The 57,164-nt window shown below is 64.9% G+C and carries 51 protein-coding genes and 1 riboswitch (1 of these 52 running past the window's edge); of the genes, 17 read left to right on the top strand and 34 right to left on the bottom strand.

The annotated features are described in order from the left end of the window. Positions 1 to 231, bottom strand: the 5' portion of a protein-coding gene (locus GGR00_RS22885; RefSeq protein ID WP_055980024.1) for a type II toxin-antitoxin system Phd/YefM family antitoxin. 18 nt of this gene lie to the left of the window's left edge; 231 of the gene's 249 nt are visible here — the first part of the coding sequence; its start codon is at positions 229 to 231; its stop codon lies off the left edge, out of view. Between the two features lie 148 nt (positions 232 to 379). On the opposite strand from GGR00_RS22885, the gene GGR00_RS22880 reads away from it, so the two are divergent. From GGR00_RS22880 to GGR00_RS22860, 5 genes are all read left to right on the top strand, one after another. Next, positions 380 to 2,380, top strand: coding sequence for a CocE/NonD family hydrolase (locus tag GGR00_RS22880; RefSeq protein WP_184701345.1), 2,001 nt, complete (start codon positions 380 to 382; stop codon positions 2,378 to 2,380). A 142-nt stretch (positions 2,381 to 2,522) separates the two neighbouring features. Then, complete coding sequence (locus GGR00_RS22875; RefSeq protein ID WP_055980030.1) at positions 2,523 to 4,106, top strand: ABC transporter substrate-binding protein; 1,584 nt, start codon at positions 2,523 to 2,525, stop codon at positions 4,104 to 4,106. Positions 4,107 to 4,122: 16 nt separating this feature from the next. Continuing rightward, a complete protein-coding gene (locus tag GGR00_RS22870; RefSeq protein WP_184701343.1) occupies positions 4,123 to 5,082 on the top strand; it encodes an ABC transporter permease in 960 nt (319 codons plus the stop codon). Between the two features lie 10 nt (positions 5,083 to 5,092). Further along, on the top strand, positions 5,093 to 5,923 hold the full coding sequence (locus GGR00_RS22865; RefSeq protein ID WP_055980037.1) for an ABC transporter permease: 831 nt from the start codon (positions 5,093 to 5,095) through the stop codon (positions 5,921 to 5,923). After that, on the top strand, positions 5,916 to 7,574 hold the full coding sequence (locus GGR00_RS22860) for an ABC transporter ATP-binding protein (protein ID WP_184701341.1): 1,659 nt from the start codon (positions 5,916 to 5,918) through the stop codon (positions 7,572 to 7,574). Before GGR00_RS22865 ends, GGR00_RS22860 begins: the two co-directional genes overlap by 8 nt. Positions 7,575 to 7,842: 268 nt before the next feature. Here the strand turns inward: GGR00_RS22860 and GGR00_RS22855 are convergent, their stop codons facing one another. From GGR00_RS22855 to bcoG, 6 genes are all read right to left on the bottom strand, one after another. Beyond that, positions 7,843 to 8,784 carry an alpha/beta hydrolase gene (locus GGR00_RS22855; RefSeq protein ID WP_184701339.1) on the bottom strand — a complete coding sequence of 314 codons (942 nt, stop codon included), beginning with the start codon at positions 8,782 to 8,784 and terminating at the stop codon, positions 7,843 to 7,845. A 162-nt stretch (positions 8,785 to 8,946) separates the two neighbouring features. Then, positions 8,947 to 9,729: a carnitinyl-CoA dehydratase gene (locus GGR00_RS22850; protein WP_184701337.1), complete on the bottom strand. Its 783-nt coding sequence runs from the start codon at positions 9,727 to 9,729 to the stop codon at positions 8,947 to 8,949. Between the two features lie 114 nt (positions 9,730 to 9,843). After that, on the bottom strand, positions 9,844 to 12,102 hold the full coding sequence (locus GGR00_RS22845) for an acetate--CoA ligase family protein (RefSeq protein ID WP_184701335.1): 2,259 nt from the start codon (positions 12,100 to 12,102) through the stop codon (positions 9,844 to 9,846). 72 nt (positions 12,103 to 12,174) lie between these two features. Beyond that, positions 12,175 to 13,338, bottom strand: coding sequence for an acyl-CoA dehydrogenase family protein (locus GGR00_RS22840; protein WP_184701333.1), 1,164 nt, complete (start codon positions 13,336 to 13,338; stop codon positions 12,175 to 12,177). A gap of 4 nt (positions 13,339 to 13,342) precedes the next feature. Beyond that, on the bottom strand, positions 13,343 to 14,428 hold the full coding sequence (locus GGR00_RS22835) for a carnitine 3-dehydrogenase (protein WP_184701331.1): 1,086 nt from the start codon (positions 14,426 to 14,428) through the stop codon (positions 13,343 to 13,345). A 36-nt stretch (positions 14,429 to 14,464) separates the two neighbouring features. Further along, positions 14,465 to 15,382 (bottom strand): 3-dehydrocarnitine:acetyl-CoA trimethylamine transferase BcoG, encoded by a 918-nt coding sequence (gene bcoG, locus GGR00_RS22830; RefSeq protein WP_184701328.1) that lies wholly within the window; start codon positions 15,380 to 15,382, stop codon positions 14,465 to 14,467. A gap of 80 nt (positions 15,383 to 15,462) precedes the next feature. Here bcoG and GGR00_RS22825 point away from each other — a divergent pair, with 80 nt between their 5' ends. Further along, complete coding sequence (locus GGR00_RS22825) at positions 15,463 to 16,443, top strand: GlxA family transcriptional regulator (protein ID WP_184701326.1); 981 nt, start codon at positions 15,463 to 15,465, stop codon at positions 16,441 to 16,443. A 199-nt stretch (positions 16,444 to 16,642) separates the two neighbouring features. Here the strand turns inward: GGR00_RS22825 and GGR00_RS22820 are convergent, their stop codons facing one another. From GGR00_RS22820 to xylA, 3 genes are all read right to left on the bottom strand, one after another. Continuing rightward, entirely contained in the window at positions 16,643 to 17,401 is a 759-nt protein-coding gene (locus GGR00_RS22820) for a TIGR01458 family HAD-type hydrolase (protein ID WP_377865421.1), read from the bottom strand. Between the two features lie 58 nt (positions 17,402 to 17,459). Beyond that, positions 17,460 to 17,684, bottom strand: coding sequence for a hypothetical protein (locus tag GGR00_RS22815; protein ID WP_055980324.1), 225 nt, complete (start codon positions 17,682 to 17,684; stop codon positions 17,460 to 17,462). A gap of 102 nt (positions 17,685 to 17,786) precedes the next feature. After that, a complete protein-coding gene (xylA, locus tag GGR00_RS22810; protein WP_055980063.1) occupies positions 17,787 to 19,097 on the bottom strand; it encodes a xylose isomerase in 1,311 nt (436 codons plus the stop codon). A 151-nt stretch (positions 19,098 to 19,248) separates the two neighbouring features. On the opposite strand from xylA, the gene GGR00_RS22805 reads away from it, so the two are divergent. Next, positions 19,249 to 19,608 carry a nuclear transport factor 2 family protein gene (locus tag GGR00_RS22805; RefSeq protein WP_055980065.1) on the top strand — a complete coding sequence of 120 codons (360 nt, stop codon included), beginning with the start codon at positions 19,249 to 19,251 and terminating at the stop codon, positions 19,606 to 19,608. Positions 19,609 to 19,625: 17 nt separating this feature from the next. Here GGR00_RS22805 and xylB read toward each other — a convergent pair whose 3' ends face one another. From xylB to GGR00_RS22790, 3 genes are all read right to left on the bottom strand, one after another. After that, on the bottom strand, positions 19,626 to 21,077 hold the full coding sequence (xylB, locus tag GGR00_RS22800) for a xylulokinase (protein WP_184701322.1): 1,452 nt from the start codon (positions 21,075 to 21,077) through the stop codon (positions 19,626 to 19,628). Between the two features lie 215 nt (positions 21,078 to 21,292). Then, positions 21,293 to 22,612: a tetratricopeptide repeat protein gene (locus tag GGR00_RS22795; protein ID WP_184701404.1), complete on the bottom strand. Its 1,320-nt coding sequence runs from the start codon at positions 22,610 to 22,612 to the stop codon at positions 21,293 to 21,295. Positions 22,613 to 22,627: 15 nt separating this feature from the next. Continuing rightward, positions 22,628 to 23,251, bottom strand: coding sequence for a LysE family translocator (locus GGR00_RS22790; RefSeq protein WP_055980070.1), 624 nt, complete (start codon positions 23,249 to 23,251; stop codon positions 22,628 to 22,630). 172 nt (positions 23,252 to 23,423) lie between these two features. Here GGR00_RS22790 and GGR00_RS22785 point away from each other — a divergent pair, with 172 nt between their 5' ends. From GGR00_RS22785 to GGR00_RS22775, 3 genes are all read left to right on the top strand, one after another. Continuing rightward, complete coding sequence (locus tag GGR00_RS22785; protein WP_055980073.1) at positions 23,424 to 24,173, top strand: L,D-transpeptidase; 750 nt, start codon at positions 23,424 to 23,426, stop codon at positions 24,171 to 24,173. A 96-nt stretch (positions 24,174 to 24,269) separates the two neighbouring features. Then, positions 24,270 to 25,436, top strand: a complete 1,167-nt coding sequence (locus tag GGR00_RS22780; RefSeq protein ID WP_184701320.1) for a diphosphate--fructose-6-phosphate 1-phosphotransferase — start codon at positions 24,270 to 24,272, stop codon at positions 25,434 to 25,436. 50 nt (positions 25,437 to 25,486) lie between these two features. Next, entirely contained in the window at positions 25,487 to 26,158 is a 672-nt protein-coding gene (locus GGR00_RS22775; RefSeq protein ID WP_184701318.1) for an MBL fold metallo-hydrolase, read from the top strand. Between the two features lie 225 nt (positions 26,159 to 26,383). Here the strand turns inward: GGR00_RS22775 and GGR00_RS22770 are convergent, their stop codons facing one another. Beyond that, complete coding sequence (locus GGR00_RS22770; RefSeq protein ID WP_184701315.1) at positions 26,384 to 27,832, bottom strand: aldehyde dehydrogenase family protein; 1,449 nt, start codon at positions 27,830 to 27,832, stop codon at positions 26,384 to 26,386. Positions 27,833 to 28,050: 218 nt separating this feature from the next. Between GGR00_RS22770 and GGR00_RS22765 the strand changes: the two genes are divergently transcribed. After that, positions 28,051 to 29,295 carry a TCR/Tet family MFS transporter gene (locus GGR00_RS22765; RefSeq protein ID WP_184701313.1) on the top strand — a complete coding sequence of 415 codons (1,245 nt, stop codon included), beginning with the start codon at positions 28,051 to 28,053 and terminating at the stop codon, positions 29,293 to 29,295. A gap of 17 nt (positions 29,296 to 29,312) precedes the next feature. Here GGR00_RS22765 and GGR00_RS22760 read toward each other — a convergent pair whose 3' ends face one another. The 10 genes from GGR00_RS22760 to GGR00_RS22715 all read right to left on the bottom strand — a co-directional run bounded on the left by GGR00_RS22760 (position 29,313) and on the right by GGR00_RS22715 (position 40,346). After that, a complete protein-coding gene (locus GGR00_RS22760; protein WP_184701311.1) occupies positions 29,313 to 30,305 on the bottom strand; it encodes an LLM class flavin-dependent oxidoreductase in 993 nt (330 codons plus the stop codon). Beyond that, entirely contained in the window at positions 30,305 to 31,078 is a 774-nt protein-coding gene (locus tag GGR00_RS22755) for an ABC transporter ATP-binding protein (RefSeq protein WP_184701309.1), read from the bottom strand. Before GGR00_RS22755 ends, GGR00_RS22760 begins: the two co-directional genes overlap by 1 nt. After that, a complete protein-coding gene (locus tag GGR00_RS22750) occupies positions 31,075 to 32,178 on the bottom strand; it encodes a FecCD family ABC transporter permease (protein ID WP_184701307.1) in 1,104 nt (367 codons plus the stop codon). The genes GGR00_RS22755 and GGR00_RS22750 overlap by 4 nt, the downstream gene beginning before the upstream one ends. A 62-nt stretch (positions 32,179 to 32,240) precedes the next feature. Beyond that, positions 32,241 to 33,290 (bottom strand): ABC transporter substrate-binding protein, encoded by a 1,050-nt coding sequence (locus tag GGR00_RS22745; RefSeq protein WP_055980100.1) that lies wholly within the window; start codon positions 33,288 to 33,290, stop codon positions 32,241 to 32,243. Between the two features lie 273 nt (positions 33,291 to 33,563). Beyond that, positions 33,564 to 33,756: riboswitch (cobalamin riboswitch) on the bottom strand. 175 nt (positions 33,757 to 33,931) lie between these two features. After that, complete coding sequence (locus GGR00_RS22740) at positions 33,932 to 34,963, bottom strand: hydroxyacid dehydrogenase (protein WP_184701305.1); 1,032 nt, start codon at positions 34,961 to 34,963, stop codon at positions 33,932 to 33,934. Between the two features lie 30 nt (positions 34,964 to 34,993). Further along, the gene (locus GGR00_RS22735; protein WP_184701303.1) at positions 34,994 to 35,767 is read right to left on the bottom strand and encodes an ATP-binding cassette domain-containing protein; all 774 of its coding nucleotides are present in this window, start codon (positions 35,765 to 35,767) and stop codon (positions 34,994 to 34,996) included. Positions 35,768 to 35,770: 3 nt separating this feature from the next. Then, positions 35,771 to 36,757: an ABC transporter permease gene (locus GGR00_RS22730; RefSeq protein WP_184701301.1), complete on the bottom strand. Its 987-nt coding sequence runs from the start codon at positions 36,755 to 36,757 to the stop codon at positions 35,771 to 35,773. 175 nt (positions 36,758 to 36,932) lie between these two features. Beyond that, entirely contained in the window at positions 36,933 to 37,880 is a 948-nt protein-coding gene (locus tag GGR00_RS22725; protein ID WP_184701299.1) for a substrate-binding domain-containing protein, read from the bottom strand. Positions 37,881 to 38,233: 353 nt separating this feature from the next. Further along, entirely contained in the window at positions 38,234 to 39,301 is a 1,068-nt protein-coding gene (locus tag GGR00_RS22720) for a hypothetical protein (RefSeq protein ID WP_184701297.1), read from the bottom strand. A 49-nt stretch (positions 39,302 to 39,350) separates the two neighbouring features. Continuing rightward, on the bottom strand, positions 39,351 to 40,346 hold the full coding sequence (locus GGR00_RS22715) for a LacI family DNA-binding transcriptional regulator (RefSeq protein WP_055980114.1): 996 nt from the start codon (positions 40,344 to 40,346) through the stop codon (positions 39,351 to 39,353). Between the two features lie 263 nt (positions 40,347 to 40,609). Here GGR00_RS22715 and GGR00_RS22710 point away from each other — a divergent pair, with 263 nt between their 5' ends. From GGR00_RS22710 to GGR00_RS22690, 5 genes are read left to right on the top strand one after another with little or no spacing between them, the layout of a single operon-like run. Then, entirely contained in the window at positions 40,610 to 41,689 is a 1,080-nt protein-coding gene (locus tag GGR00_RS22710; protein ID WP_156381343.1) for a fatty acid desaturase family protein, read from the top strand. A 16-nt stretch (positions 41,690 to 41,705) separates the two neighbouring features. Then, the gene (locus tag GGR00_RS22705; protein WP_055980120.1) at positions 41,706 to 42,023 is read left to right on the top strand and encodes a MocE family 2Fe-2S type ferredoxin; all 318 of its coding nucleotides are present in this window, start codon (positions 41,706 to 41,708) and stop codon (positions 42,021 to 42,023) included. A 53-nt stretch (positions 42,024 to 42,076) separates the two neighbouring features. Beyond that, complete coding sequence (locus tag GGR00_RS22700; RefSeq protein ID WP_055980332.1) at positions 42,077 to 42,886, top strand: 3-methyl-2-oxobutanoate hydroxymethyltransferase; 810 nt, start codon at positions 42,077 to 42,079, stop codon at positions 42,884 to 42,886. A gap of 41 nt (positions 42,887 to 42,927) precedes the next feature. After that, positions 42,928 to 44,004, top strand: coding sequence for a Gfo/Idh/MocA family protein (locus tag GGR00_RS22695; protein WP_184701295.1), 1,077 nt, complete (start codon positions 42,928 to 42,930; stop codon positions 44,002 to 44,004). Beyond that, positions 44,001 to 45,131 (top strand): Gfo/Idh/MocA family protein, encoded by a 1,131-nt coding sequence (locus GGR00_RS22690; RefSeq protein ID WP_184701293.1) that lies wholly within the window; start codon positions 44,001 to 44,003, stop codon positions 45,129 to 45,131. The genes GGR00_RS22695 and GGR00_RS22690 overlap by 4 nt, the downstream gene beginning before the upstream one ends. Positions 45,132 to 45,196: 65 nt before the next feature. On the opposite strand, the gene GGR00_RS22685 is transcribed toward GGR00_RS22690, so the two are convergent. The 9 genes from GGR00_RS22685 to GGR00_RS22645 all read right to left on the bottom strand — a co-directional run bounded on the left by GGR00_RS22685 (position 45,197) and on the right by GGR00_RS22645 (position 54,193). Next, positions 45,197 to 46,129: a LysR family transcriptional regulator gene (locus GGR00_RS22685; RefSeq protein WP_082496691.1), complete on the bottom strand. Its 933-nt coding sequence runs from the start codon at positions 46,127 to 46,129 to the stop codon at positions 45,197 to 45,199. A 220-nt stretch (positions 46,130 to 46,349) separates the two neighbouring features. Next, on the bottom strand, positions 46,350 to 47,018 hold the full coding sequence (locus GGR00_RS22680) for an RraA family protein (RefSeq protein WP_184701292.1): 669 nt from the start codon (positions 47,016 to 47,018) through the stop codon (positions 46,350 to 46,352). 14 nt (positions 47,019 to 47,032) lie between these two features. Beyond that, positions 47,033 to 47,857 carry a carbon-nitrogen hydrolase family protein gene (locus GGR00_RS22675; protein ID WP_184701290.1) on the bottom strand — a complete coding sequence of 275 codons (825 nt, stop codon included), beginning with the start codon at positions 47,855 to 47,857 and terminating at the stop codon, positions 47,033 to 47,035. A gap of 31 nt (positions 47,858 to 47,888) precedes the next feature. After that, complete coding sequence (locus GGR00_RS22670) at positions 47,889 to 48,623, bottom strand: HpcH/HpaI aldolase family protein (protein WP_184701288.1); 735 nt, start codon at positions 48,621 to 48,623, stop codon at positions 47,889 to 47,891. A 60-nt stretch (positions 48,624 to 48,683) separates the two neighbouring features. After that, complete coding sequence (locus GGR00_RS22665; protein ID WP_184701286.1) at positions 48,684 to 49,475, bottom strand: ABC transporter permease; 792 nt, start codon at positions 49,473 to 49,475, stop codon at positions 48,684 to 48,686. A 12-nt stretch (positions 49,476 to 49,487) separates the two neighbouring features. Next, positions 49,488 to 50,384, bottom strand: coding sequence for an ABC transporter permease (locus GGR00_RS22660; RefSeq protein WP_055980137.1), 897 nt, complete (start codon positions 50,382 to 50,384; stop codon positions 49,488 to 49,490). A gap of 6 nt (positions 50,385 to 50,390) precedes the next feature. After that, positions 50,391 to 51,527, bottom strand: a complete 1,137-nt coding sequence (locus GGR00_RS22655; protein ID WP_184701284.1) for an ABC transporter ATP-binding protein — start codon at positions 51,525 to 51,527, stop codon at positions 50,391 to 50,393. A 93-nt stretch (positions 51,528 to 51,620) separates the two neighbouring features. Further along, on the bottom strand, positions 51,621 to 52,691 hold the full coding sequence (locus GGR00_RS22650; RefSeq protein ID WP_184701283.1) for an extracellular solute-binding protein: 1,071 nt from the start codon (positions 52,689 to 52,691) through the stop codon (positions 51,621 to 51,623). A 338-nt stretch (positions 52,692 to 53,029) separates the two neighbouring features. Then, positions 53,030 to 54,193 carry a DUF930 domain-containing protein gene (locus tag GGR00_RS22645; protein WP_246441568.1) on the bottom strand — a complete coding sequence of 388 codons (1,164 nt, stop codon included), beginning with the start codon at positions 54,191 to 54,193 and terminating at the stop codon, positions 53,030 to 53,032. Between the two features lie 501 nt (positions 54,194 to 54,694). Here GGR00_RS22645 and GGR00_RS22640 point away from each other — a divergent pair. Beyond that, the gene (locus GGR00_RS22640; RefSeq protein WP_246441566.1) at positions 54,695 to 55,705 is read left to right on the top strand and encodes an ankyrin repeat domain-containing protein; all 1,011 of its coding nucleotides are present in this window, start codon (positions 54,695 to 54,697) and stop codon (positions 55,703 to 55,705) included. A gap of 75 nt (positions 55,706 to 55,780) precedes the next feature. On the opposite strand, the gene GGR00_RS22635 is transcribed toward GGR00_RS22640, so the two are convergent. Beyond that, positions 55,781 to 56,824, bottom strand: coding sequence for an acetylserotonin O-methyltransferase (locus tag GGR00_RS22635; RefSeq protein WP_246441564.1), 1,044 nt, complete (start codon positions 56,822 to 56,824; stop codon positions 55,781 to 55,783). Between the last annotated feature and the right edge of the window lie 340 nt (positions 56,825 to 57,164).

Here is a 57,164-nt window from a genome sequence, read left to right as displayed (position 1 = left end):
GACCCGAATGCGCTTTTCGCCCTTGCGGGCGTCGGCAAGCGCATTGAGTTCGATATCCTCCAGCCGTTCCATCATCGCCTCGAAAGCCTTGGCCGGCACGCAATAGAAGGCCGGTTCGTTGCGGTTGAGGATAGCGACGGGGAAGCCTTCGCCTGCGGCCACGGTGCCCATCGGATTCTTCTTCAGCTCCGAGACGCTGGCTGTCACTTCGGCAAGGACGGTGTTCGGCATTTTTCATGGCCTCGATTATGGATCTATAAATAGTACCTTTAACAGGTCTTTTCAATCCGCTGTGCCCAGAGCCCGTCGATGACGTTTCCACGCTAGCCAGCGGCGGCACCGGCGTGCACAAATAGCGAAGCACAAGACTGGAATGCCAATGAAAACCGTCACCGAGTTTCCGCGCGACATCGTCGAGTTTCCCGATATGGGCATCGTCATGCCCGACGGCACGCGGCTGTCGGCGCGGGTGTGGATGCCGGCTGACGCCGACCAGGACCCGGTGCCGGCCATCCTCGAGCACCTGCCCTACCGCAAGCGCGACGGCACCACGACACGCGACTGCCTGACCCATCCCTATTTCGCCGGCCACGGCTATGCCTCGATCCGCGTCGACATGCGCGGCAACGGCGATTCCGAGGGCCTGATGGCGGACGAATACACCGGCCAGGAGTGGCAGGACGCCTGCGACGTCATCGCCTGGGCCGCAGCCCAGCCCTGGTGCAACGGCAAGGTCGGCATGATGGGCATCTCCTGGGGCGGCTTCAACGGCCTCCAGGTCGCGGCCCTCCAGCCCAGGGCGCTGAAAGCGGTCATCACGCTGTGCTCGACCGACGACCGCTATGCCGACGACATCCACTACAAGGGCGGCCTGTTGCTCAACGAAAACATGGGCTGGGGCGCAACCATGCTGTCCTACTCCTCCCGTCCGCCGGATCCGGCACTCGTCGGCGACGCCTGGCGCGACATGTGGCTCGACCGGCTCGAACACGAGCCCTTCCTGCCGGCCGTCTGGCTGAAGCACCAGCGCCGCGATGCCTATTGGAAGCGCGGCTCGGTCAACGAGGATTATTCCGCCATCAAGGCCGCGGTGCTCGCCATCGGCGGCTGGGGCGATTCCTACAAGAACACCGTCGCGCGGCTGGTCGGCAACCTCAAGGCGCCGGTCAAGGGCATTGCCGGACCATGGGTCCACAAGTACCCGCACTTCGCCGTACCCAAGCCGGCCATCGGCTTCCTGCAGGAGGCGCTGCGCTGGTGGGACCATTGGCTCAAGGGCAAGGAAACCGGCGTCGAGGACGACCCGGCGATGCGGCTCTACGTCATGGATTCCGAACCGCCGCGCGAATGGTATCTCGAACGCGCCGGCCGCTGGATTGCGGAACGGCAATGGCCCTCGCCTGACATCGCCACCCGCACCTTGGCGTTCGGCGCGAACGGCACCCTGGCCGAAAACGCCACGCTCGACCGTCCCGTATCGATCGCCTCGCCGCAGGACTGCGGCATGGACGGCGGCGAATATTGCGCCATCTGGCTCGGGCCGGAACTGCCCGGCGACCAGCGCGCCGACGACGCCAAGTCGGCCTGCTTCGACGGCGCAGTGCTCGACGCCCCGCTCGACATCGTCGGCAGCCCGCTGATCCGCCTGAAGCTCGCCGCCGACCGCAAGCAGGCGATGGTCGCCGTGCGCCTGTGCGACGTCCAGCCGGACGGCGCCTCGACCCGCATCACCTATGGCGTGCTCAATCTCTGCCACCGCAACAGCCACGAATTCCCCCAGGACGTGGTGCCGGGCGAGACGATGGAGATCGCGTTCAAGCTCGATGACATCGCCTACCGCGTCGCGCCAGGCAACCGGCTGCGCGTCTCCGTCTCGTCGACCTACTGGCCGCTCGTCTGGCCGTCGCCGGACGAGCTGACGCTCACGATCCACGGCGGCTCGATCGAGCTGCCGGTGCGCCCCTCGGGCGAAGGCGACGAATGGAGCTTCGAGGAACCGGAGGGTGCTGCGCCCTGGCAGATCGAGACGCTGCGCGAGGACAGCCACGTCCGCAAGGTCGAACGCGTGGACGGCAAGGTGACGCTGCGCATCGTCGACGACTTCGGCGAGACCCGCGATCTCGACCATGGTCTGGCGGTCGGCGAGGTCGCTCGGGAGACGTGGACAATCGACCCCGCAGACCCGTTGTCGGCCCATGGCGAGACCCACTGGACGCAGACTTTGTCGAGAAACGACTGGGCTGTCCGAACCGAAGCCTTCACCACGATGCGCTCCGACAGCCAAAACTTCCATCTCACCGGCCGGATCGAGGCCTATGAAGGCGGCAGCTTGGTTTTCGAGCGCGATTTCGCCGAAACCATCGCCCGCGACCACATCTGAAGCGAAAGGCCCTTGTACCAAAAGCGACATGTCGATTGCGCCACATGATGTCGCATTCGGCCTTGCCGATGCCCTTACGTTACGGTCAATATTGCCACCAGAAGTCGAGCAATAACGACCGCCAGAGTGAGGAGCCTTTCCAATGTCGAATGAACTGGAATATCTGAGCCGCCGAGTCGCTGCGGGCAAAATGAACCGCCGTGACTTCCTGGGCCGCGCCGCGGCCCTGGGTGTCGCGGCAACTTTCGCGAATTCGTTGCTGGCCAGCGCCGCCAAGGCCGAAGGCCCCGTCAAGGGCGGCATCCTTCGCGCCGGCATGCAGGGTGGTGCTGCCACCGACAGCCTCGACCCGGCCTCGTGGTCGAGCCAGGTTCCCTATTTCTTCGGCCGCCAGTGGGCCGAGCAGCTGGTGCAGATCTCGCCGGAGGGCGAGCCCAAGCCGGCGCTGGCCGAGGAGTGGGGCGCATCCGACGACGCCAAGTCCTGGACCTTCAAGATCCGCAAGGGCGTGCAGTTCCACAACGGCCAGGAGATGACCCCCGCCGACGTCGTGGCGACCATCGAACGCCATTCCGACGAGAAGGCGAAGTCCGGCGCCCTCGGCCTGATGGGCGGCATCGCCTCGGTCAAGGCCGACGGCCAGAACGTCGTTTTCGAGCTCAAGGAGGCCAACGCCGACCTGCCCTTCCTGCTTGACGACTATCATCTGATGATCCAGCCCAATGGCGGCAAGGACAAGCCCGACGCCGGCATCGGCACCGGGCCTTACAAGATCACGGTCAACGAGGCCGGTGTACGCCTCGGCGGCGAAAAGTTCGCCAACTACTGGCGTGACGACCGCGGCTTCGCCGACCAGATCGAGATCATCGTCATCAACGACGCCACGGCCCGCACCTCTGCGTTGCAGGGCGGCCAGGTTGACATCATCAACCGCGTCGAGCCGAAGATCGTCGAACTGATCAAGCGCGTTCCCGGTGTCGTCATCCGCAACGTCGCCGGCCGCGGCCACTATGTCTTCATCGCCCACTGCAACACCGCACCCTTCGACAACAACGACCTCAGGCTGGCGCTGAAATACGCGCTCGACCGCGAGGAGATGCTGCAGAAGATCCTGATGGGCTACGGCTCGGTCGGCAACGACACGCCGATCAACAAGGCCTATCCGCTGTTCACCGAGATGGAGCAGCGCAAGTACGATCCGGAAAAGGCAGCCTTCCACTACAAGAAGTCGGGCCATTCCGGCTCGGTGCTGCTGCGCACCTCCGACGTCGCCTTCCCCGGCGCTGTCGATGCTGCCCAGCTCTACCAGCAGAGCGCGGCCAAGGCCGGCATCACGCTCGAGGTCAAGCGCGAGCCGGGCGACGGCTACTGGTCCGAGGTCTGGAACAAGCAGCCCTTCTCGGCATCCTACTGGGGCGGCCGCCCGACCCAGGACCAGATGTATTCGACCGCCTACTATTCCAAGGCCGAATGGAACGACACGCGTTTCCAGCGCGAGGACTTCGACAAGATGCTGTTCACGGCTCGCTCCGAGCTCGACAACGACAAGCGCAAGAAGCTCTACGCCGACATGGGCCAGATCGTGCGCGACGAGGGTGGCGTCATCACCCCGATGTTCAACGACTTCATCGACGCAACCAGCGCCAAGGTCGGCGGCTGGGTCGATGACGGCAACCAGGAAATGATGGGCGGCTACGCGCTGTCGAAGTGCTGGCTGAACGCCTGACAAGGGCGTTGAGCACATGTCCAATCCAATCCTGAAACTGATCGCCCAGCGCATTGCGCTGGGCCTTCTCCTGCTTCTGGCCGTTTCGGTCCTGATCTTCGCCGGCACCCAGATCCTGCCCGGCGATGTCGCCCAATCCATCCTCGGCCAGTCGGCCACGCCCCAGGCGCTTGCCAATCTGCGCGAGGAGCTGGGGCTCAACGACCCCGCCATCGTTCGCTATTTCAGGTGGCTCGCCGGCGTCCTCACCGGTGACCTCGGCACGGCACTGTCGAGCCGGCAGGACATCGCCGCCTCGATCGGCGGTCGCCTCTGGAACACCCTGTTCCTCGCCTTCTGGGCAGCCGTCGTTTCCGTCCCGCTGGCGATCGTCCTCGGCCTGCTGGCCGTGCGCTACCGCAATGGCTGGATCGACAAGTCGATCTCCGGCCTGGCGCTGGCATCGACCTCGCTGCCCGAATTCTTCATCGGCTACCTCCTGGTCTATTTCTTCGCCGTGAAGCTGCAGTGGTTCCCCGGCATCTCCACCGTCTATGACGGCATGCCGTTCCTCGAACGCATGAAGGCGATCGCCCTGCCGGCGACCGCGCTGACGCTGGTGGTGCTGGCCCACATGATGCGCATGACCCGCGCGGCCATCCTCAACGTCATGCAGTCGGCCTATATCGAGACGGCCGAACTCAAGGGGCTGTCGCCCTTCGACATCATCCGCAAGCACGCCTTCCCCAATGCCATCGCGCCGATCATCAACGTCGTCATGCTCAACCTCGCCTTCCTCATCGTCGGCGTGGTCGTGATCGAGGTGATCTTCGTCTATCCCGGCATGGGGCAATATCTGGTCGACCATGTGGCCAAGCGCGACGTGCCGGTGGTCCAGGCCGTGGGGCTGATCTTCGCAGCGGTTTATATCGGCCTCAACATCATCGCCGACATTGCCGCCATCGTCGCCAATCCACGCCTCCGGCATCCGAAGTGAGGGGCGCGCCATGCTTGACCTGAAACGCATCCCCATCGGCGCCTGGATCGGCCTGATCCTGACGACGCTGTTCCTCATCGCGGCGATCTTCGCGCCGCTGATCGCACCATATGGCCTCGGCGAGATCGTCGGCGACGTCTGGGCGCCTGCCTCCGGCCAGTTCCTGCTCGGCACCGACAATCTCGGCCGCGATCTGCTTTCGCGCATGATCTACGGCGCGCGCACGACGATCTTCATCGCTGTCATGGCCACCGCATTGTCGTTTTCGCTCGGCGCGATCCTGGGCTTTACCGCCGCCGTCGTCGGCGGCTGGTTCGATACGGGCATGTCGCGCTTCGTCGATCTCCTGATGGCGATCCCGACGCTGATCTTCGCGCTCGTCGTGCTGTCGGTGCTGCCCTCGACCTTGCTGACCCTGATCCTCGTCATGGGCATCCTCGACGCCACCCGTGTCTACCGCCTGTCGCGGGCGGTCGCCGTTGACATCAACGTCATGGATTTCGTCGAAGCGGCCAAGCTGCGCGGCGAAGGCAAGGGCTGGATCATCTTCCGAGAGATCCTGCCCAACGCGCTGTCGCCGCTGGTCTCCGAACTCGGCCTGCGCTTCATCTATGCCGTGCTGTTCCTGTCGGCGCTGTCCTTCCTCGGCCTCGGCGTCCAGCCGCCGGACGCCGACTGGGGCGGCATGGTCAAGGAAAACAAGGACGGCATCGTCTTCGGCATCCCGGCAGCCCTGATCCCTGCCGCCGCGATCGCAGCCCTTGCGATCTCGGTCAACCTCGTTGCCGACTGGGTGCTCAACCGCACCACCGATCTCAAGGGAGGGCGTGGCAATGGCTAAGGCACCCAGGAACGGCTCCAGCCCGCTGCTCGACATCCGCAACCTCAGGATCGAGGCCAGGGTCTATCCGCCCGGCGAAGCGCCGCGCACCATCACCTTGGTGCACGACGTGTCGCTGTCGCTGGAAAAGGGCAAGGTGCTTGGGCTTATCGGCGAATCCGGCGCCGGCAAGTCGACCATCGGCCTGTCGTCGATGGCCTATGGCCGCGGCGGCGTGAAGATCACCGGCGGCGAGGTCCTGCTCAACGGCCGCGACATCCTGAAGGGCGGCACCCAGGGCGTGCGCGCCCTGCGCGGCCGCGAGGTCTGCTATGTCGCCCAATCGGCGGCAGCCGCCTTCAACCCTGCCCATCGCCTGATGGACCAGGTCGTGGAAGCCTCGATCCTGCATGGCGTGGCGACCCGCGAGGAAGCCGAAAGGCGGGCAGTGGCGCTGTTCAGGAAGCTCAGCCTTCCCGATCCGGAGAACATTGGCCAGCGCTTCCCGCACCAGGTCTCGGGCGGGCAGTTGCAGCGCGTCATGACCGCCATGGCGCTGTGCTCCGAGCCCGACCTGATCGTCTTCGACGAGCCGACGACCGCTCTCGACGTCACCACCCAGATCGACGTGCTCGCCGCCATCAAGGAAGCGATCCGCGACACCGGCGTCGCCGCCCTCTACATCAGCCACGACCTCGCCGTCGTCGCCCAGGTCTCGGACGAGATCATGGTGCTGCGCCATGGCCGGCTGGTCGAATGGGGCGGCACGCGCCAGATCATCAAGGAGCCTCGGCAGGAGTACACCTCGGCGCTGGTCTCGGTGCACGAGATCGAGCACCAGGAGAAGCAGCCGGGCGCGAGCCCGTTCCTCTCGGTCCGCAACATCACTGCCGCCTATGGCGGCGGCAAGATCAAGGTGCTGAAGAACGTCTCGGTCGACATCCTGCCCGGCCAGACGCTCGCCGTGGTCGGCGAGTCCGGCTCCGGCAAGTCGACGCTGGCGCGCGCCATCACCGGCCTGTTGCCGCCCGAAGAGGGCAGCATCACCTTCGCCGGGCGCACGCTGTCCAATCGCCTCTCCGACCGCAGCCGCGACGACCTGCGCGAGTTGCAGATGATCTACCAGATGGCCGACGTGGCGATGAACCCGCGCCAGACCGTCGGCACCATCATCGGCCGCCCGCTCGAGTTCTATTTCGGCATGGGCGGACGTGAGCGCGATGCCAAGGTCGCCGAGCTGCTCGACAAGATCGAGATGGGGCGCGGCTTCATCGACCGCTATCCGGCCGAGCTTTCCGGCGGCCAGAAGCAGCGCGTCTGCATTGCGCGTGCGCTGGCAGCCAAGCCCAGGCTGATCATCTGCGACGAGGTGACGAGCGCGCTCGACCCGCTGGTCGCCAACGGCATCCTCAAGCTGCTCCTCGGCCTGCAGGCCGAAGAAGGCGTCGCCTATTTGTTCATCACCCACGACCTGGCGACGGTGAAGTCCATCGCCGACTCCATCGCCGTGATGTATCGCGGCGAGGTGGTGCGCTACGGGCCGAAGTCGGAGGTGCTGAAACCGCCTTTCGACGCCTACACCGACCTGCTGCTGTCGTCGGTGCCGGAAATGGAGATCGGCTGGCTGGAAAAGGCCATCGGAGGGCGCCGGATGGCAAGCGCGGGGAACTGAGTTCTGGCCTTTGAGTGTGGTGCGGGAGGATATCAACCCCTTATTCCATTCCTTCGCCCCCCTTCTGGCCTGCCGGCCATCTCCCCCACAAGGAGGGAGATCACGCCTTCATCGAGTCGTGGCCAAGCGCCAACGCCGCAAGATATGCCCTCTGCAAAACGAGCAGGTTAGGCACCGCCGGCGGAGCGACTAATCTCCCTCCTTGTGGGGGAGATGGCCGGCAGGCCAGAGGGGGGTGCGAAGGAATACGAGTCTCTTGGTTAGCGCTTCACCAAACCCACTCGCCCTGCCCCAGCGCCGCCGCTGCACCGACGATCCGCGTGAAGCTGGCGCGTGCCCGCCCGACGCTGTGGCGGGCGCGGAGATAACCGTGCACCAGCCCCGGCTCCTCGAACCAGAACGCCTTGCCGCCGGCAGCGACAATGCGCTCGCCGTAGGCCTCGCCATCTGACGACAGCGGGTCGCATTCGGCCGTGATGATCACGGTCGGCGGCAGGTTGGCGAAATCGGCGTCGGCCAGCGGCGACAACGTGATGTCGCCGATACGGTCCTCGCCGCCGGTGCGGATGTCCTTGTAGAAGTCGAGGTCTCGGATCGTCAGCATCGGCGCCTCGACGTGGCGGACATAGGAACCGCGCGTGCGGTCGCCGCCTAGGCCGGGATAGACCAGCAGTTGCCCGGCCGGATACCGCTTGTGGCCGCGCGTTGCATGGCTGACGGCAGCCGCGATGTTGCCGCCGGCGCTGTCACCTGCAAGCACGATCGGCTGGCGGTATTTGTCGATTGCCCATTCGAACGCCGCCATGGCGTCGTCGAATGCGGCGGGATGCCTGTGTTCGGGCGCCAGCCTGTAGTCGACCGAAACGACCTCGTAGCCGGTGCGCCCGCACAGCTCGGCGCAGACGTCGTCATGGCTGTCGAGCCCGCCAAGGATGAAGCCGCCGCCATGAAAATAGAGCACCACCGCCTCCGAAGACTGTCCGGCCATCCGATAGATGCGGATCGCCACGTCGCGCCCCGAAGCCGCGATTGCCGTCGTCTCGGCCGAAACGCCCGCGGGATAGCCGGCGAAGAACTCCCGGCACATGCGGTCATAGATCTCGCGCTGCTGGGCGATCGTGTAGTCGATGGTATCGGGCGGATAATAGGAACTGGTCCGCTCGATGAAGGCCCAGGTCTCGGCGTCGATGAGTTTGGTGTAGTCGGTCATTGGCTCTCCCTTACCCTCCCCCTTGTGGGGAGGGTCGATCCGCGCAGCGGAGCGGGGTGGGGGTCCTCAAGCTCACACCTAGCCACCCCCACCCCCGACCTGCGGTCGGACCCTCCCCACAGGGGGGGGGGGGGGGGGAGGGTAAGTGCCCGGCCAAACGCCCTACTTCCCCTTCCACACCGGATCGCGCTTCTCGGCAAACGCCTTGAAGCCCTCGAGATTGTCCTCCGAGGCGTAGAGTTCGTCCACCGTGGGGAATTGCCGCTTGGTGATGCGGTTCATGGTTTCCTGGAAGCCCATCACCTCGGCCGCGCGCGCCACCTCCTTGATGGCGGCAAAGACCAGCGGCGGGCCGTCTGCCAGCAGGCGGGCGATCTCCCAGACGCGCTCCTCCAGCTTGTCGGCCGGCAGCACCTCGTTGACCAGGCCCCAGCGATGCGCCTCGGCGACGTCCATCCAGCGGCCGGTCAGCAGCAGGTCCATCGCCACGTGATAAGGAATGCGCTTGGGCAGCTTGATGGTCGCGGCATCCGCCAGCGTCCCGGCCTTGATCTCGGGCAGCGCGAAGCTCGAATGCTCGGAGGCATAGATCAGGTCGCAGGACAGCGCCAGCTCGAAGCCGCCGCCCACCGCCATGCCGTTGACGCAGGCGATGACCGGCTTGTTGAGGTCGCGCAGTTCCTGCAACCCGCCGAACCCGCCGACGCCATAGTCGCCGTCGACCGCATCGCCGTTGGCGGCAGCCTTCAGGTCCCAGCCGGCCGAAAAGAACTTTTCCCCCGCCGTCTTCACGATGGCGATGCGCAGGCCGTCATCGTCACGGAAGGCCTTGAAGGTCTGCCCGAGCAGCCGCGACGTCGCGAGGTCGATGGCATTGGCCTTGGGCCGGTCGAGCGTGACTTCGAGGATCACGCCTTCCCTGCGGGTTTTCACGACGTCGGACATTTTTTCCTCCATTGCGCCTTGTCCAGCCTAAGCCCGGACAACCTTTAAAGACCGTCGGCCAGAATCGCCCCTCACCCTTACCCTCTCCCCGTGAAAGACGGGGAGAGGGAGGCGTCAACCTAGCGGCCAGCCTCCTTCTCCCCGTCCTTCACGGGGAGAAGGTCCGGCAGGGGATGAGGGGCCATTTGAAACGACCAGCAGCGCGTCCGCGATCCAAGCGCCCTGCCCTTCACCACAGACGATCAGCGGGTTGATGTCGAGTTCCTCGATCGCATCGGCATGATCCGAGACGAAGCCGGCAATTGCCATGATCGCATCGATGGCCGCCACGACATCCGCTTTGGCACGACCACGATAGCCGTCGAGCAGCGGATACATCTTCAGTCTCTTGAGCGCCGCCTCCACCTCGTCGCGCGAGGCAGGCAGCAGCAGCGTGGCGCTGTCCTTGATCAGTTCGACCAGCACGCCGCCCGTGCCGATGGTCATGACCGGGCCGAACAGCGGGTCCCTGGTGACGCCAACGATCAGCTCGGCCACGCCGCCTGAGATCATCTTCTCGACATACAGGCCGGAACCGAGTGGCAGCAGGGCCGCGGCTGCGGCTCGCACGTCCTCGCTGGTCATCAGATTGAGCCTGACGGCGCCGAGTTCACTCTTGTGGGCAACGCAGAGCGCCTTGAGCGCGACAGGATAACCCAGCGCCTCGGCTGCCACGATGGCCTCGGCCACGCTCGCCGTGCGGCGGCCGGCTGGTACGGCAAGGCCGGCATTGCACAGCAGGGACTTGGCGGCGGCTTCGTCGAGCTGGGTATCCTCCCCCCTCGAGGGGGAGGTGCCCGCGAAGCGGGTGGAGGGGGTAGTCTCAGAAGGCACCGCCAAAGCGGCGCGCACGACCCCACCCCGATCGGCTCCGCCGATCGACCCTCCCCTCAAGGGGGAGGGATTGCGCCGCCACGCCTCGCCGATCGCCGCCGCAGCCTCCGCCGCGTCCATCGCCTCCGCAATCCCCTGCAACGGCACGATGCCGCGCGAAAACAGATCCGCCGCGTGCTCCTCGGTCAGGTTCTCCGACATCGACGCCACCACGGCACCCCGCGCCCCATTGGCCTTCAGCGCCGCCTCGAAGGCGCGCACGGTCGGCCACCAGTCGGCGTCCGAGCAGCGGTCGTTACGCGGGAAGTCGAGCACCAGCAGGTTGAGGTCGAAGCCGCCAGAGGCCATCGCCGTGAAGGTGGTCGTCATCGCCGGCTCGTCGTTCCAGATGAAGGTGTGGTAGTCGAGCGGATTGGCGACCGCCACGAAGGCCCCGAGCGTCGACTTTATCCGCGCATAGTGCTCGGGCGCCAGCGCGGGGAAACGCAACCGCCGGCCTTCGGCGCTATCGGCCATGACCGACGCCTCGCCACCGGAGCAGCTCATCGACGACAGCGTGAAACCGGGCAGCGGTCCTACCGCATGCAGCAGCTTCAGCGTCTCGAGCAGCGACGGGATAGTGTCGACGCGGGCGATGCCGAGCCGCTTGAGAAAGGCGTCCGAGGCGGCGTCGGAGCCGGCAAGCGACGCCGTGTGCGAGATCGTTGCCTTGCGCGCCTGCTCGGAGCGGCCGACCTTCATGGCGACGATCGGCTTGTTCAGTTCGCGCGCCCGCACAGCCAGCCGCTCGAAGCCGTAGACAGTGTCGAAGCCTTCTATGTGCAGGCCGAGGCAGGACACACGCTCGTCCTCGATCAGCCCCAGCGCCATCTCGGACAAGCCGGTCTGCGCCTGGTTGCCCGCGGTCATCAGGAACGCCACCGGCAGGCCGCGCTTCTGCATGGTCAGATTGCAGGCGATGTTGGACGATTGCGTGATGATGGCGACCCCGCGTCCGCCGGGCGCGAGCCTCCGGCCACCGTGCTGGTCGGGCCACAACAGCGCGCCGTCGGCATAGTTGATCAGGCCGTAGCAGTTGGGCCCGATGACCGGCATCGCGCCAGCCGCCGTCACCAGTTCGGCCTGCAGCCGTTCGCCGTCGGCATCGTCGTTGCCGGCTTCAAGGAAACCCGAGGCAAAGCAGATCGCCCCGCCCGCGCCGCGCGCGGCAAGTTGCGCAATCACCTCGATGGTCAGGAAACGGTTGACGCCGACGAAAGCCGCGTCGGGCGCACCGGGCAGCTCGGCCACCGAACGGAAGGTCCTGATACCCTCGACCTCATCCCTGGTCGGATGCACCGGCCAGATGTCGCCGGCAAATCCCATCTTCAGGCACTGTTTGACGACGGCCGCCGCCTGCGAACCACCGAACACGGCGATCGACTTCGGCCGCAGCAGGCGCTCGAGCCGCGCCCGCCCGGCAGGCTTCGGGGTGGGGGTGTCAGAAGTCGAGCAAGACATTGTTTCACCCCCACCCGGCCCTGCGGGCCACCCTCCCCACAAGGGGGAGGGTCGAACCTGAAAGCAGCCGCATCATCCGCCCACCGCCCTGAGCAGCGCGCGCGAAATGATGTGCCGCTGGATTTCCGACGTGCCTTCCCAGATCCGCTCGACGCGGGCGTCGCGCCAGATGCGCTCCAGCGGCAGGTCGTCCATCAGGCCCATGCCGCCATGGATCTGGATCGCCTCGTCGGCGACGAAGGCCAGCACCTCGGTGGCCTTCAGCTTGGCCATCGCCATGTCCTGGTCGGTGACGGTGCCCTGGTCGTATTTCCAGCCGGCCTCCATCACCATCAGCTCGGCGGCCTTGAGCTCGGTCGCCATGTCGGCGAGCTTGAACGACACGCCCTGGAACTTGCCGATCTGCTGGCCGAACTGCTCGCGCTGGGCGGCATATTCGATGGCGTGGCCGAGCGCGCGTTCGGCACGGCCGAGGCAGGTGGCACCAACCTGCAGGCGAGTCGCGCCGAGCCAGCTGTTGGCGACCTCGAAGCCCTTATGCACCTCGCCCAACACCTGGCTCGCCGGCAGGCGGCAATCGTCGAACTCCAGCACCGAATTGGTGTAGCCGCGATGCGAGACGTTGCGATAGCCATCGCGCACGGTGAAGCCCGGCGTGCCCTTGTCGACAAAAAACGCCGTGATCTTCTTGCGCTTGCCACGCGGCGTGTCTTCTTCGCCGGACGCCATGAAGACGATGGCAAAATCGGCGATGTCGGCGTGGCTGATGAAATGCTTGGTGCCGTTCAGCACCCAGTCGCTGCCGTCCTGGACAGCACTCGCCTTCATGCCGCGCAGGTCGGAGCCCGCGCCCGGTTCGGTCATGGCGAGGCAGTCCGACTTTTCGCCGCGAATGCAGGGGAAGAGATACTTCTCGCGCTGCTCCGGCGTGCCGGCGAGCAGGATGTTGGACGGCCGCGCCACGCAGGTCCAATGCAGCGCATAATTGGCGCGGCCAAGCTCCTTTTCGTAGAGCAGCCAGGTCAGCGTATCGAGCCCGGCGCCGCCGACATCCGCCGGCATGTTGGCGGCATAGAGCCCGGCGGCAATCGCCTTTGCCTTGATCTCCTCGATCAGCTCGCGCCGCAGATGCCCGGTGCGCTCGACCTCCTGCTCATGCGGGTAAAGCTCGTTCTCGACGAAGGCGCGCGTCGTGTCGACGATGAGCTGCTGTTCCTCGGACAGACCGAAATGCATCGTCTCAGCCCTTCTTGGCGGGCTTTTTCGCCGCCTTCTTCACCGGCTTCGCTGCCTTGGCCTTCTCCGCGGCCTTCGAAACCTTGGGCTTGGCCTGCGCCGCCAGCTGCTTGGTGTAGTCCCTGTACAGCGCGCCAGCGCCCCAGCCCTTGCCCTTGTTCTGTTTCGACAGCGCGTCCATGATCGCGACGAGATTGTCGTCGCGGATCTTTTCCAGCTCGCGGATCGACCATTTCGACGACTGGTCGTCGGACTGGCCGGCGATCAGGTCGACAAGCTCGTCGTTGAACTCCGGCACGTCCATCAGCTTGGTCCACGGCCATTTCAGGCACGGGCCGAACTGGGCCATGAAGTGGCGCATGCCAGCTTCGCCGCCGGCGATGCGATAGACCTGGAACATGCCCATCTGGGCCCAGCGCAGGCCAAAGCCGTAGCGCATGATGTCGTCGAGTTCCTCGACCGAGCAGATGCCATCCTTGATCAGCCACAGCGCCTCGCGCCACGCCGCCTCCAGCAGGCGGTCGCCGACGAAGGCCTCGATCTCCTTGCGGATGACCACGGGCTTCATGCCGATGGAAGAATAGATCTCCTTGGCAACCTCGATGGCCTCGGGAAACGTCTGGGCGCCACCGACGATCTCGACGATGGGCAAAAGGTAGACCGGGTTGAACGGGTGTCCGACCACCAGTCGCTCAGGGTGCTTCTTCATCGCCACCTGCATGTCGGACGGCTTGATGCCCGAGGTCGATGAACCGATGATAGCGTTGGCGGGTGCGTGCATGTCGATCTCGGCCAGCACCTTGTGCTTAAGGTCGAGCCTCTCGGGCACGCTTTCCTGGATGAAATCGGCGTCTGCCACCGCCTCGGCAATGGTCTTGGCATAGGTCAGTTTGCCCTCTTTGGGCAGGCCTCCCGGCACCATCTGCTTGTAGGCACGCCGCGCGCCCTTCATCACCTCGCCGACCTTGCGCGACGCCTCCGGGTCGGGATCGAAGATCGACACGTCGATGCCGTTGAGCAGCAACCGCGCCACCCAGCCCGCGCCGATCACTCCGCCGCCAATGGCGGCTGCCTTGGAAATTGTGCTCATGAACAGCCCCTCCCGGCAGATTTGAACTTGCGGTGATCAGGCGGCCAGCGGCGCGCGTTTGACGAGGTTGAGCTTCTTGCGCACCTCTTCGGGCCCGATAACCCGTGCGCCCAAGGTCTCGACCACTGTCACCGCTTTCTCGACCAGTTGCGCGTTGGTGGCGAGTACGCCCTTGTCGAGCCAGAGATTGTCCTCGAGGCCGACGCGTACATTGCCGCCAGCGAGAACCGCTGCCGCCGCATAGGCCATCTGGTTGCGGCCGAGCGAGAAGGCCGAGAAGGTCCAGCTCTTCGGCACGTTGTTGACCATCGCCATGAAGGTGTTGAGGTCGTCGGGCGCGCCCCACGGCACGCCCATGCACAGCTGCACCAGCGCGTCGGGCGCCAGCACGCCCTCCTCCACCAGCTGCTTGGCAAACCACAGATGGCCGGTGTCGAAGGCCTCTATCTCGGGCTTCACGCCCATCGCCGTCATCATGCCGCCCATGGCGCGCAGCATGCCGGGCGTGTTGGTCATGACATAGTCGGCCTCGGCGAAATTCATCGTGCCGCAGTCGAGCGTGCAGATCTCCGGCAGGCACTGGCGTACATGCTCGACGCGGTTGGTGGCGCCGCCCATGTCGGTGCCGGCCTCCTTCAGCGGCAGCGGGCTCTCGACGCCGCCAAACACCATGTCGCCACCCATGCCGGCGGTCAGGTTCAGGACCACGTCGACATTGGCCTCGCGGATGCGCTCGGTCACCTCGCGGTAGAGATGGATGTCGCGGCGCGGCTTGCCGGTCTCGGGGTCGCGAACATGGCAATGAACGATCGCAGCACCCGCCTTGGCCGCTTCGATGGCCGAGTCGGCGATCTGCTTGGGCGAGCGCGGCACCAGATGGCTGCGATCCTGCGTGCCACCGGACCCGGTCACGGCACAGGTAATGAAGACCTCGCGGTTCATTTCGAGCGGCATCGCATTTCCTCCCAGTCAGCAAATCCGGGCAGATCATTGCGCCGCTTGCGTCAGCTTGTTTTGCGTTTTACGAAAGCCAAATGGCAAAAAGCGAAAAGCCGACAATCTTTCGCGAGGAGCGCTCTCCGCTCACGGTGACGATGCTCGTCTTCTCCGGCGCGTCCATCATGTGCGTGGCGTCGGCCGTCGACCCGTTGCGCGCCGCCAACCGGGTGGCTGGCGAAACACAATTCGACTTCCGGCTGGTCTCGGCCACCGGCGAGCCGGCGATCACCACCTGCGGCCTGCCAGTTGCGGTCTCGGGCGCCTTCGACCCCGAAGAGGCCTGCGACGTGCTGATGGTCATCGCAGGCTTCGGCACGCAGGGTTATGCAACGTCGAAACTGCTCGGCGGCATCAGGCGTTGCGCCCGCCAGGCCCGTGCGACGGGCGGCATCGAAGCCGGCACATGGCTGGTCGCCAGAGCTGGTCTGCTCGAAGGCCGCGCCGCCACCACCCACTGGGAGGACATGGAGGATTTTGCCTCAGCCTTCCCCGAGGTCGAGGTCCGCCCCGACCGCTACATCATCGACGGCCCGGTATTCACCTCGGGCGGAGCCGCACCCACTTTCGACCTGATGCTGCATCTGGTGCGCTCGCGGCTCGGCATGGCGACCGCGCTCGATGTCGCCAGCGTTTTCATCTACGACCAGTCGCGCGCCGCGACCGATGCGCAGCCGCTGGTCTCGCTCGGCCGCCTCGACGGCTACGACCCGCGCCTCGCCCAGGCGATCCGGCTGATGGAAGCGCATGTCGACCAGCCACTGACGATCGCCGCCATCGCCAAACGTGCCGGCGTCACCGCACGCACGCTCGAAAGCATCTTCCGCGCCTCGATCGGCGAAACGCCCGGCGCCTATTATCTGAGGCTGAGACTGAACGCCGCGCGAAGGCTGGTGGTCGACACCCGCGTCAGCATGGCCGAGGTGGCGGAGCGGACGGGCTTTTCTTCGGCTGCCGCCTTCTCTCGCAGCTTCTCGCGGGCCTTCGGCACGGCACCTGTGAGGATGCGGCGGGGGTGAGCCCACGCTCGAACATCTCGGAGCAGGGAGTACCCCCACCCTCAATCCCTCCCCACAAGGGGGAGGGAGGCTTTGCCTCGGGCCATGCGATCCAATGGGTGAGAACATCTTGCTTGGCGTGGACGGTGCCGATCCCCTCCCCCTTGTGGGGAGGGGTAAGGGGTGGGGGTCTCCGAGCTATGACCGAAGCAAGCAGCGCTCAGCGCCGATGAGCCAATATCCACTCGACCGCCGCCGCAAGATCGTCGACGACGGCGCTCGGATGCGGCGCAAACCGGCTTTCGTCGCCGGCACGATACTTTCCGGTCCGCACCAGCAGCCCGGCGCCGATCCCCGCCCTCAACGCGCCAGCGACATCGCTCTCCGCATCGTCGCCGACCATCACCGCTTGCGCCGGCAGGCAGTCCAGGCCGGCCAACGCCGCATGGAAGAAGTCGCGTGCGGGCTTGCCGAGCACCGTCGCCTGCTTGCCGGCCGCGAATTCGAGCGCGGCAACGAAAGCGCCGGCATCGAGGCTGAGCCCACCATCGGCGTCCTTGAAGGTGCGGTTGACGGCGAGTGCCAGAAACTCCGCGCCATCTATCAGCTGCCGGAAGGCGGCGTTCATCGCCGCATAGGTGAAGGCCTCGGCGGCATCGCCGACCACTACGGCCTTCCTGTCGCCGAACCTGTTGCCGGCAAACTCAGGCACGAGGTCGGGATGCACGAGAAGATGCGGCGCACAGCCTTCGCGGGCGAGCCATTCGATCGCGGCACGTGCCGGCGTGAACAGCTCGTCGCGACCAACGACAATGCCGAAACCGGCGAGCTGCGCGATGATCGCATGATGCGGCGAACGTGTCGTGTTGCTGACGAAGCGGATCGGCAACCCCTCGGCGCGAAGCCGCGCAATGGCCGCGACAGCGCCAGGAATCGGCGTTTCGCCGTCATAGACGACGCCCGAGAGATCGAGCAGCACCGCGCGTATCATGACACGAGCATGGCGGAGCCTGCCGCGCGCGTCAAACCGTCAGCGATCAGGCGGCACGGCGTTCACTGCCGATGCGCGATCGCATGCTTTCGGCGAGCACGGTTTCAAGGCGCAGCGCCACTGCCCGGCTCCACTCATCCGACAGCTGCGTCTCCACGATGGGAGGCAGCGCCATCAGCCGATCGACGATGGAATTGGTCAGCGAACGGTCGAGCAATGCCTCGATCTCCGGTTCGCGCGTATCTGTGAAAGTCTTTTGTTCCCGTCTCATGGCGCCGTAACTCACTGATTCGACGGGCGTCTTGAGGGCGAGAAAGAGGCAATTCGGCGGCAAGGGAGAAAGCTTCTCCCCCTCGCCGAACGGTTGCCTGGATCAGACGTAGCGGTTGACGACGTTTTCCAGATGCTCCTGCCGGCCCGACTTCGGCTGCGGCTCGATGCCATCGGCCACCACGCGCGCCGCAATCTGCTCGAGGCTGCGCTCGCCCGCCAGCATCGCCCTGGCCTCAGCCGAATTCCAGCCGGCGTAGCGCGCGTCGAGTGGGCCCGACAGCGCCTTGTCCTCGATCATTTTCGCCGCGGCCTTCAGGCCACGGGCGCAGGCGTCCATGCCGCCGATATGGGCGACCAGCAGGTCCTCGGGATCGAGCGACTGGCGACGCAGCTTGGCATCGAAATTGGTGCCGCCCGTCTTGAAGCCGCCGCCCAGCAGCACCTGGTAATAGGCCAGCGCCATTTCCGGCACGTTGTTGGGGAACTGGTCGGTGTCCCAGCCCGACTGGTAGTCATTGCGGTTCATGTCGATGGAGCCGAAGATGCCGAGCGCGTTGGCGGTCGCCAGCTCGTGCTCGAAGGAGTGACCGGCCAGGATCGCGTGGCCCTGCTCGATATTGACCTTCACCTCCTTCTCCAGCCCGTACTTCCTGAGGAAGCCGTAGACGGTGGCGACGTCGTAGTCGTACTGGTGCTTGGTCGGCTCCTGCGGCTTCGGCTCGATCAGGATCGTGCCGGTAAAGCCGATCCTGTGCTTGTAGTCGACGACGAGGTTGAGGAAGCGGCCGAGCTGGTCGAGCTCGCGGCCCATGTCAGTGTTGAGCAGCGTCTCATAGCCCTCGCGTCCGCCCCACAGCACGTAGTTCTCACCCTTGAGCCGCTTGGTGACGTCGATGCAGTGCTTCACCGTGGCCGCCGCATAGGCAAAGACATCCGGGTCCGGATTGGTCGCGGCACCGGCCATGAAGCGGCGGTTGGAAAACAGGTTCGCCGTGCCCCACAGCAGCTTGACGCCGGTCTTTGCCATCTTGGCTTCGAAATGGTCGGCGATCTCGTCAAGACGCTTTGCGCTCTCGGCAAAGGTCGCACCCTCGGGCCGCACGTCGGCATCGTGAAAGCAGTAATAGGGAACGCCCAGCAGCGAAAACAGCTCGAAGGCGACGTCGGCCTTGAGCTTGGCATTCTCCATCGTCTCGCCAAACCAGGGCCGCTCGAACGTCTGGCCGCCGAAAGGATCGCCGCCAGGCCAGGCAAATGTGTGCCAGTAGGCAACCGCGAAGCGCAGATGGTCTTCCAGCCTTTTGCCCAGCACCACCTCGTCGGCATTGTAGTGGCGATAGGCCAGCGGGTTGGTGCTGTCGGGGCCTTCGTAGCGGACAGGCTTGATGTCGCCGAAATAGCCGGTGCTCATGGCAGAACTCCTTTCAGTGAGTACGCATCGCCGCCCCGGACCAGGCGGTCGCAGAAATTCCGAATTCGATTACCTCAGGCGTAATTGGTTCCAGCATGCACTGCTGCGAGAAAGGTCGCGTCAACCAGGACGAAACAGACGGAGAGCAGACATGACCGACTACACCGCCATCGCAGAAGACTACATCGCAGCCTGGAACGAGACCGACGCCGACGCCCGCAAGGCGCTGGTCGAAGCCGCCTTCACGTCCGACGCAACCTATCGCGACCCGATCATGGCGGGCGACGGCTACGGCGGCATCGACGCGCTGATCGCCGGCGTGCACGGCCAGTTCCCCGGCTTCCGCTTCAAGCTGAAGGGCAAGGCCGACGGCTTTGGCGACAACATCCGCTTCTCCTGGGGCCTTGGCCCGGACGGTGCGGAAGCCGTGATCGAAGGCAGCGACTTCGCCACCCTCAAGGACCACCGCCTGAGCGCCATCACCGGTTTCCTCGACAAGGTGCCGGGCTGATCGAACATGCCGGGCGTTCACATCGTCCCCCGGATCGCCGGATAGAGCTTGCGGTAGCGCTGGTAGGCCTCGTCATAGGCGCCTGCCAGCGCCGCCACCGGCTCGATGGTTTCGGCTGTCGCCGGCGGCGTGCAGACCTGATGCGGGTCGGCACCTTCGGCAGCGATCAGGCCAAGGCGCGCGGCACCGAAGGCAGCGCCAAAATCGCCATCGGCGGGAATGTCGACCGGCACGCCAAGGGCCGTGGCGATCGATTTCAGCCAGTAGCGCGAGCGCGAGCCGCCGCCAATGGCAGTCACGCGGGTCAGCGTGGTTCCGGCGGAAGCCAATGCCTCAAGGCTGTCGCGGAAGGCGAAGGCGACGCCCTCGAGCACGGCCTGGGTCAGCCCGGCCCGGTCGATCTCATGCGCGAGGCCGGTGAAGGCGCCGCGGATCGCGGCATCGTTGTGCGGGGTCCGTTCGCCCGAGAGATAGGGCAGGAACGTCACGCCGCTGGGCGCACGCAGTTCGTCGCCGATCTCGCGCGTCAGTTCGGCCGCATCCTTGCCTGATATGTTGCTCAGCCAGTTCAGCGAATCCGTCGCCGACAATATGACACCCATCTGGTGCCAGGCATTGGGCAGCGCATGGCAGAAGGTGTGCACGGCACTTTCCGGATTGGGCAGGTAGGCGCCGTTGGCGGCAAACAGCACGCCAGAGGTGCCGAGCGACACGAACGCAGCACCCGGCTGAACCGTGCCCATGCCGCAGGCCGAAGCAGCATTGTCGCCGGCCCCGCCGGCGATCACCACGCCCTGCCCCATGCCCCATTTCGAAGCCAGTTCGCCGCGCAACGTGCCTGCCTTGTCGGTACCCTCGACCAGCGACGGCATGTGCTCAATGCCGAGGCCGGTGGCGGCCAGCAGTTCCGGCGACCAGCGCCGCGCCGCGACGTCGAGCCAGGAGGTGCCGGCAGAGTCTGACATTTCGGAGATGTATTCGCCCGCAAGCCAGAGCCGCAGATAGTCCTTGGGCAGCAGCACCTTGGCCACCTTGGCGAAGATGTCGGGCTCGTTGGCCTTCACCCAGGCGAGCTTGGGCGCGGTGAAACCGGGGAACACGATGTTGCCGGTGATCTCTCGGAAGCGCGGATCGGCATCGAGCGCGGCTGCCTCGGCAAAACTGCGCGTGTCGTTCCACAGGATGCAGGGCCGCAGCACCGTGCCCGAGGCGTCGAGCAGCGTCGCGCCATGCATCTGGCCCGACAGGCCGATGCCGCGCACGGCGGCGATTTCCCCGGGATGTGTTGCCTTGAGCTCGGAGATTGCCTCTTCGGTTGCGCGGATCCAGTCGGCCGGGTCCTGCTCGGACCAGCCGTGATGCGGCCGCGACACGTCGAGCGAACCATGGCCGGAGCCGATGATCTTCTGGTCGGCGTCCATCAGCAGCGCCTTCACGCCTGACGTGCCGAGATCGAGCCCGAGATACATGCCAGTCCTCCCGAATGAGCGACGCGGACGCGAAGCGTCCATCCTCTCACGTCATTGGCCGGCCTTCATCGCCAACAGGCAGAAACGGCCAGGGCCATCGTCCCGTTCCTCCGACGGACGCTGCTTATTAGCAAACATTCCGGGGTCGGGTCGACATTTATTTCGGAACTCGTAAAAAATAATCGAGTGCCTCGGCGTGGAACTTTCGAACTCAGTCAACCATGCGCGAGCAGCGCCGCGCGCTGGACGAACAGGCCCGACAGCGGGCTTGCCGGCCGCGCATGGTTGCGGGCGGAAGAGAGCTTCACCGCGAGCGCACCGTCGCCGTCGCGCAAGGCTGCCTCGATCAGCGTCAGGTCGATCACGTCGCGCTGGGCATGGCTGCCGCCGAAGCGGTGGGCGATGGCCCGGACAGGTTCGAGCAGCCGCACCGTCTCGCCATAGCGCCCTTCCCCGAAGGCCTTGACCGCCAGCGTGACCGGATGGCCGACATCGCGGGTGAAGGCGGCATTGTCGTCGTCGCGGGCGATCGCCTCGCGCTGGGCCTCGAGCATCGCTTTGGCCGGTGCTTCGAGGCTTGCGCCGACGAAGGCCATCATCGCATGGGCATCGTTGAAGGCGTAGTTGCCGGCGGCGGCCTTGGGCGCCCAATTGGCCGCAAGGTCCACCCAGCGCGCGCCGACATCGACGCCTCCGAGATGCAGCCGCCACAGGATCGCCGAGGCGTCGACCATGTTGAGCGCCAGCTTCGACTGCGCGCCGTAGATCGGCCCGTCATAAAGAGCGAGCACCTCGTCGGTCTCGCCGAGGTCGTAGTGGAACAGCGCCAGGTGCCACCAATTGTGGACCTGGAGAAAACTCTCCTTCGTCCAGGCGTCGGTGTTGCCGCGCATCCAGGCGATGCCGTCGCGCTGGCGGCTCTGCATCTCCATCACATGCGCCACCGCATGCTGGGCCCAGCCGTCGCGCGGCTCCATCTTGATGGCTTGCCGGCCCAGCGCCTCGGCGCTGACATAGTCGCCCATCTCCTCGAAGCCGAAGGCCTGCATGCCGAGGATGGCGTGGTAGCCCGGCATGTTCTTGCTCCACGCCGGCATCGCCCGGGCGATGCGGTCGCGCAGCATCGGCGCATTGCCGGTGAGGAAATCGATCTGGTGTCCGGCCTGCAGCGCCAGCGCGTCGGTCGGATGCTCCGCCGTCAGCCCTTCAAGGATGTGCCCGGCCTCATGCCAGTGCCCGGCGGCAAGACGGCCGAGTGCTGCGACATGCGCCTGCTCGCGCGCGGTTGCGGCGAGCCCCGCGGCAGCAGCGTGACAACCCCGCGCCACCGCCATCGCCTCGCGCTCGGTCGACAGGCCATAGAGCCAGCCCTTCAGCACATGCGCCATGACGAAGTCGGGCGCTGCCGCGATCGCCTTGTCGGCCGATCCGACAGGATCGCCGACGAAGCGCTGGAGTTCGCTCACCCCACGCTCGTAATGCGCGGCCGAGGCCTCGTCCGCCCCTGAAAGGGCGAGCCCGAGCCGATCCTTCAGCACGGCCAAAAATCCTCAGTGCCCCGAGCGTGTCGCAGCCGCCGCGATTCCGGCGCCGACCAGCAGCGTGCCGCCGGTGCGGTTGAAGATGCGGATCGCGCGCGGATTGGACACGACACTGCGAGCCCGCGCCGCCACCAGCGCGTAGCCGAAGGCATTGGCGAAGGCGAGCGTCAGGAAGGTCAGCTCGAAGACCAGCATCTGCGTCCAGAAATCGCCGCTGCGGTCGAGGAACTGCGGCAGGAAGGCGACGAAGAAGGTGATGCTCTTGGGGTTCAGCGCCGTCACGATCCAGGCATGCGCCATCATCTTGACGGCCGACGCGGCATCCGTGCGCGGCTTGGCGTCCAGCGACCCGCCAGCGCGGAACAGCTTGATGCCGAGATAGATCAGATAGGCTGCGCCGATCCACTTCACGATGGTGAAGACGGTAGCCGACGCGGCGAGCAGCGCGCCGATGCCGAGCATCGACAGCGTCATCGCCGTGAAGTCGCCCAGCGCCACTCCGACGGCCATAGGCAGCGCGGTGCGCCAGCCCTGACCGAGCGCGTAGGACACCACGAGCAGGATCGTGGGGCCCGGGATGACGAGAAGCACAGCGGACGCGGCGGCGAAGGCGGCCCAGCTTTCAAACGACATGGCAATTCTCCCTCATTGGATGCGGGATCAAGCTCCGGCTCCGCGCCGTTGTAAAGCCCTTAACGGACAGCTCCTCATATTCACCTTTTCTCAACCATGAATGGTGAAAATGCGATCTATTGGCCGGACCTCGCCAGGCGTCCCGCCCCTGTTCAACGAGTGGAATTGTGCCGTGTCGAAATCGCCTGCTTCGCCGGTCTCCGGCCCGAACGACCGCCCCGAACCCATCAACGCCTCGCGCCGCAAGGTGCTGCTCGGCCTCGGCGCCGCCGGCCTGCTTGCCGGTTGCAGCCGCAGCATGGAGATGGATCTCGCCTCGATCCAGATCGACGACTACACCACCGGTTCGATCCGGCCGAGCATCAGCGTCGACAAGCAGGTCACCCGTCCCGAGCTGATGTATGCCTCCCTCACCGACGAAGGCTACCAGCTGCCGGAGATCCCGTTCGCCAAGGTCGATCCGAAATTCCGCCGCCAGATCGTCGTCGACCCGACGGGCGAAGCGCCCGGCACCATCGTCGTCCGCCTGCAGGAGCGCCATCTCTATCTCGTCCAGCCCGGTGGCGACGCCATCCGCTACGGCGTCGGCATCGGCCGCGACGGCTTCCTCTGGAACGGTCGCGCCAACATCCAGTACGGCAAGAAATGGCCGCGCTGGACCCCTCCGGCGGAGATGATCGCCCGTAAGCCGGAGCTGGAGAAATGGCGCGGCGGCCAACCCGGCGGCCTCGACAATCCGCTTGGCGCCCGCGCGCTCTACATCTTCAAGGACGGCCAGGACACCGGCTACCGCGTCCACGGCTCGCCCGAATGGTGGACCATCGGCCAGGCCATGTCGTCGGGCTGCGTCCGCATGATCAACCAGGACGTCATCGACCTCTTCAGCCGCGTCAACGGCAAGACGCCGATCGTCGTCAGCTAGGCGGCGGATAGCCCGCGAAGCGACTGAATCTCCCATTGCGTCCGGCCGCCAGAAGGGCGAATGTGCCGGAAATCAGCACCTGGGAGGACGGCGTCCATGCCTTCGACATTCGTGATCGCGCAAGGCGGTGGACCAACCGCCGTGATCAACCAGACGATGGCCGGCGCCGTGCTCGAAATCCGCCGACGCCATCCCAAGGCGCGCGTGCTGGGTTCGCGCCACGGCGTGCGCGGCATCCGCGACGGCGACTATGTCGACCTGAGCGACATTCCCGAAGAACAGTTGCTGCGCATCGCCGCCACCCCCGGCGCCGCGCTTGGCAGCACGCGCGACAAGCCCGACGCCGCCTATTGTGACGTCATCCTCGAAGGGCTGAAGAAAGCCGACGCTCGCGCCTTCATCTATATCGGCGGCAACGACACCGCCGGCACCCAACAGATCCTGACCGAGGCGGCCCAGGGCAGCATCGCCTTCGTCCATGCGCCCAAGACCATCGACAACGACCTCGAGGAAAACGACCACACGCCGGGCTTCATCTCGGCGGCCGAATTCGTGGCCGGCGCCTTCCTCAGCGTCGATCTCGATTTCCGCGCCTTGCCCGGCATCTATGTCGGCATCGTCATGGGCCGCCATGCCGGCTTCCTCACCGCCGCCGCAGCCGCCTGGCGCGACGAGGACACCGACGGCCCGCACCTGATCTACGTGCCCGAACGCGCCTTCTCGGTGCCGCGCTTCATCGACGAGGTCAAGGCGACGCTGGCCCGCCACCGCCGCTGCGTCGTCGCCGTTTCCGAAGGCGTCACCACCGCCGACGGCAAGGCGCTGGTCGAAAGCATCGTGCCCGCCGACAAGCTGGAGCGCGACGCCCATGGCAACATCAAGCTTTCGGGCAGCGATTTGAGCCGTGCCTTCGAAAATGCCCTCGCCGAAGGGCTGCCGGGCAAACGCGCCCGCGTCGATGCGCTCGGCTACATGCCGCGCGGCTACATCGGCGCGGTTAACGCCGTCGACGCCCAGGAAGCGTTCGACGCCGGCGTCTTCGCCATCGACGCGGCCGACAAGGGCGGCGGCTCCGTCGCCCTGAAATACGAAGGCGGCAAGACCGTGCTCAAGCTCGTGCCGCTCGCCAACGTCGCCGGCAAGACCCGCCACATGCCCGACGACTTCATGCTGCCCGACGCCAACCACCTCTCCGAAAAGGGACTGGAGTATCTGCGCCGGCTAGTGCCCGGCCGGTTCAAGATCGGCAGGCCATTCGTTTGAACCGACGCCCAGGATGGTTCTCGAAAAGCATCGTCGACGCAACCACCACGATGCTGACGGAACCGTTCGTCACCGACTACTGCCGCGCCAACATCTGGCTTGTGCATGGCCGCGATCTCGACATGCTGGTCGACACCGGCTTGGGCATCTGCCCGCTGGCTCCGGAGCTTGACACGACGCCGGGCAAGCCGCTGCTGGCGGTGGCGACCCACGTCCATCTCGACCATGTCGGCTCGCTGCACGAGTTTTCGTGGCGCGCCGGCCCGCGCATCGAGGCGCCGTTCTTCGAGACCATGCCCGACGAAGCCACCTACGCCCACATGTTCCGCAATTTTCCGGGCGATGTATCGGAACTGCCCTATCCCGGCTGGAGTTCTGCCGGCTACGCCATCCGGCCCGCCCCGCTGCACCGCCTGCTCGACGAGGGCGAGGTAATCGACCTCGGCGACCGCCGCTTCACGGTGTTGCATCTGCCCGGCCACTCGCCGGGGTCGATCGGGCTGTTCGACGAACTTGACGGCACCCTGTTTTCGGGCGACGCCATCCATGGCGGGCATTTGGTCGACGACATGCCCGATTGCGACCGCACCGCCTATCGCGCCACCATGCGCCGGCTGATCGACCTGCCGGTACGCGTCGCCCATGGCGGTCACGCAGACAGCATCGACGGCGCCAGGATGCGGGAAATCGCCCAGGATTATCTGAGACGGAATGGTGGATAGGGCGTTAGTTCGCTCAGCGCTTCCCCCTCTCCGTCACGGCTTCGCCGTGCCACCTCTCCCCCACTCCGTGGGGGCGAGGAAACGCCAATCGGGCAGGCTCCGCCTTGCGACTGTTAGATGCAACCTCGCAGGACTTGGGTTCCTCGCCCCCGCAAAGCGGGGGAGAGGTGGCAAGGCGAAGCCGTGACGGAAAGGGGGACTATTGCCAGCGGTTGCCGCCGACGCTCAGCCCAACCCTTCCTCGAACCCGCTGATCGCCTTGACCTCGAGGAAATCCTCGATCCCCCATTTGCCGCCTTCGCGGCCGAGGCCCGACTGCTTGTAGCCGCCGAACGGGCTGCCATAGGGACGGCTGGTGCCGTTGATCTGCACCATGCCGGCGCGGAGCTTGCGCGCCACGCGCTGGGCGCGGGCCTTGTCGCCGGTCTGGACATAGGCCGACAGGCCGTAGGGCGTGTCGTTGGCAATCGCGATCGCTTCTTCTTCCGTGTCGAACGGGATCATCGCCACCACCGGCCCGAAGATCTCCTCGCGGGCGATGCGCATGTCGTTGTTGGCATCGGCAAACACCGTCGGCCGCACGTAGTAGCCGCGGTTGAAGCCTTCGGGACGTCCGGGCCCGCCTGCAACGACGCGCGCGCCCTCCTTGATGCCGGCGTCGATCATGCCCTGCACCTTGTCGAACTGCACGTCGGACGACAACGGGCCGATATGGTCACCATCCTCGGCCGGGTTGCCGATCTTGACGGTCGCCGCATATTTCGCCGCGATGTCGACCGCCTTGTCATAGACCGGACGCTGCACCAGCATGCGCGTCGGCGCGTTGCAAGACTGGCCGGTATTCTCGAAGCAATGCGCCAGGCCGCGAGTCACCGCGTCGGTCAGGTCGGCGTCGTCGAAGACGATATTGGGCGACTTGCCGCCGAGTTCCAGCGCCACGCGCTTGACCGTCTCGGACGCAGCCTTGGTCACCGCCACGCCGGCCCGCGTCGAACCGGTGAACGACATCATGTCGATGCCAGGATGGCGCGACATCGCCTCGCCGACGGTCGGGCCGTCGCCGTTGACCATGTTGAACACACCGGCCGGGAAACCCGCTTCCTCCATCATCTCGACAAAGACGATCGACGACATCGGCGCGATCTCCGACGGCTTCAGCACCACCGTGCAGCCGGCGGCCAGCGCTGGCACCACCTTCAGCGCCACCTGGTTCATCGGCCAGTTCCACGGCGTGATCAGCCCGCACACGCCGATCGGCTCGCGCACGATGCGCTCCTGCGGGTTTTTCTCGTTCAGCGGCTCCTCGAATTCGAAGCCCTTCAGCACCTCGATGAAGCTCCTGATGTGACCCGAACCGCTGGCTGCCTGCGATTCCAGCGCCAGCTTGATCGGCGCTCCCATCTCCCGGGAAATCGCCTGGGCCATGTCGCGCACGCGCCTCTTGTAGGCGGCAAGCAGCTTTTCGAGCAGCGCGATCCGCTCTTCGCGGCTGGTCGCGCTCCATGCCGGGAAGGCGCGCTGCGCCGCGGCAACCGCCTTGTCGACGTCGGCGGACGATCCCAGCGAAATCACCGCGAAGGGCTGTTCGTCAGCCGGGTTGATGACCTCGAGTTCTTTCGCGACCGTTGGCGCGACCCATTTTCCGTCGATGAAGAAATCCGTCTTGCGCAGCATGGCAGGCTCCTGTTTTGGCGGACTTTCTAGAACGGCGCGCGGCACGTCCATGTCCTGATTCCGACCGCATTTGTAGGCTGGCTGCCCCCATGCGGGAAGGCTTGGGTCACTGCTTGACCGCGCGTGCCACAATGTCAGTAGGTTTTGATAATATGCCCGGACATGGGTGGATCGCGCGCCGCGTTGTTTTATAAGGCTCGTCCATCGAGGCCACCATCATGTCCATCACCGGTTCGCGTCGCCAGGCGGCGATCGCCTTCATCTTCGTCACCGCCGTTCTCGACATCGTCGCGATGGGCATCATCATTCCGGTGCTGCCCTCGCTGATCGAGGAGTTCGCCGGCTCCAACGCCGATGCCGGCTGGATCAACGGCGTCTTCATCGCACTCTGGGCCTTCATGCAGTTCGTCTGCTCGCCGATCATCGGCTCGCTCTCCGACCGCTACGGCCGCCGTCCGGTCATCCTGCTGTCGACCGTCGGCCTCGCCGCCGACTACGTGCTGATGGCGCTGGCGCCCAACCTGTGGTGGCTGGCGCTCGGCCGCATCATTGCCGGCGTCACCTCGTCGAGCTTCACCACCGTCTTCGCCTACATGGCCGACATCACCCCGCCCGAGGGCCGCGCCCGCGCCTACGGCCTGATCGGCGCCGCCTTCAGCGCCGGCTTCGTCGCCGGTCCGCTGATGGGCGGTTTCCTCGGCGAAATCTCGCCGCGCGCGCCGTTCTGGGTCGCCGCCGCGATGAGCGGGCTTGCCTTCCTCTACGGCGCCTTCGTCCTGCCGGAATCGTTGCCGCGCGAAAAGCGCATGTCCTTCTCCTGGCGCCGCGCCAATCCGTTCGGCGCGATGATGCTGCTGCGTTCGCATCCGGAACTGACCGGGCTGGCCGCCGTGACCTTCCTGCTGCATTTCGCCCACCACGTCTTCTCGGCGGTGTTCGTGCTCTATGCTGCCTACCGCTATGGCTGGCATGCCTGGGAGGTCGGCCTCCTGCTGGCGATGGTCGGCGTGCTCGACATGATCGTCCAGGGCCTGATCGTCGGCCCGGTGGTCAAGCGTTTCGGCGACCGCACGACGATGGTGTTCGGCCTGTTTGCCGGTGCCTTCGGCATCGCCTGCATGGGCTGGGCGCCCAGCGGCTTCTGGTTCACCCTGGCGATCATCCCCAACGCGCTGTGGGGCCTCGCCATGCCGACGACGCAGTCGCTGATGACCCAGCGCGTCTCCGAGTTCGAGCAGGGCCAGTTGCAGGGTGCCAGCATGAGCGTGGCCAGCATCGCCGGCGTCGCCTCGCCGCTGTTCTTCGGTGCGGTCTATGCCTGGACGGTCCGCGACGGCACGCCGATGCCCTACCCCGGCCTCGCCTTCTATCTCGCCGCGGCCGTGCTGCTGTCGGCGGCATTGCTCGGCTGGGCGGTCGCCCGCAAGGCCGACCGCGCCGATGCGGCGGAAGAAACGGCCTGAACCGCCAGGGCCTCTGCTCAGCCTCGCAATGCGGGCAGCACCTCGCCTGCGAAAAGCTCCATGTCGCGGAGTGCCGTCGGCGTGGCGAGGATGCCGTTGCCGTTGAAAACCAGCCGGGCGGCGCCAATCCCGGTGCTTGAAGCAAGCGAAGCCAGCTGTGCGGCGCAGTCCTCGGGCGAGCCGGCGATCACCTGCCGGGCCATCGCAGTATGTCGGTCCTGAAGCACGATCTGGTCGATTGGCCGTCCTGCGGCCCGGGCCGATGCCAGCCTGCGTTGAAACAGCCGCGGCATCAGGTCGTCGAGCTTGGCCATCGCTTGCGCCGTCGTCGGTGCGATGCAGACGTAGCGCGACAGCGACGACGCCTGCAATCGGCAGTCATGTCCCTGCTCCGCAAGGATCGCGACATAAGTGGCCAGTTGCGCGCCTTCCGGGGGATCCAGGCTGAGCAGCAGGGGCAGTCGTTCGCGGGCAGCGAAGCCGAGCGTTTCCCGAGAGGTTCCGGCGACATAGGCCGGCACGTTCTCCCCTGCCAGCAGCGGCCCGACCGAAATCTCCGACGCCGGCCAGCACAGCCCCTCTCCGATCCTCGCCCCGGTCACCCAGGCATCGCGCAGAATCCGATACGACTGTTCGAAGCGATCCCGGGTGGTTTCAGCGGGGATGCCCAACGCCGCCAGCGTCGCCGGGTGCGTGCCACGGCCAATGCCCAGGTCGAACCGGCCGCCGCTCTGCCAGTGCAGTTGCGCCACCTCTTCGGCCAGCAGGAATGGATGGTAGAGCGGCGTCACCACGATCGAGGTTCCGACCCGCAATCGCTGCGTCCGGGCAAGGATCGCGGACGCCAGCATCATCGTCGACGGATATGCCTGTGGCGGGTCCTGAAAGTGAAACTCGTTGAACCAGATGCCGTCGAAGCCCATACGCTCGGCCTGTTCGCACAGGCCCAGGACATGTTCATGGCTTTCGGTGCGGCCGCCGCGGGCAAAGCCGGCAATGTCCAGCCGCATCAGGTCAACTCGTGCGGGGCAAAGACGGGAATATCGCGCAGCAGCCCGATCTCGACATTGACGCCATAAACGTCGCGCACCGTCGTTTCGGTGAGCGTGCTTTGCCAGTTACCATGGCCGACCACCACACCCTTGTCTAGCAGCAGCAGGCTGTCGGAAAAGCGCGCGGCAAGCGACAGGTCGTGTATCGCCACCAGCGCCGTCACGCCCCGCTCGCGCGCGATCTCCGACACCACGCGAAGCGTAAACAGCTGGTTGCCGATGTCGAGCGCGCTCGTCGGCTCGTCGAGCACCAGCACGTCGGTTTCCTGCGCCAGCGCACGCGCCAGCATCACGCGCTGGCGTTCGCCGCCGCTGAGTTCCGACATCGGGCGAAAGGCAAAATCCTCGAGCCTGAGCCTGCAGAGCAATTCTTCGACGACAGCCAGGTCATTCGCGGAGGGACTTGCCCCCATATGCGGCGTCCGGCCGAGCAGGCAGGTCTCGAACACCGTAGCCGGGAAGCTGAGCGGCGAGGATTGCGGCACATAGGCGATCCGCCGCGCGCGTGCCTTCGGGGTCAGGTCGCGGATATCCTTGCCATCGAGCAACACCCGCCCGGATGAGGGCGACGACAGGCCAAGCACGATCCTGACCAGCGTCGACTTGCCGGCACCGTTCGGCCCGATGAGGCCAAGGATGTGACCCTTGCTCAACGCGACCGACACCTCGCGCAGCACCGGGCGGCTGCCATAGCCGAAGCTGACCTTGTCGACGGAAAGATAGTCGCTCATGAAAAATACTCCGAGCGGCGCGACAGGATCAGGTGCAGAAACAGCGGCACGCCGACGAAGGCGACGACGATGCCCACCGGGATGACCGTCGGGCTGAACGCCATGCGCCCGACAGTGTCGGCCAGCAGCAGCAGCATGGCGCCGCAGATCGCCGAGAACGGAATGAGGTAACGATGGTCGCTGCCGATCATCAGGCGCGCGACATGCGGCCCGATCAGCCCGACGAAACCGATCACGCCGGTGAAGCTGATCACCACAGCCGACACCACCACCGACAGGACGACGGCGAGACCGCGCAGCAACGCGACATTGATGCCGAGCGAACGTGAAACATCGTCGCCGGCGCTCGTCAGCGCATTGAACTGCCATGCCTTCGACTGGGCGAGCGGAAGGGCCACCAGCAAGGCCATTCCGGCGACGGCAACAGCATCCCAGCCGATGCCGTTGAGGCTGCCGAACGTCCAATGCACGACACGGGCCAATTGTTCCTGGGTGGCGACGAACTGCACGGCGGCCGTCATCGCGCTGAACAAATACATCAGGGCGATGCCGGTCAGCACCATGGTCTGCGCACCCATCCCGCGCAGCCAGGCCATGGAAAACACCAGCACGGCGCAGCCCAGCGCAAAGAGAAACGCCGTCAACGGCACGAAATACAGCCCGGCGGCACTGAAGCCGACGCCGAACATGATGGCGATCGAAGCGCCGAAGGCAGCGGCCGAGGACACGCCGATGGTGTAGGGGCTGACCAGCGGGTTACGCGTGATCGCCTGCATCAGCACGCCGGCAAAAGCCAGAGAACCGCCGGCCACGATCGCCATCACCACGCGCGGCAAGCGAAGGTGCAGGAGGACTCGCGCCTGCTGCGGGTCGACGTCGGCTACGATGTAGCCGAAGGAAACCTTTTCCACCACGATCGCCAGCAGCGCCGTCAGACCCGTCTCGGCAATGCCGACGATGGCGACGGATCCTGCCACGACCACAAGCGCCAGCAGTGAACCCAGGATGATCGCCAGCCGCCAGTAGCCAGCCTGCCGGTAGCGGTTGGCGATGCCGCTGGAATGGCCGCGCGCCAGACCGGCAGTCGTTGCGATGTCCATGGTCGAAGCCTCCGATTAGGGGAGGCACGCCGCGGCCTTGCCGGCGGCGGCGTGCCGGTTCGTCAGTTGGAGGCGCTGCCCTGGTAGGTCATGCCGCCCTGGAACGGCAGGCCTTGGTAGATCTCGATCCATTCCTTCATCGCCGCCTCGGGATCGATGTCGGCGAAGCGGTCGGGATAGAGCCACTTGGCGACCTGCAGCGCGCCCGTCACCTTGGACGAGCCGCCTGCCAGATAGTAATTGATCAAGCGCACATTGCCCCCCGCACCGACCGGCGCGCCCGAAATTTCCTCGCGTGCGACGATCGCCTTCCAGCTGTCGGCGAACTTCGCTTCCGGGATCGTCTGGTAGGAGCCGGGCTGCAGCTTGATCACCAGATCCGGCTTACGCGCGATGATCTCCTCGGGATCGACGGTGAAGCTGTTCTCGTTGCCGCGCGAGGAGGGCTGCTTCTTGATGTCGATGTCGCCGAAGACGTTGATGCCGCCGCCGGCCTCGATCATGTCGTGCCAGCCCGAACCCGGCGTAACCGTCACCAGGTCGCGCACCTCTTCGAGGTACACCTTCTTGCGCTCGACGTCCTTCAGGCGCTCGGCCAGCAGGTCCATGTAGCGGGTGTAATAGGCGTTGAGCGCATCGGCCTTTTCCGTGCTGTCGAACAGCTTGCCGAACAGCGTCACGTTCTCGACGTGCTGAAGCGTGTCCCAGGCGGTGACGACCAGAACCGGAATGCCGAAGGCTTCGAGCTGTCGCGCCGCCTCCTCGTAGACGCCATTGCGCGGGATGATCACCACGTCGGGCTTGAGCGCCACGATCGCTTCGTAGTTGGGCTGGGTCTGGCCCTGGCCGACGATGTCGCTGTCCTTGAACTGCGGCCAGTAGGTCGGGTCCCGCATCGTGCTCGCATCGACGCCGACGACCTTGTCGATGGCCCCGATGGCACGGGCGAACTCAACCGCATAGCGGTTGAAGATCACCGCCCGCTTGATCGGCAGTTCCAGCTCGACCTTGCGGCCGGCATCGTCGGTGAAGGTTTCGGCGGCCGCCGGTGCCAAGCCAATGGCCGAAGCCAGGGCAAGTCCGAGCCACAGGGCTAGCTGAGTGATTTTCATGATGTCTCCATGCGCAAATGCGGTGCGGGGCGTGCCGAGGCCTGCACATGTCCGAGCAGGCCTCGGTCAGACGACACAGGCAAACAGGCGCAGCACGCCGGACGACGCCAAAGGCGCCCGCCGAAGCTCTTCGAACATGGGGAAACCAATCTTCCCGACATCGCCGCGCCAACCTCTGCCTGCCGGGGACGAGGTGCGGAAATGCGGGCCCGACGAAAGCCGCAACAGGGCCTTCGAAATGGAACCGTCACTCCTGTGGCACACCCCGACCACGGAATCTCACTCTGTCAGGCAGGTCTCCTGGCTCACGGATCACAGCCCATGCCGCCCGTCTTCCCGGCAATATTGCCAGTGACATTTGGGCGAACGGCTCACCGCTTACAGTTGCGGGTCAGCTCCGGTTTCACACCGGATTCCCTCTTAGCTTCCACCTCGTCGGCGGAAGACCATGACGCGCGCACCCTATTCGTGGGCATGTCAAAGTCAAGGGTGATTTACAGGACTAGCAATGGAGTGAAAGTCGTTCATCTGCCGGCCAAGAAGACGGGTGGATTTTCTCTTGAGTTCTCCTCAAGGCATGCAACCCAATGCCAGAACGACTTGTCCGCCAGCGCCCGCGACACTGCAGATGTATCGAACATCTAGTTCCGCTCGACCGGTTTCGATCGCATGCGCGATACCGTCTCGCGTTCGGCCCGCTTGCAGCGCATCGGCGGAAGGCCGCGGTCCATCAGGGCCATGTCCTCCAGCACCATGTCGCCCATGCGCTTGAAGGCAATGTCGAGCGCGCCGGCCCGGTGGGCCGAGCGCAGGAAGCCGGGCAGTCTGCGCACCGGATGATCCAGCGCCAGCGGCTCTTCCGGGAACACGTCGCTGGCAGCCACGATGTGGCCGCTGCGCACGGCGTCGATCAGGTCGGGGAAATCGACGACGCCGGCGCGGCTGAGCAGGATCAGCGCCGCGCCTTGGCGCATGCGGGCGAAGGAGCCCGCGTCGAGAAAACCCTGGTTTTCGCTGGTCACCGAGGCCACCACGAAGACGACGTCGCTACCCGAAAGCACCTCGTCGAGCGTCGCTGGTTCGACACCGCTCTCCCGGAGCACCGATGGCGGCAGCCACGGGTCGAAGGCTTTGACACAAGCGCGGAACCCTGCGAGCAGCCGGTTCAGCGCCTTGCCGAGATCGCCGAAGCCGATGAAGCCGATGTCGGCGCCAGACAGCAGCCGCGCCGAGGCATTGCCCTCGGCGCCCCAGAGCTCGCGCCCCTCGCGGAAGGCGAGGTCCGCGTCGGTGATGCCGCGGGCAAGGTCGAGCGCCAGGGCGAGACCGATCTCGGCCACCGGCTCGGCGAACACCTGGCTGGTCGTCACCACATGAACGCCGCGCCCGAAGAGGTGCTCGTAGGGCATGTTGTCGAGCAGGTTGCCCTCGACATTGAAGATGCAGCGCAGCGAGACCATCGCCTCCAGCGTCTGAAGCGACAAGGCCGGCTGGCCGATGAGATAGCGCACGCGCCCGAGAATGTCGGGGGCAAGCGCGGCAATCTCCTCGGGCTCGACCTCGATCACCTCGTTCTCGGCTCGCAGCCCAGCCAAAGCCTCGGGCGTAAAAATCAGGTCCAACGTGCGCGGCCGGGGAGCGGAGAGGACGAGCGGCTTGTTGTGATCTGGCATGCTTTGCTCTCCTCGGTTTTACCCCCGCCCTCAGTGCTCGAGACCGAGCGCCTCGATCAGGTGCTCGCCTGTTATCACCCGCTCGACCTCCTCGATGGTCGATTGCTTGGGGTCGATGTTGTCGGCCACCACCTGCCCGCCGCGCATCACAACGATCCGGTCCACCACCTGGAAGACATGGTGGATATTGTGGGCGATGAAGATGCAGGAGTGGCCGGTGTCGCGCACCTCGCGCACGAAGCGCAACACCCCTTGCGTCTCGGCGACGCCGAGATTGTTGGTTGGCTCGTCGAGGATGATCAGGTTGCTGTCGAAATGCATGGCGCGCGCGATCGCCACCGCCTGGCGCTCGCCGCCCGACAGCGCCCCGATCGGCGTGGTCGGCGGTATGTTCTTGGTGATGCCGACGCGCTTGAGCAGCGTGCCAGCCACTTCGTTCATCATCTCGTGGTCGAGCCGGTTGAACAGCGCCGGCCCCTTGACCGGTTCGCGGCCGAGAAACAGGTTGCGCGCGATCGACAGCTGCGGCACCAGCGCCGAATCCTGGTAGATGGTCTCGATGCCGTTTTCGATGGCGTCGGTGGTGCTTCTCATCTGCACCTCCTTGCCCTTGACGAAGATCTCGCCGCTGGTCATCGGCACCGCCCCCGACAGCACCTTGATCAGCGTCGACTTGCCAGCACCATTGTCGCCGAGCAGGCCCACCACCTCATGCGTGTTGACCGTCAGCGACACGTCGCGAAGCGCATGGATGCGGCCGTAGAACTTGTTGATGTTCTGCATCCGGACGAGTTCTTGGGTCATCGCTCAGGTCCCCGCATTGTGACGGCGTTCGAGCCAGGAATGCAGCGCCATCATGCCGAGGATGATCGCGCCGATGAAGATGTTGTAGGCAAGGCCGGGCACGCCGACCATGACGATGCCATTGCGCATGATGCGAAGGATGAAGATGCCGAGCACCGTCCCGATGATCGTGCCGCGCCCGCCCGTCAGCACCGTGCCGCCGATGACCACCATGGCGATGATCTCGAGCTCGTAGCCGGTGCCGCTGTTGGGGTTGGCGGCCGAGGTGCGGATTGAGCTGATGATGCCGGCAAACGCCGCCATCGCCGACGACAGCATGAACAGCGCCACCTTGGTGCGCCGGACGTTGACGCCGCGCGCCCGCGCCGCGTTGGGGTTGCCGCCCGAGGCCTGGATCCAGTTGCCGGCCTTGGTCTGGGTCAACAGATAATGCGCAAGGAAGGCAAACAGGGCAAACCACAGCAGGGACATGTAGACGCGGAAGCCGCCGACGTAGAAGTCGCCGACCAGAAGCTGCGCCAGCCATTGATCCTCGGCGTTCCAGGTCCGCTGCGGAAATCCGTCGGTGATGTAGAGCGCCGAGCCGCGCGCGATCAAAAGCATGCCGAGCGTCACCAGGAACGACGGGATGGCGAGCCGGGTGACGAACCAGCCGTTGACGAAGCCGATCAGCATCGCAAGGCCGATGGCGATCAGGAAGGCCACGGGCAGCGGCGCGATGCCGGTGTTGAACACCGTCCACATCACCACCGCCGACAGCCCGAACACCGAGCCGACCGACAGGTCGAATTCGCCCGAGGTCATCAACAGCGTCATGGCCAGCGCGATGAGGCCGAGTTCGACCGTGAAGGCAAGCGTGTTGGAAATGTTCAGCGGCGACAGGAAGTCCGGATTGATCGACCAGAAGATCGCGATTTCCAGGATGAGCAGGACCAACGGTCCGAATTCAGGCTTCGCGATGAAGCGCTGCACGAGTGATCGATTGTCCATGACTGATCCGTGAGAGACGTTGGTCGTCAGTGGGTGGCCACGCTGCGACGGTGCTGGATGCGCACCCACTAGGCAGCATGAAACCGAACCGGCAGCGATGCCATTGCATCGAAGATCGAACGGTGCCGGCGGAGGCTCCCCGGCCCGGAATGTCCAGGCCGGGGCTTTGGCAGGCTTATTTGCCGGCCAGGATGTCGTCGTAGAGCTGCGCCCGGTCTTTTTCATAGAGCGAGCCGACGATGATGTCGAAGCCGGGCGGGATCTTGCTGGCGGCCATCGCCGCCATCGACAGCGCCATGTAGCTGGTCGCTTGCGGGTCCTGCCACTGGGCGGCGTTGACATAGCCTTCCAGCACCTCCTGGGTGGTGTCGCGCGAATTGCCCCAGCCGACGACCGGGATTTCACCCGGCTTGACGCCGGCCTGGTCGAAGACACGCTTGATCGAGCCGGTGACGAGGTCGCCGAGGCCGATGATCGCCTTTACCTTGGCCTTGTTGGCGGTCAGGTAGTCGGCCATGCGGGTGATGATCTCCGCCTGGTCGAGCGTCGCGTCGGTGACTTCCCAGGTGATGTTGAGCGGCTTGAAGACGCTGGCGATGCCTTCTTCTTCCTGCACGCCGTAGGTGGCGCCGGGAACCTCGACCGGCATCCAGACGAAATCGCCTTCCTTCACCAGCTTCTTGTCGACCAGGTACTGCGCCCAGCCGCGCCCGAAGGCGACGTTGTTGCCGCCGACATAGGCGTTGAAGTTGGCGGAAGGATCAGGCGTGTTCATGTTGATGATCGGAATGCCCGCGGCGCGGGCCTCCTCGGCCACCTTGACCAGGCTGCCCGGATCCGGGCTCGAGGTCACGATGCCGGATGCCTTGGCAGCGATCGCGGCGCGAATGGCCTCCTGGTGCGCCGGCACGTCACCATTATGGAACGACGTGTTGACGGTGTTGCCGGTGTCGTCGGCCCATTGCTTGGCGCCAGCCAGGAAATAGGTCCAAACCGGATCGGCCGGCGAGCCATGCGACACCCAGTAATACGTCTTCTTGGCCTGCGCATAGGCGGTCGTGGCCAGCCCCAGGCTGGTCGCCACCAGGGCCGCCGAAACGATGGCTATAGTCCTTTTCAGCACGGTTGTTCTCCTCCTCATCCGGGCGGGATGCCCCGCTCCGCTTTTCAATCCGGCGTAAGCAGGGCGACGCCCGGCAACCGGACGCGCGCGCTATCGTCGATGGATTGGCCCTCCAATCACCGTGCAAATCCTCCCGCACGGCAAATGCTCAAAATGATGTTTTTTCAGGATCATTTTGATGCTCGAAAAGTGGCGTAACGGCAGATGCGAGTCAAGCGCGAATCCCACCAGTCCCGCGAATTGGCGACGAGCGGCGAGAAACCCCACTTGCGCCCAGGCAAACCGCGCGCGAATGCGCAATCACGCCTCATTTTGAGGCACGGTCATCGCCGAATAGGATCGAATGATGGGGTTCAGCCGGCGAAGAAGCCGCCATCGAATGGCAGCGACAAGCGCTCGCCGCTGCGATCTTCGAGGATCAGCGCATCGCCTGAGATCGCGATGTCGGCGACCTCGCTCCAGCCCTTGGGCGGCACGACGGCACCGAAGGCATAGCGAATCGCCGTGCGCCCGGCACCGAGTTGGAGGTCGGTGGCGACACCGTCAGGCATGTCTTCGCCTGACAGCAGGTGGATGCCGGTTGCGGCTTCCTCGATGCCCAGCACCGCGATATGACGGCTGTTCCAGGGTGCATAGCTGCGCCCGCCATTGCTCATCCACAGCACAGTCTGCGGCAGCACCAAGGCATCCTTCAGCGCAAAGAACAGGAACCCGTCGGCGTCGGCCAGTGCCGCCGACCAGCCGACGGTGCGCCCCGGCTGCTCCGACAGCACCACGATGTCCTCATGTCCGCGGTCGAACGGATAACGACTGACATCGACCATCGCCCCGTCCTTGCGGCGGACGGCAGCGAGATCCGCGATGGATTGCGGATAGGCCAGGATCGAGCGCCCGCGCGCGGGGTCCGTCTCGGGCGGGGCAGCCGTGGTCCGCCCACCGGTCTTCGGCGAAAAGCTGAGACGCGCTCCACCGGGCACCCGGATCATCGCATGATGCGCGATCGGCAGCCTGCTCGTCCCGCCCGTGAAGACATGGGTCTGGTAGACCACCGGCTCGCCCGCCCTAAGGGCAATCGTTTTTTCGAGCCGGGCGCCCGCGACCTGCTGCTTCAGCCTGTAGACCGCGCTGACGCGCCCGCCGGTCGTGGCCGCCTGTTCGCCGCCTTCCCAGTCGCCATTGGCCGGCCAGCCATGGATCGGCACGCCTGCTTCGCTTTGGGCAAAAGGCGCGCAGAAGAAATCGCCGGCCAACCGCCTTTCCACCGGCGCCACGCTGTCGGGCAGCGTCTCGCCGCTCTCCAGCCAGAGGGCGCGATGCAGCGGCCGGATCGTCCGGCCGCCAGCCTCGATCGCCACGTCGTCGACCACCCCGCCCTCGCGGTTGAAGCGAACCGAAATGCCCGCGGCCGAGATCATGTCCATCTGGAAAATCCTATGGCCTTGAGATTGCGCCCCGATCGGCGTCTTGCGCTCAGACTTCGCTCGGGATGTTCTCCCGGAACACCGACTGGATGCGGATGGTCGTCGTCGGAATGTTCGGCTCGTCGCGCACCGCCCGCACCAGCCGGTCGATCGCCTCGCGCGCCTCGACCTGGGCATTCTGGTCGATCGCTGCATCCATCACGCCGCTCAGCAGATATTGCCGTGTCTGGTCGGTCAGGTCATGGCCGATGAAGATCACCGATTTGTCGCGACCCGTCTCCGTCAGCGCCCGCGCCACGCCGTCCTGGCCGGCGCCGATGCAGTAGATGGCAAGCAGGTCGTCGTGCTCCGCAAGCAGCGCCCGCACCTCGTCATGCGCCCTGTCGGGGTCCTCGTGCACCTCGCGCACGGCCACCACGTCGAGCTTCGGAAAGCTCTCCGACAGCACGTGGCGAAAGCCCATCTCGCGCTCCTCGTGGCCGCGATAGGCAAGTGCACCGGCCAGCAGCGCCACCTTGCCGGAAGCGCCGGGCAGGAAGCGGCCGATCAGGTAGCCGGCCAGGCGGCCCGCCGCGCGGTTGTCGATGCCGACATAGTTCATCCGCCCGACATGGCTGATGTCGGACACCAGCGTCAGCACGGGAACGCCTGACGCAATCAGCCGCCGCACCGCCTCGCGCACAGACGGACTGTCCAGCCCGATCAGCCCGACGCCCTGGCAATTGGCCCGCAGCCCGCCCAGCGCGGCTGCCGTCTGCTCCGGGTCGACGCCGGCGACACGATGGATGACGACGTCGACATCGCCACGCAGTTCCGCCCGCCGCTCGATCTGGCTGACCAGATCGGCCATGAACGCATTGCTGCCGCCGGGCAGCACGAAATCGAGGCAAACCGTATCGGACGCCGATGGCACCGGCTCGCCGGCCAGGTTGGCGGCAATCGCCATCACATGCTTGCGGGTGTGGTCCTGCACCCCGGCACGATTGTTCATCACCCGGTCGACGGTCGCCTTCGAGACGCCGGCCAGCCGCGCGATTTCATCCATCTTCGGTCGCGAACTGGCCACGGAACCCCTCACCGGCATTGCAACAGGCGCAAACTATGGCGGCCATTTCGGCCGGTCAACGCCACGATGATATCAAAATGATGCTTTTTGCATGAAAGGCGTCGAATTGAGTGCATAAGCGTGGGTTCCTCACCTGACCCGACTGGCATTTGCCTGCACCAAGGCTTGACGCCGTGCAATTCCTCCCGATAGCATCAAAATGAAACATCATTATGATGCTTGCAACCTGAAATGCCCTGCCCATGACGCCGACACCGAGAGACTACAGCCTGATCGGCCGCGACGCCGCGCTCGCCGAGGCCAACGGCATCGCCGCCGCCGAATGGTATTCCTGCCCCATTGAGCGCAAGCAGCTGAAGGAACTGATGAAGCGCAGCGACGGACCTGCCCTGCGCGACACCGCCATCTGGATAGCAGCGCTCGTCCTCTCCGCCGCCGGCGGCATCTATTTCTGGGGCAGTTTGTGGGCCGTCCCCTTCTTCCTCGTCTATGGCGTGCTCTACGGCTCGTCGAGCGACAGCCGCTGGCACGAGGCCGGCCACGGGACCGCCTTCAAGACGCGCTGGATGAATGACGTGCTCTATTACGTCGCCAGCTTCATGATCCTGCGCGAGCCGACGGTCTGGCGCTGGAGCCACACCCGCCATCACACCGATACCATCATCGTCGGCCGCGACCCCGAGATCGCCGTGCCCCGTCCGCCCGACGTCGCAGCCCTGTTGCTCAACATCTTCGCCCTGAAGAGCAGCGTGACGACGCTGAAGTCGCTGTTCATCCACGCCGCCGGCCGGCTGAAGCCTGATGAGGCCACCTTCATTCCCGAGATGGAGCGCTGGAAGGTCTATGTCGTGGCGCGCATCTATCTCGCGATCTTTGCCGCCGTCGTTGCCGCCTGTTTCTGGATGGGCAGCATCCTGCCCGCCATGCTGGTCGGCCTGCCCAGCCTCTACGGCGGCTTCATGACCATCTATTTCGGCCTGACCCAGCACGCAGGCCTGGCCGAGGACGTGCTCGACCACCGCCTCAACACCCGCACCATCTACATGAACCCGCTGTTCCGGTTCCTGTACTGGAACATGAATTACCATGTGGAGCACCACATGTTCCCCATGGTGCCCTATCACGCGCTGCCGAGGCTGCATCAGGCGATCAAGGACGACTGCCCCGAGCCCTATCCCAGCACCATCGCCGCCTATCGCGAGATCATCCCGACCATCCTGCGCCAGCTGCGCGAACCCGCCTATCACGCCGTCAGGCATCTGCCCGACGGCAAGACGCCGGTGCCCTACAACCACGGCGCCATCATCAACCCGGCCGAATAGGCCGTCGGAGACTACCATGCCCGAACAATGGTTCGACGCCTGCGATACGGACGACATCGACCAGGACGACGTGATCCGCTTCGATCACGAAGGCCGCACCTTCGCCCTCTACCGCACCGAGGACGACCGCTTCTTCGCCACCGACGGCCTGTGCACGCATGAGAAGGTACATCTCTCCGGCGGGCTGGTGATGGGCACCATCATCGAATGCCCCAAGCACAATGGCCGCTTCGACTTCACCACGGGCAAGGCCAAGGGCGCACCCGTCTGCGTCGACATCGCCACCTATCCGGTCAAGGTCGAGGCCGGCCGCGTGCTGATCCGCCTCGCCTGATCGCCCAAGCAAGCCCGATCTCCAGCCACCCGATCGCCAGCCAAGAGATGAACATGCAATCCTCCCAGCCAACCGTCGCCGACCTGCTCGCGCTCAAGGGCAAGCGCCAGCTTACCAAGCTCAGGGTCGAGTCGCTCGACGAGGCGTCGGCCGCCAACGCTGCCGGCATCGACATGCTGTCGGTGCCGCCCGAGGTGCTGTCGCTCGAAGGCTTCCGCACCGTCTGCCCCAATCCCTTCGTCGTCGGCGGCCTCGAGCCCGGCGCCTACATCACCGAGGAAGACTATCTTCGCATCGCCTTCCGCTTGCTCAAGCTGGGCGCCAACGCCGTCTATTGCGGCGCCAGCCTTGGCATTGTCCGCCGCCTGCGCGACGAGGGCATCCCCGTCGTCGGCCATGTCGGGTTGATCCCGTCGCGCCGCACCTGGACCGGCGGTTTCAAGGCCGTCGGCAAGACCTGCGATTCGGCAATGATGGTCTGGCAGCAGACGAAGGCGCTGGAAGATGCCGGCGCCTTTGCCGCCGAGATCGAGGTCGTGCCGCCGGCCGTGGCCGAGGCGATTTCGAAACGCACCAACCTGCTGATGATCTCGATGGGCGCAGGTGCGGGATGTGATGCGCAGTACCTGTTCGCCACCGACGTGCTCGGCGTGCACGACGGCCACTACCCGCGCCATTCCAAGGTCTATCGCGACTTTCACTCGCAGTACCAGCGCCTGCAGCAGGAGCGCATCGCCGCCTTCCGTGAGTATTCCGCCGATGTTGCGAGCGGCTCCTACCCTGCGGCCAGCCACCTTGTCCGCATGGACGCGGCGGAGCAGGATCGGTTTCTGGCCGAGATGGAAAAGACGCCGCTGGTCTAGGTCAGGTCTCGGAGAAGACCGCAGAAAACAGGGAGGGAAAAATGGCCAGATGGCGCGTTGCCGGCATCAATTTCGACCACATGCACATGGGCGACCTGTTGCGCGAGGTGCACCAGCATCCCGATGCCGAGATCGCCGGCATCCATGACAGCAACCCCGAGCGCATGGCCGCGGCGATCGCCAATTTTTCCATTCCCGCGGACCGCGTCTTCACCGATCTGGACGTCTGTATCGAAGCGACAAGGCCGGACCTGGCGATCATCTGCGCCGCGACCGCCGAGCATGCCGACCATGTCGAGCGTGTCGCCCGCCACAAGGTGCATGTGCTGGTCGAGAAGCCCTTCGCATCCTCGCTCGCCGACGCCGACCGCATGATCGCGGCGATGAAGCCGACCGGCCGCCAGATGGCGATCAACTGGCCTCTCGCCTGGTACCCGAGCCACAACACGGCGAAACGCCTGATCGACGAAGGCGCCATCGGCGAGGTCATCGAGGTCCACTATTACGATGGCAACCGCGGCCCGCTCTACCACCTCGCCGACAAGGTCGAAGTGACGCCGGAACAGGTCGAGGCGGCAAAACCCACGTCCTGGTGGTACAAGAAGGCCTCGGGCGGCGGCAGCCTGCGCGATTATCTCGGTTATGGCGTGACGCTGGCGACCTGGTTCCGCAACGGCGAGAAGCCGCTGGAAGTCACCTCCGTCATCGACCAGACGCCTGGCATCGAGGTCGACCAGCATTCGATCACCGTCTGCCGCTACAAAAGCGGCCTGTCCAAATTCGAAACGCGCTGGGGCACCTTCACCGATCCCTGGACGCTGCAGCCGCAGCCCAAATGCGGTTTCGTCATCCTGGGCACCGACGGCACGATTTCGAGCTACGACTACGAACCGCATGTCACGGTGCAGACCCGCGCCCACCCCGAAGCCTACCCGGTCCCGGTCGATGCCCTACCCGTCGGCCGCCGCGCCCCGGTCGAATATGTACTGGATTGCCTGGCAAAGGGCGTGCCTATCACGGGTCCGCTCTCTCCGGAGATGTCGCGCATCGGCCAGCAGATCACCGACAGTGCTGCCCTTTCCGCCGAGCTCAAGCGCACTGTCGAGCTGCTGCCATGAACGACACGCCGAGCGAAGACGCCTATGCGCTGAAGTCCGCCGAGACCCGGCTGGTCGCAGCACCTGACCTCGCCTATCTCCCGCCGCGTCCAAAAGCCTATGCCCCGCGCATCGCCCTCGTCGGCGCCGGCGGCATTTCGTTCGCCCATCTCGACGCCTATCGCAACGCCGGCTTCGACGTCGCCGTCATTTGCAATCGCACGCTGGCGAAGGCGGCCGACCGCCGCGACGAATTCTTCCCCGATGCAGCAATCACCGACGACCTCGGCGAGGTCCTCGCCCGCGACGACGTCGAGGTCTTGGACATCACCACCCACCCGGCCGAACGCGCCGGCATGATCGAAAAGGCGCTGCTCGCGAGCAAGCACGTGCTGTCGCAAAAGCCCTATGTGCTCGATCTCGACACCGGCGAACGTCTCGCCGACCTCGCCGACCGTAAGGGCGCAAAACTCGCCGTCAACCAGAACGGCCGCTGGGCGCCGCATCTCGCCTGGATGCGCGAGGCGGTCCGCACCGGCCAGATCGGCAACCTCGTCTCCTGCCACGTCTCGATCCACTGGAACCACGGCTGGATCAAGGGCACGCCGTTCGAAGCGATCGACGACCTCGTGCTCTACGATTTCGGCGTCCACTGGTTCGACTTCCTGGCAAGCCTGATCGGCGACGGCACCACATCGGTTTACGCCACCCGCGCCCGCGCCACCGGCCAGGAGGCAAGACCTCCGCTGCTCGCCCAGGCGCTGGTCGAATTCGCGGGCGGCCAGGCCTCGCTTTGCTTCGACGGCGCAACGCCTTTCGGCTCGCAGGACCGGACCTACATCTCCGGCACCGGGGGCAGCCTGTCGAGCGTCGGCCCGGACCTCGGCAACCAGGCCGTGGAGCTGACGACCGCTTCCGGCACGGCGCGGCCCGCGCTTTCGGGCGGTTGGTTCAACGACGGCTTTGCGGGCACAATGGGCGAGCTTCTGTCGGCGATCGAGGACGGGCGCGAGCCGTTGAACGGGGCGCGTGGAAACCTGCAGAGCCTCGCGCTGACGTTTGCCGCGATTGCCTCGACGCATCGGAGGATACCCGTGGTGCCCGGCACGGTGCGCAGCCTCGCGGAGGCTCAGCGTTCGGCCGGCTGAGCGGGCATCGCACCGTCTCGGCAACCCAGCGACCGCACGCTGGCAAGCCGCTGGCGCCACATGACTCAGTACGCCTCGATCTGCTGGATCAGGGATCGATCATACAGTGTGCAGACATGTCCCACCACGTCCCGGGAAATGGAAGCGATCAGCGAGCAAAGCCGCGACGATGCGGCTTCGAGATAGACGACGCTGTAGCGCGTGACTGGAAAGGCCGGCTGCACGTTAAGCACGCGCAAGACACCGCTGCGAAGCTCATTCTGGATGACGATCGGCGGCAGCACGGCAATGCCCAACCCATTCGCGATCATGCTGATCGTCGTCGACAGCGAGTTGGAGTAGTGCAGGACGGCACTCTGGGCGTCGTGGCCCCCAAGATAGTCGAGCAGCTTGCCGTGATTGTAGGTTCCTCTCTCATAGGAAATGATCGGATAGCGCAGCAGGTCGGCGCGGCCGATCGGCTGATTTGGCGCGCCTTCCAGCAAGGCGGGGGACGACACCCAGTACATGCTGAGATCGCAAAGATCGGACACGTTCATCTTCGAGATGTTCGGCCCCGGAAATCCCAGGATGATATCAAGTTCGCGGTTCTCGAGACGCTGCAGGAGGATGGAGGAGGAATCCGTCGAAACCGAAACGCGGAGGCGTGGGGAGCGTTCGCGCAGCGTTTCCATGATGCCGCGCAGCACGACCAGCGCCATGCTGGGCAATACGCCGATCCGCACCGTACCCTCGAGTTCGTCTTTCGGTCCCAGATCCTGCAAGAGCGCGTTGTACCGACTGACGATGTCGCGAGCGCCGGTAACGAAGTGAGCCCCCTCTTCGGTCAGTTTGACGTCGCGGGCATCCCGCTCGAAAATCTTGAATCCAAGCTCCTGCTCCATGGCCGAGACGCGGTTGGAGATGGCAGCCGGCGTCATGTTCATCCGCTCGGCGGTAATGCGGAAATTTCTCAGTTCTGCCAACCAGATGACGGTCTCCAGGAAACGGATGTTCACTGGCTCTGCAAGCTCCAGAATGCCCTCATTGTCGACCTCGGCTGATTTCGGCGAAGCATCTGAGACAGCACGGGCTGCCGTTTCGCAGTCAAGTCCGCATTCTAGCGCCAGGCTGCGGCGAGGCAATCAAAGCCATTGGATATTCGCGCTCGAACACCATTTTTGGCGGCCAAACCGGAGCGCTTGGCCGCCAATTGGTTTCGAATGCAACCCTGGAATGTCAGGCGCCTGCCTTTGCAAGGACTTTCGCGCTGGCTCCCGACATCTCGCCGAGCTTCTGCACCTTGTCGCGCACGCTCGCCTCGCGCTTCTTGCCGGTTTCCTGCATCCCCAGCGCCTTTTCGGCAACGGCCCGTACCTCGTTGCGCGGGATGACCAGCACACCACTTTCGTCGGCAAGGATGGCGTCGCCAGGCATGACCACCGCACCGCCGCATGACACCGGAATGTTCAGCCCTCCACCGAGGTCATAGAGGCGCGTGGTGATCGGCGAAAGCCCGCGAGACCACATCGGAAAATCCGAATCCTCGATCTCGGTCAGGTCCGTGCATGGCCCGTCGACAATGCCGGCAACGGCACCTGCCGCTTTCGCGGCAACGGTAACCCCGCCGCCCCAACAGGCATATTTGTCGTCGCCAAGCCGATCGACCACCAGGATGTCGCCTGGGCGCAGCATCCCTGTCGCGTGATGAAGAAGCGTCGAGTCCGAGCCTGCGATGGCGAGCGTCACGGCCGTGCCGACGACCCGCCGCTTCGGAAGAAGCGGCTGTATGCCCCGGTCCATGAAGCCGAACAGCCGCCAGTGACCGACGGTCGCCGTCTCGACGTTGGAAAGCAGATCGAGATCGGCCGGCGGCACCTGCTCGGGCATATCCTTGAGAATGTACATCGGTGAAGCCTTTCTTATGCGCAAGCGAGACGGCGATGCTGGGTCATCGGGATCAGAGTGCGGGCACGCTTGACCTGCGCCGGATCGATACGGGCGGTGACGAAGCCCACCCCATCGGATGCCTTCGCGACGACGTGGCCCCATGGGTCGCAAACCAGCGAGTGACCCCAGCAATGACGCTTTTCATTGCCGAACACCGTTGCACCCGTCTGGCCGCATGCGACGAAATAGGTCTGGGTTTCGATGGCGCGCGCACGCGCCAGCACCTCCCAGTGGTCCTTGCCGGTCTGCAGCGTGAACGCCGCGGGAAGGATGATGATGTCGCAACCGGCCTTTTCAAGTTGCAGGAAGAGTTCGAAGAAGCGGATATCGTAGCAGATGGCGCAGCCGACCTTCAGCCCGTCGATCTCGTAGGTGACGATGTCCTCGCCCGGCTTCACCGAAGCGGACTCCTTGTATGCCGTGCCATCGGGCGCGACGATGTCGAACATGTGGATCTTGCGATAGGCAGCGGCCTGCTTGCCTTCGCGATCGAAGACGAAGCTGGTGTTGTAAATCCGGTCCTCGCCCTCGACCTTCTCCATGATCGTTCCGGCATGCACATAGACGCCGTGTTCCCGGGCGAAGGCACTGGCCATGCTGTATGCCGCCCCGCCTGGCGCGGCTTCCGCAGCCGCGAGCTTCTCCTCGATGCTTCCACCGTAATATTCGAAATACTCCGGCAGGATGATGAGGTCGGGCCTGTCGGTTCTCACGGCGTCGAGCATCATGTCACCGATGACGCGCAGGTTTTCGTCGCGATCCTTCTGCGGGTTGGTCTGAATGAGACTGATTTTCAAGATAGTTCTCCCTGTTCGGATTGTCGGATGTTCAGGCGACGATCCTCTCGTCCCTGAGCGTATGAATGGTCGCCATGATGCCGGCGCGCAGCGTCATGGTCTGGGTGGCGACGACGAGCAGTTCGGCCCCTTCGTCCAGCGCGAACTGGCGTTCGGCGGACGTCCAGGCCGGCATCACCCAGCTCTTGCCTGCGCTGCGTGCTGCCGCCGCTACGCGTTGCAGGTCGGCACGGTCGGCATCGTTGAAGGCATAGGCGCCGCGGCCGCGCGCGAGCGCGAGATCGGACGGCCCCGGGAAAAGACCATCGACCGTGTCGAGCTCGATGATCTTTTCGACGTCTTCGAGGCTTTCCGCCGTTTCGATCATCGCAAAGCACTTGGTGCGCCTGTTTTCGGATTCGAAGGCGTTCGACGCAGGCCGCGCGTAGTCGAAGACCCGGCCTCCCGCGTAGGACCGCGTTCCGGTCAGCGGATATTTCGCGGCCCTGGTGACCTCGCGTGCATGTTCGACGCCGAGTATGTGCGGAACGATGACGCCATCCGAACCGAAATCCAGTGCCTGCTGGATCGACTCGGCATTCGGCGCGATGATCTTGGTCAGCGTCGGCATGCCGATCGCCTTGGTGTAGGCGAGGAACTGGTCGAGCGAGGCAAGGTCGAACGTGCCGTGCTCGAGCTCCAGAACCAGCGACTTGACCCCGCATGTGCGCGCGATTTCGAGATAGCCATAGTGCGGCTGCGACATCCAGAGCGCGATATTGTCCATAACTTTCATTCCTTAGGGGGGTGATTGCCCGCCGGCGGCAACCGCCGGCGGACGAGAGCGCTACTTGCCGATGGTCCTCGACAGGCCGAGCGTGCGTTCGATGAGCATGATGATGACAAGCGTGGCCGTGACGAGAACGACCGAAATGGCGGCCGTCATCGGATCGGTCTGGCTTTCGACATAGTTGAAGATCTCGACAGGCAGTGTGGTCAGTCGCGGACCGGTGATGAAGAGCGAGATCACAACCTCGTCGAACGACAGCAGGAACGACAGGGCCGCACTTGCCACGATACCCGGGGCCATCAGGGGCAGCGTGATCCGCCGGAACACGGTCAAAGGCGAGGCGCCGAGCATGGTCGCCGCTTCTTCCACCGAGGGCGGCAGCGTCGACAGCGAGGTGATCACGATCCGGACCACATAAGGCGTGGTCACGATCAGGTGGGCGATGATCAGGCCCGTGACGGTGCCGAGCAGCCTTGCCTGCACGAAGACCAGCAGTATTGCCAGGCCAAGGACGATGGACGGCAGGAGAAGCGGGGCCGTGAACAGGCTGAGCGCGAACTCCTTGCCCCGGAATTCATGCCGGCCGATCGCATAGGCGGCGGGAATGCCCACTGCGAGTGACAGTGCGGTCACCACCGATGCGATGCCCAGGCTGAGCCAGAAGGCGTTGATCAGTCCCGCGTGCTGGAACATCGCAACATACCAGCGCACGCCCCAGCTCTCGGGCGGAAAGGTCAGGTAGCTGTCATTGCTGAACGACAGCGGCAGGACCACGAGAATGGGCGCCAGCAGGAACAGATAGAGGAAGATGACGACGATGCGGAAAGGTACGCTGATTTTGCCGATCATGTTCAATCTCCCTCAATCGAACCGGCGCACGACCCGCGAATAGACCGCGAGCGCAAAGCCGAAGATGATCAGCACGATGACGGACGTGGCCGCGGCCCTTGGCCATTCGAGCTGGATGATCGCCTGATCGAAGATTTCGGTCGCCAGCAGGAAGACGCGCCCACCACCGAGAAGTTTCGGCGTGATGAACGAGCTGATCGCCAGGACGAAGCAAAGCAGGCAGCCCAGCGCGACGCCCGGCAAGGTCAGGGGAAAGACGATGCGGCGGAAGCGGGTGAAGGCATTGGCACCGAGCGAGGCTGCTGCCTCTTCCAGGCTCTGGTCCAGCTTTCCGAAACCGGCGATCAAGGCCAGCGCCATGTAGGGGATCAGAATTTCCACCAGGCCGATGAAGACGCCGAGCGTATTGTTGATCAGCCGGACTGGTTCGGAGATCAGTCCCATCGACAACAGGCTGCCGTTGATCAGTCCCTGGTCGCCGAGAAGCACCATCCAGCCATAGGTGCGCACCACGCTGCTGACGAGAAGCGGCGACACGGTGATCACGAACAGAGTGTTGCGCCAGACCGGCGAGACGCGGTGCAGGAACAGCGCGATCGGATAGGCGCAGATCAGAGTGGCGACCGTAACGGTGAAGCTGATCCAGAGCGAATTGATGACAAGCCCGAAATTGAAACTGTCGGTGAAGAAGTCGAGATAGTTCCCGAACGTGTAGACGTCCGTCAGAACACCGCCCGAGCGGCTTTCGAGGAACGATATCTGACCGAGACGCAGGACCGGCAGCACGAAAGCGGCGAGATTGACCACCGCCATCGGCACGAGCAAAAGCACGATGATCAGCGGGAAACGCCGTCTTGGCGCAGTTGCCGGCGGCGCAATGCTGGTTGGCATGTGGGTTATGGCGCTCATGACGGCCTAGCTCCCGAAAACCAGCATGTCTTGCGGCTTCCATTCGCAAAGCAGCATGTCGTCAGCGCCAAAGCCGTGGCCGGCGCTGGCGGTGGGCACCTCGACCTTGAGCATGGCGCCGTTGATTTCGACCTCGTACTGCACGATGTCGCCGATATAAGTGATCCGGGCGATGCGTCCGCGTGCGCTGTTGGTGGCATTGCTGACCAGCGCACGATCGCGATCGGGCGTCAGGCTGATGCGATGCGGGCGGATGGCGGCTTTCGCCTTGCCGCCGCTCAGACCCTTGGTGTCGCTGCGATAGACCTGGTCGCCGATGCGCGCCTGGTCACGACCGACAATCTCGCAATCGATGACATTGGCGCGGCCGACGAATTCTGCGACGAAAAGCGAGGCAGGCTTTTCATAGATTTCCGAAGGGGTGCCGAGCTGCGCAAGCCTTCCGCCCGCCATCACGCCGACGACATCGCACATGGTGAGCGCCTCGACCTGGTCGTGAGTGACGAAAACAGTGGTGATCGAAAGGCGCTTCTGAATTTCCCGGATCTCGATGCGCATGTCGTCACGCAGCTTGGCATCCAGGTTGGACAGGGGTTCATCCAGGAGAAGGATGCGTGGCCGGATGACGAGTGCGCGCGCAAGCGCCACGCGTTGCTGCTGGCCGCCCGACATCTCCTTGGGCTTGCGGCTGCCATATCCCGGCAGGCGCACCATTTCGAGCGCCTCCTCGACGCGGGCACGTGCCTCTTGCCTTGAAACGCCGCGCATATCGAGGCCGAAGGCAATGTTTTCGGCAACCGTCATATGCGGGAACAGCGCGTAGCTCTGGAAGACAAGACCGATGTCGCGTTTGTGCGGTGCGCGCCGGGCAACGTCATCGCCGCCTATCAGGATTTCTCCATCGGTGACCGAGGCAAGTCCGGCGATCATGCGAAGCGTCGTCGTCTTGCCGCAGCCCGAGGGTCCGAGAAGACCGAGAAGCTTGCCTTTGGGCAGGTCGAGATCGAGGTTGTCGACCGCGATGAAGCCCGACTCGTACCGCTTGGTCAGCCCACGCAGCCGCAGGAAAGCGGCGTCTGGTTGCGGTTCGGCTTGCGGGATGGCGATCGGGCGCGCGTCCTCGCGCGAGGCCAGCGTTTGCATGAGCTTACCTATGTTTCATCTGTTTCAACGAAGTCCGCACCAGCGGACCGGCCGGAACGGGCATGGACGTCCACGCCCGTACCGGCATGGGCGCTAGCGGCTTGCCGGGATGATCTGGCGCCGCCAGGGCGACAGCAGGTCGTCGCGCATGTCGCCGATGCTCATCCAGTCGACGGGGATCAGCTTCTTCTGCTGGTCGGCGTCCATCAAGGGAATGCGTTTGCGCGTCTCCTCATCCACCTCGGCTTTGGTATTTGTCGGCGCATAGAACATCGCCTTGGCAAAGCGTGCCTGGACCTCAGGGCTCAGCGCGTAGTTGATGAAGGTCTCTGTCGCATCCTGATCGGGAGCGTTGGCAATCGCGCTGATCACGTTGATCTGCGATGCAGTGCCCTCAACGGGGCCGATCGACTGCATGCGGCCCTCGGTCTGGTCGCGGAAGAACTGCGAACGCGCATTGTAACCGATCGAGACGGTCGCGGTGCCGTTGGCCACCAACGTATAGGCGTCGGGCTTCGGCTCCCAGGTCTGCACCGCAGGGGCAAGTTCCACCAGTTTCTTGACGCCAGGCTCGATCGACACCTTGTAGTCGTCTTCGCCCGCAAGACGGTTGGCGATGATGGTCAGCAGAATGGCCTGGATGTCGCCGCCGCCCTGTGCGGGAATGATCACCTTGCCCTTTTGAGCGGGGTCCCACAGCGCCTCCCAACTGGTGGGCGGATTGCCGTTGTAGGTGTCGCGGTTGTAGATCAACGAAAGCGTGTCGTAAGTCAGGGGAATAGCGGCGCCGCCAAGCTCCTTGCCGATATTCGCGAGATCGGCATAGTTGGTGATCTTCGCGGTATCGAGATTGGCCACGAGGCCCTCTTCCGACGCAATCTTTGCGACGGACAGGTCATAGATCACGGCATTTGCCTGCGGCGCATCCTTCTGGGCACGCATGTTGCCGAGCGACGTGGCGGCATTCTGGACGCCGAAAAACGTCACCTTGATATCCGGGTGGGCCTCGTTGAACGGCTGGACGACAGCCTTCTCATAATTGTCCTGGAAGGCGCCGCGATACCCCATGACGGTGATGTCGGCAGCCTGTGCCGCAGCGATGCTACCGAGCGATATCGATGCCGCGGCAACGGCCATGAAGGAGGTGAGTTGTGACAGTTTCATTTTTCGTTCCCCTGATGCTCTGACTGTTTTTCTTCTCTGGTCAGGCTAGGAGCGGGGCAATTTTCGGTCCAACGGATATTTCTGTCTGGGTGTTCGATTTTCCTTTTCGAGGTCAGGCAGCCAAGTCCTCTGCGGCATTGCGCAGTGCCCCGTGACAGGCGAAACGCGCGCACCATTCCCGCAGGTCATGCCTCGATCGGGACGATCGCGCGATTTCGTCATGGCACCAAAAGCATCCAGTTGGATGCGCGTTCTCAATCACCGCATGGAGCCATTTCCTTCTCCCAAATTCGCTGGACCGCCTCATAGCCAGAACCGGGGTCCGCTTCGCCAAGCAGCTAGTCGTTTGCAGGGAGCCCTAGACGTGCCCATTGATCGCGCGGGATCCTGGCTCCGACCCGAAAGGATAAGGACAGGATTGTCGTCGCGTCGGTGTCAACCTCGCATCGGAAGCTCAAGCCGTGCCATGCGGTTCGCGTGCGAAAAGCAGCCTCCGGGACGTCAAGGACATTGCCTCGCTTGAGCGGAACAAGTGGTACCAGGTCGGGGGAATAAGAAGCGTCGACCAATTGCTGCTGCAATGCGCTGGCGCAGAGTTTGGCGGCCCGCTCGCCGCGAGGCACGCCAGCCATCGAGGTCGTGGCCAACGCATCGCCGGTAGCGCCTTGCGACCGAAGCCGCCGAACACCCGGCAGTCCAGAATAGGGCTGCGACGTGGCAACGCCCGCATTCTTGGAGTTTGGCCCCCTGGCGCTGCCCTTTCCGGGTTTCGGGATCTTCCCAAGTCCGGCTTCCGGCGCATTCGCGGGCCTGGGCCGTGGCGCCTGGGCCAAGGCGGGAAGCGTTATCTCACCGTCGTTGCCGTCGGCACCCAATGGCGCTGGTGCCGGGGCTGGTTGCTTGTCAGCACGCTCTATCGGGCCCTCTTGGTTGTCGATCGCCTGTTTGCCAATGTTCTGGTTCGAGGCTGCCCCGTTACTTTCGGCGGACTCGATATCCTTTGTTGCGGCTGCCTGCTTCGCGGCGTCGTTGACTGCATCCGGCCGCTCTTCGGAAGGGGGCTTCGAATTGTCGCCCTTCGCCGGCGACGACGAGGTGTCTTGAACGCCACCCCCCTCCAGAGATTTGCCAGGGCCGGCGTCCTTGTCCCCGAACCGGAAGACAGGTTTCAGGACCTCGATTTGCGCCGGCCTGGGTCGTTCCTCCACCGACGCAGGCAGTTGCTTCGACTTCGATTCCGGAGGCTTTTCGGCATCGGGATCCTTTGACGGCGGCGAAGGAGGAGGTTTCGGCTTTGGCTGTTCCGGCGGAGGCACGAGGGTGACATTTACCGCCTCCTCCTGCTGCTGTTGAGAAAGCCTCGGCTGGCCGTAGACCACCAGGATCGCAATGAGGAGGCCATGCAGGATCAGCGATGGGGGGAAAGCCCATAGCAAGTCCCGCCGTCGGTTCCTTGTTTCATCCTCCATGCTGACCGATGTGCAGTGAAACAGAGCCGGCATCAAGCATGATCGTCGATGTCGTGCAAAACAGCCGCTGGAGCCGGCCTTTGACCGTCAAGGGGCGAGCTTGCTTCCTCATACGACCAAGAACCAGTCGGCCGACTGGAGCAGTCCGAACTGTGAACACAGCGACGGCGCGGCGTCGGAGAATGGCGAAGCCTTACCAGCGCCACCTGCCCGCTTGCCCGGCATCGCCAGAGCCACGTTCAGGCAAAGTCGAACGAGAACCCCAACTCCATTCGACTCCAGCGCCCTTTTCAGTCGGCGGGTGCTTGACCCGGTTGGCGCTCAGCGGCGCTCAGTTCTAGATTCCGGCCGAACGCGACAGCGGTGTTTGCGGCCGTGCTTGGGGCACCATGAGTGGACCGGCGTCAGGACAAGCGGCTCCCCTATCAACCTCCATCGAAGGTCATGAGGGCCTCGACCCGAAGCAGCCGTTCTCGACTCGTGGAGTCGAAATGCCCTCTGCACGAATTCACGGCTGGTCGCGCCAGGGCTGCCTTGTACGCAGTCCGGCGCAGCAGCAAACGATCGCACGCGCCTTGTTGCGACCAGCTATCCGCACTAAACTCTGCCCTCCTCGCAGCGTGCCCTCTGGTTGACACAGGAGTTGCCGAAATGCGTGGCGGTCTTCTTTTCATTCTGTTCGTGCTTGCACACCAGCCCCTGGTATCGCACGCCGCGTCCATCCACGAAGCCGCCATGAAGGGCGACGTCGCGGCGGTTGCGGCAGCACTCGACGCAGGCGCCGACGTTGATGAGAGCGACGGGAAAGCGGCGCCGCTCTACCTGGCGGTCAGGGGCGGGCATCTTGCGGTGGCAAGACTGCTCATCGACCGCGGCGCCGACGTCAACGCCGCCCCGACGGCTTTGGGTCCTGCTCTCATGCCCGCCTTGGCGAAGCGCCGGGTCGATTTGATCACTCTCCTGCTGGACGGAGGCGCGAACCCAAACGCCTATCGCAACCGCGAAGCCGCGCTCCACATCGCCGTCAGGTCCGGTTGTCTCGACTGCGTGAAGGCACTGGTCAGCGCCGGCGCCGACGTGAATGCGAAGACGAAGGACGGCAAGACATCGCTCCATCTGGCAAAATTCAAGGCGCAACGCGAAGTTGCCGATTATCTCTTGTCGCACGGCGTCGTCTTGCCAACGCCAGCCCCGATCTCGAACAAGTTGGCCACCGCCGATGTCGAGAAAGGCCGAACCGCCTTCTCCAGACATTGTGCCTATTGCCACAATGCCAAGCCCGACGAAGGCAGCAACGAGGGACCGACCTTGTGGAACGTCGTCGGCCGCGACAAGGCATCCGTGGCAAACAGACGTTACTCCGAAGCCCTGCTGGCATGGCAGGGCGTCTGGACCTACGAGGACCTGAACAAGTTTCTGCTTGAGCCCATGGTCACGACGCCGGGCGTCTACATGGAGATGCCGGGCGTTCCGGACGAGACTGAGCGAACAAACCTGATCGCCTATTTGCGGACACTGAGTGAGACGCCGATCCCGCTACCCTGAACCGTGGCCCGATGTCGTCGTGTCCCCAGCCGGGCAGGCGATCGTTCGATGTCCGCTTTGGCGCACAAGCCGCGATCAGCCCGGGAGGCGCCCACGAAACAGCGTGGTGCCGTCCGCCAGGCGCGACCTGGAGATGTCCCGGAACCCAGCCTCTGTCATCCACGCCCGATACTGACGGGTGTACGCCTCGCCGTGGCGATAAAGGTTCAGGAAGGTGAGGTTCAGGAAGACACCCTCTGGCGGGCCAAGGCGGTCGTCATCGACGACACCCCACCCCGCGATTGCGATCTCGCCTCCTGGTGTGAGGCAACGCGCCGCGTTCAGGATCGAAATGCGCGCCTGGTCCCGCGGCAGGACCTGGACGACGGCCTTCAGGATTGCCAGATCGTGCCGGCCGACCGATGGTGCGACGGTGATGTCGCCCTCCTCGACCAGCACGTCGTCGACACCGTATTCCGACAGGATGTCTGGCGCGACCGCTGCGACCGTCGGCAGCTCCATCAGCGTCGCCGCAATCTGCGGCCGCTGCTCGCGAAGGCCGACGAGAATGGTCCCCGGGCCGCCCCCGATGTCGATCACCGACCCGATCGCCGAGAGGTCTATCTCCCGGGCCAGGTGCCGGCCGAAAATCACCCCGCCCGGCGCGAGCTTTCGGCTGAAGGCCGCCGCGGCCTCGGGCCCCGCATCTGAAAAATCGTGCAGCGCAGCCGGTCGGTTCTGTCGCAGCGACTCCGCGGTCAACAGGTCGGCTCCCCAGAGCTCGCGCAGCAGCGCATGATCGCCGCCGCGATAGGTCGGCTTGGACGCGTCGAGAAAGGCCGCCGCTTCGGCCCCGTTGCGAAACCGGCCATCCTCGACTTCGAGGAGACCGATGCTGGCGAGCGCATAGAGGAGCCGCGACAGACGATCGGGCTCGACCTTGAGCGCAGCGCCAAGGCTGTCAGCAGTCTCCGCGCCGCCGGCAAGCCGGGTGAAGATGCCGAGTTCCAGCCCGGCGCGAAGCGCCAGGGCGGGAGGCACCGCTGCGAACAGCGTGTCGATCCGATTGGAATCCACCATGTCACCTGCCCCTTCGCGATCCGGGATGAACTTTGAAGCACCTCGGAAGATCGGTTTCAACCGGGGCTGCACTATCCTCACCTGCCGCCGAGAGCAGCTCGCCGTCATCTGCAGCATCTTCCGAACGCAAAACCGGCTGCCGCATTTCTGCGACGGGCGTATTTGCATTTGGTTGGGGCCAGGATTTGAACCTGTGCCCTTCCGGTTATGGTCCGTGAGGACGAGGAGCTACCATCGCCGGGGAAGCGGGGCTTGCCGCTCGTGATCGAGCTCGTGGGATTGAGGAAAGGTTGGTTGCGGTGCTGGATTTGGCTTATCCCGCGTCGTCGGCCGCTGGGGTCCTTGCGGGCGGCTGATGCGGTTGTAATCAGACGGTCAGCCGGCAGCCAGATACCAAAAC

The sequence above is a fragment of the Aminobacter aganoensis genome (assembly GCF_014206975.1).
Taxonomy (GTDB): Bacteria; Pseudomonadota; Alphaproteobacteria; order Rhizobiales; family Rhizobiaceae; genus Aminobacter; species Aminobacter aganoensis.
The sequence above is the reverse complement of the archived record's forward strand: the minus strand, read 5'-3'. Positions and strand labels throughout refer to the sequence as shown.

Coding starts and splice junctions, on each gene's coding strand:
- GGR00_RS22880 (WP_184701345.1), top strand. CDS start 380: ATGAAAACCGTCACCGAGTTTCCGCGCGACATCGTCGAGTTTCCCGAT.
- GGR00_RS22875 (WP_055980030.1), top strand. CDS start 2,523: ATGTCGAATGAACTGGAATATCTGAGCCGCCGAGTCGCTGCGGGCAAA.
- GGR00_RS22870 (WP_184701343.1), top strand. CDS start 4,123: ATGTCCAATCCAATCCTGAAACTGATCGCCCAGCGCATTGCGCTGGGC.
- GGR00_RS22865 (WP_055980037.1), top strand. CDS start 5,093: ATGCTTGACCTGAAACGCATCCCCATCGGCGCCTGGATCGGCCTGATC.
- GGR00_RS22860 (WP_184701341.1), top strand. CDS start 5,916: ATGGCTAAGGCACCCAGGAACGGCTCCAGCCCGCTGCTCGACATCCGC.
- GGR00_RS22855 (WP_184701339.1), bottom strand. CDS start 8,784: ATGACCGACTACACCAAACTCATCGACGCCGAGACCTGGGCCTTCATC.
- GGR00_RS22850 (WP_184701337.1), bottom strand. CDS start 9,729: ATGTCCGACGTCGTGAAAACCCGCAGGGAAGGCGTGATCCTCGAAGTC.
- GGR00_RS22845 (WP_184701335.1), bottom strand. CDS start 12,102: ATGTCTTGCTCGACTTCTGACACCCCCACCCCGAAGCCTGCCGGGCGG.
- GGR00_RS22840 (WP_184701333.1), bottom strand. CDS start 13,338: ATGCATTTCGGTCTGTCCGAGGAACAGCAGCTCATCGTCGACACGACG.
- GGR00_RS22835 (WP_184701331.1), bottom strand. CDS start 14,428: ATGAGCACAATTTCCAAGGCAGCCGCCATTGGCGGCGGAGTGATCGGC.
- bcoG (WP_184701328.1), bottom strand. CDS start 15,382: ATGCCGCTCGAAATGAACCGCGAGGTCTTCATTACCTGTGCCGTGACC.
- GGR00_RS22825 (WP_184701326.1), top strand. CDS start 15,463: ATGGCAAAAAGCGAAAAGCCGACAATCTTTCGCGAGGAGCGCTCTCCG.
- GGR00_RS22815 (WP_055980324.1), bottom strand. CDS start 17,684: ATGAGACGGGAACAAAAGACTTTCACAGATACGCGCGAACCGGAGATC.
- xylA (WP_055980063.1), bottom strand. CDS start 19,097: ATGAGCACCGGCTATTTCGGCGACATCAAGCCTGTCCGCTACGAAGGC.
- GGR00_RS22805 (WP_055980065.1), top strand. CDS start 19,249: ATGACCGACTACACCGCCATCGCAGAAGACTACATCGCAGCCTGGAAC.
- xylB (WP_184701322.1), bottom strand. CDS start 21,077: ATGTATCTCGGGCTCGATCTCGGCACGTCAGGCGTGAAGGCGCTGCTG.
- GGR00_RS22790 (WP_055980070.1), bottom strand. CDS start 23,251: ATGTCGTTTGAAAGCTGGGCCGCCTTCGCCGCCGCGTCCGCTGTGCTT.
- GGR00_RS22780 (WP_184701320.1), top strand. CDS start 24,270: ATGCCTTCGACATTCGTGATCGCGCAAGGCGGTGGACCAACCGCCGTG.
- GGR00_RS22775 (WP_184701318.1), top strand. CDS start 25,487: ATGCTGACGGAACCGTTCGTCACCGACTACTGCCGCGCCAACATCTGG.
- GGR00_RS22770 (WP_184701315.1), bottom strand. CDS start 27,832: ATGCTGCGCAAGACGGATTTCTTCATCGACGGAAAATGGGTCGCGCCA.
- GGR00_RS22765 (WP_184701313.1), top strand. CDS start 28,051: ATGTCCATCACCGGTTCGCGTCGCCAGGCGGCGATCGCCTTCATCTTC.
- GGR00_RS22760 (WP_184701311.1), bottom strand. CDS start 30,305: ATGCGGCTGGACATTGCCGGCTTTGCCCGCGGCGGCCGCACCGAAAGC.
- GGR00_RS22755 (WP_184701309.1), bottom strand. CDS start 31,078: ATGAGCGACTATCTTTCCGTCGACAAGGTCAGCTTCGGCTATGGCAGC.
- GGR00_RS22750 (WP_184701307.1), bottom strand. CDS start 32,178: ATGGACATCGCAACGACTGCCGGTCTGGCGCGCGGCCATTCCAGCGGC.
- GGR00_RS22745 (WP_055980100.1), bottom strand. CDS start 33,290: ATGAAAATCACTCAGCTAGCCCTGTGGCTCGGACTTGCCCTGGCTTCG.
- GGR00_RS22740 (WP_184701305.1), bottom strand. CDS start 34,963: ATGCCAGATCACAACAAGCCGCTCGTCCTCTCCGCTCCCCGGCCGCGC.
- GGR00_RS22735 (WP_184701303.1), bottom strand. CDS start 35,767: ATGACCCAAGAACTCGTCCGGATGCAGAACATCAACAAGTTCTACGGC.
- GGR00_RS22730 (WP_184701301.1), bottom strand. CDS start 36,757: ATGGACAATCGATCACTCGTGCAGCGCTTCATCGCGAAGCCTGAATTC.
- GGR00_RS22720 (WP_184701297.1), bottom strand. CDS start 39,301: ATGGACATGATCTCGGCCGCGGGCATTTCGGTTCGCTTCAACCGCGAG.
- GGR00_RS22715 (WP_055980114.1), bottom strand. CDS start 40,346: ATGGATGAAATCGCGCGGCTGGCCGGCGTCTCGAAGGCGACCGTCGAC.
- GGR00_RS22710 (WP_156381343.1), top strand. CDS start 40,610: ATGACGCCGACACCGAGAGACTACAGCCTGATCGGCCGCGACGCCGCG.
- GGR00_RS22705 (WP_055980120.1), top strand. CDS start 41,706: ATGCCCGAACAATGGTTCGACGCCTGCGATACGGACGACATCGACCAG.
- GGR00_RS22700 (WP_055980332.1), top strand. CDS start 42,077: ATGCAATCCTCCCAGCCAACCGTCGCCGACCTGCTCGCGCTCAAGGGC.
- GGR00_RS22695 (WP_184701295.1), top strand. CDS start 42,928: ATGGCCAGATGGCGCGTTGCCGGCATCAATTTCGACCACATGCACATG.
- GGR00_RS22690 (WP_184701293.1), top strand. CDS start 44,001: ATGAACGACACGCCGAGCGAAGACGCCTATGCGCTGAAGTCCGCCGAG.
- GGR00_RS22680 (WP_184701292.1), bottom strand. CDS start 47,018: ATGTACATTCTCAAGGATATGCCCGAGCAGGTGCCGCCGGCCGATCTC.
- GGR00_RS22670 (WP_184701288.1), bottom strand. CDS start 48,623: ATGGACAATATCGCGCTCTGGATGTCGCAGCCGCACTATGGCTATCTC.
- GGR00_RS22665 (WP_184701286.1), bottom strand. CDS start 49,475: ATGATCGGCAAAATCAGCGTACCTTTCCGCATCGTCGTCATCTTCCTC.
- GGR00_RS22660 (WP_055980137.1), bottom strand. CDS start 50,384: ATGAGCGCCATAACCCACATGCCAACCAGCATTGCGCCGCCGGCAACT.
- GGR00_RS22655 (WP_184701284.1), bottom strand. CDS start 51,527: ATGCAAACGCTGGCCTCGCGCGAGGACGCGCGCCCGATCGCCATCCCG.
- GGR00_RS22650 (WP_184701283.1), bottom strand. CDS start 52,691: ATGAAACTGTCACAACTCACCTCCTTCATGGCCGTTGCCGCGGCATCG.
- GGR00_RS22645 (WP_246441568.1), bottom strand. CDS start 54,193: ATGCCGGCTCTGTTTCACTGCACATCGGTCAGCATGGAGGATGAAACA.